We start from the raw sequence: 57,671 nt of genomic DNA, 5'->3' as shown, positions 1-57,671 counted from the left end.
TCTGAATATAAGTTCACTTCAGTTGCATCTTCATGTAATACTTCTGTTAACTCTTTAAAGATTTTTAAACGTTCTGTGCTATCATTAGTAGCTCGTTCCGCAGATAATAATTTCTCAACTTTATCGTTTTTATAAGACGGGTTCCAGAATTCTCCCTCGTGATACATTAAATAGGCTGTATTATCGAAATCTAAAGTCCAGCCACCCCAGCCATTTTTATACATCTGTCCTGCTTCACCTTTTGGAATTAATTCAGATTGGAAAGTTGTATTCTCCACACTATTAATGGATACTTTTAAGCCTACTTCTTCTAAATAGAAGGATACAGCTTGCGCAATCTCTTTAAATGTTCCGTCTGTACCAGGGATATAAAAATCTAAAGTTGTTCCCTCTGCAATATTTGCTTCAGCAAGAAGTTTTTTCGCCTTTTCAGGATCATATGGATATGGTTGTAAATCTTTGTTATAGCCAAAAGAAAGTTCACTTTGGAATGAGCTAATTAAGTTACCATAACCACTTAAAATTTCTTTCACAATTGTTTCCTTATCAATGGCATAGTTGATGGCTTGACGAACACGAACATCGTCTACAGGTGCTTTTGCTGTATCAAAGCGAATAGAGTATGCGGTAGGCGTTGATACATCCATTAAAGTAACGAAATCTGTGCTTTCTGCTGTCGCAGCTTGAGAAACTTCTAAGCGTGTCATAATATCAATATTTCCTGTTTGTAATTCTGCTAAGGCTGTCGCTGTTTCTGGGATAACCTTGAATGTTACTTTATCCAGTTTAATTTCGTCTTTATTCCAGTAATCCTCATAACGTTCAACAACAACTTGTTTATCACGCTGATAATCTGTCATTTTGAATGGGCCTGTACCTACAGGCTTCATATCAAAGTTCTCAGCTCCATGCTCTTCAATGTATTTTGGTGGAACAATTACGGCACCATAACCAGATAATTTTGTTAATAATACTGGGTCAATTGTGTTAAGATACATTGTTATTTCATAGTCACCATCTATTTCAACACGATCAATCGATGTATAGTTTGAATATTGTGGTCCTTTTTGACCCTCTTCACCTAGTAAACGATCAAATGTAAATTTAACCGCTTCTGCATTAAAAGGTTCCCCATCATGGAAAGTAACACCTTGACGTAATTTAAATTTAATTGTTTTATCATCTACGTATTCCCAAGATTCTGCTAACCCTGGTTGAATTTCTAAATCGAGTGAACGGCTTACTAAACCTTCAAATACTGATGTTGCAACCGTACTCCAAGCAATTAAATATGTATCGATTGGATCCCAGTTTTGCGGGTCACCCGGGACACGTACGACTAATTCATTGCCACGTGCTGTTGCTGAATTTTCTCCAGAAGCCTTTCCACTTTTTTTATTATCACCTTCTGTTGATGTTCCGCCACTACATGCTGATAATAATAGCATCATACATACAAGTAGCAATGTTATCCATTTGTGTTTCTTCATTCTGTACATCCCCTTTGTTGTATTGTTATTTTTATAAGCCATAAGGATATGGCATTGAATAACCTAATTCAGCCGAGATTGAAGCCGCTGTACTCCATAATCCCTCTAAAAAAACATCAATTTTCTCTTTAGGTAATAGTGATTCTATGCCTGCGATACTGATAGAGTATTCTACTTCTCGATTACTACCAAAAATCGGTACTGCTATTGATACGGTCCCTTCCTCTAATTCTGAAACACTGTAGGCATACCCATTAGTTTTCCCAAACTCAATATGTTCATGGATTTCCTTGTCTGTAACAGGTGTTCCACTTGCATATTTTTTACGTGGTTTCTGTAGCACATTATTTATTTTTTCCTCTGATTGGAAAGATAAAATGATACGTGAACAAGCACCTGCATATAGTGGTGCTCTTCTTCCCACTCGTGTATATAAAAGAACGGGTTTTAAGCTTTCAATTTTTTCAATGTAAAGACCATCAGTTTCATCTATCATTATTAGTTGAACTGCCAAATCAAATTTTTGCTGTAACATTTTCATATACGGCATAGCAAGCGATCGAATTTCAATAGAGTTGGATGCAATGGCTCCCAATTCTATTAATTTATTTCCCAGCAAATAATGATCACTCAGCACTAATTGACTACCACTTTGAACATAAGGACGCTTTAACACACCTAAATCTGTAAATGTCTTCAGAAATCTATGTAAAGTAGGTTTAGGAATATCTGTTACATTGGCCAGTTCATCTAAACGCCATGAAGGTTTTTCTTCAGTAAATAATGTTAAAATATTAATTCCTTTTTCTAGTGTTTTACTCATAATTTTCGCTCCATTTTCTCTTCATAAAGTAAACAGGATACGTTATGGTCATGCTTTTCACTAATACTTTTTAAAGTAGGAGGCGTCACTTTACATATCTCCATGCAATTTGGGCACCTTGTATGGAAGGTACAACCAGAAGGTGGATTTGCTGGATTCGGAACATCTCCTTTAAGCATGATTCGTTCTTTTTCTTTTGAAGGATGAGATTTTGGTAATGCTGATAGTAATGCTTTTGTATAGGGATGTTTTGGATTATTAAATAATTCATGCTTGTCCGCTACTTCCACTATCTTTCCTAGATACATCACCCCAATGCGATCACAAAAGTGATGGACTACACTTAAATCATGTGAAATGAAAATATATGTAAGATTCATTTCCTTTTTCAAATCTTTCATAATGTTCAATACCTGTGATTGAATAGACACATCAAGAGCAGAAACAGGCTCATCTGCTACAATGAGTTTAGGATTTGTCACTAGTGCCCTCGCAATCCCAATACGCTGTCTTTGACCACCTGAAAACTCATGAGGATAACGCTCTAGTTGCTTTTGTGTCAATCCCACTTGCGCAGCTACTTCATAAACACGTTGTTTTCTTTCTTCCTTTGTACCAATCTTAAAATTAACCAAAGGCTCTTCAATAATTTTAAAAACCTTCATTCGAGGATTAAGAGAAGCAAATGGGTCTTGGAAAATAATTTGCATATCACGTCGCTTTTGGCGCACCTTTTTGTGACTAAGGGTTGCAATATTTTCCCCATTCAGCAAGATTTCACCCTCTGTTGGTGTTAATAACTGAATGAGTGTTTTTCCCATAGTGGACTTACCACAACCTGATTCACCAACTATCCCAAGAACCTCACCTTCATTTACAGTGAATGAAACATCATCTACCGCTTTTAAATAATCCACCTTAGATCCTTTTAATGGGAAATATTTCTTTAGGTGCTTTACTTCTAATAATGGACTGGCCATTTACATTCCCCCTTCTAAATCAACATTCTCTTTCTCATATAACCAGCATTGTACTTTTGTGCCAATATTAGTTGTAAATAAACTCGGTTTATTTCTGCATTTATCTGTTGCAAACTCGCATCGATCGAAAAATCTACAACCCGAGGGCATATCCGCTGGTGCTGGTACTACTCCATCGATTGATGGTAGGTATTCTTGTTCTACCTCAATATCTGGTAATGAGTTTAAAAGACCCTTCGTGTAAGGATGAAGTGGATGATTAAACAAATTCAGAACTGTTGCCTCTTCAACAACTTCTCCAGCATACATAACAATCACTCGTTCGCAAACCTCAGCTACAACCCCAAGATCATGGGTAATTAAAATAATAGACATTTGGAGTTTCTCTTGAAGATCTTTCATCAACTCCAGAATTTGAGCCTGTATAGTCACATCCAATGCGGTAGTAGGTTCATCAGCAATTAATATTTCTGGTCCACAAGCCAATGCCATGGCAATCATAACTCGCTGACGCATCCCTCCTGATAATTGATGAGGATATTCATTAACTACTCTCTCTGGACGAGGAATTCCAACAAGTCGAAGCATGTCAATAGCACGTTCATGTGCTTCTTTTTTAGAAATATTTTCATGGCTGAGAATCATTTCAACTATTTGTGAACCAACTTTGTAAACTGGATTCAATGAACTCATCGGCTCCTGAAAAATCATTGAAATTTTTTTTCCACGTATTTTTCGCCAATCTTTTTTTGATTTTTTGTTTATTTGAGCTTGATCTATGTATATATCTCCATTTTGCCAATCGACACCAGGAGGTAACAATCCCATTAGTGATAGTGATGTCATGCTTTTGCCGCAACCTGATTCACCAACAATTCCTAAAGTTTTACCTTTTTCAAGTTGTAATGATATGCCGTTGACAATGGTAATTTCCTTTTTATCTTGTTTAAAACCTATTTTCAAATCTTTTACTTCCAAAATATTTACGCCCATTTTTGACCCCCGTTCCAAAATATGAAAAGCGATTTCATTTTTTAAAATGTTACAGAAAAATTTTCATAATTTCAATAGATTTCAGAAAAAAATAAATATTTGTTTTAGTTAAATTATTCTATCAAAACAAAATAATCTTCTCTCATTTGTAATTTTTTTGTGAAAATCTTAATCAGGTTCGTTTTCTTTCCTGCTAGTCATTGGTTCAACTTCTACCTAATTTCTTTTTTGGTTGAATGTTGAGGCGGGCGTATTTTAACTGATTTTTACTTTTGGTACAGATAAATTAATAACTGTTTAAAAGAAAGTATTAATAAATTTTTTCCATAAAAAAAGAGTATGACTCAACAAACTACATTGAGATCATACTCTTTTTAAAAATGAGCTAAACATATAGCGTTTTTATTATTTTAAATGTACAGTCGCCTGTTTCATGACGTATTTTCCTACTCCAACATAGATTACCACTACAGCTCCAATAAATACGAAAGTCATTGCTGACCGCTCCTTTTAAATAAAAATTTTGAATTAAAAACAACGTTTTGAAATGAAAAAAGCACTAATTGATTGAATTTGAAAATCATTCTCATTAATATAATATAAATTTCCCTTTAATTCGTCAAGACATACTTTCATCTTACCCTTTTAACATGGTAAGATGTAGAAAAGTCGGAAAAAGGATGCGGTAATGATGAGTAATTCGAAGTACTTTCAAACTATTTTAAACGGGACAATTCATGCTTTAAAATCAATTCTACCCATGGATATTGAAGTGAAAACGCCAAGTATTATTTCAGAACCTTTCCAACAGCAGCAAATGGGCGTATTAATTGGCTTAATTGGAGATTTAAAGGGCCGTGTCATCATTGATTCCTCTCCTGAAATATTTAGTGGCATCGGTAATACGATGTTCGGAATGCCGCTTGAGGGAGAAATGTTAGAATCCTTCACAGGGGAATTTGGTAATATGATTGCAGGTAATTTATGTACTACTGTAGGAAAAGAAAGCTTAGAAATTGATATTACACCTCCAACTGTGATGGTTGGCAATACAAAATTGTACGGGTTCGAAAAAGCGTTTGTACTCCCTGTTACAATTCCTAGCATTGGTGCACTAACAGTTCTATTAACAATTGAGGAAGAAGCGTAGAATTTAAGAATCTTCAACTGGTCCAAATGATATATCCTATGCTACTGTGTCGAGCATTTATGAATACGTTCTGCGCTTTGCATTCGTTGCATCTAAAGGCTTACACAAAATTTTAATTAGTAAAATTTCTTGAAAAATAAGTAGTTTTGATAAAAATAACGCCAAACTCTATACACCAGAAGCTATCTCAATGACTTTTGAGATAGCTTCTTTTTTATTTAAGCTTATATTTCACACTTTTTTCACATAATCCCCTCCATTGTGTGATTTTTTTCACATCTAAAAAAGATTTATTTTTATATTATGGCAATAAGAAAGATCACTATAAAGCGGAGGAGGAGCAGAAATGGCAAATAAAAAGAAATCCGACGAGAATTTGAAAGGGTCACTCTATGCAGTATTTGGAGTAGGCATCATTATTATCTTGCTTTGGGTGTACTGCTTCGATTTGTTCATCGGACGTTTTTAATCTACTAAGAAAGGACAGAGACATATGCACATACATAAGTATGAGAAGTATTGGCTTGTGTTTGGAGTCACTACTTTAGTAGCATTCCTAATTATTCTCGGCATCGGCGCATTCCATCAAGGTTCCCATCCGAACAACGGTAAAAAAACACTAGATTATGAGAAGGTAAAGGAATTTGCGCCTTTTGATAATCCAGGTGTTCATAAAGTGGAAGGTAAAGATTGGGATTATGAGGTTGTTGTTTTAGCTTCTGCATTTTATTACAACCCTCCTGTCATTGAAGTTCCACTTGGAGCAAAAGTTAAATTTATCGCAACAAGTGAAGATGTGATGCATGGCTTTGAGGTTGCAGGTACAAATATTAATATGATGCTTGAGCCTGGTTATATTTCTGAATATGTAACAAAAGTAAAAGAAGTAGGCGAGTTTTTAATTGTATGTAATGAGTATTGTGGTACTGGACATACAATGATGCACTCTATGCTAAAGGTGGTGGATCCAAATGAGTCTCAACAGTAATTTGACAATGGATCGGCAGTTAAGAGATAAACAACTAGATCTCCATACCCAAACGAGTCTCAACAGTAATTTGACAAAAGTGGATCGTCGTGATGCAAAGCTAGCAATGGCACATATTTACGTGGCTTTTATCGCATTATTATTAGGTGGTCTTGCAGGATTATTACAGGTTTTCGTACGCTCTGGTCAATTTACATTGCCAGCGGGCATAGGCTATTATCAAATTTTAACTGTACATGGAGTATTACTCGGTCTTATTTTAACAACATTCTTTATTTATGGTTTCCAGATTGCTAGTGTTAGCCGTACTTCAGGGACATTTTCAGCTAGTCAACGACGCCTAGGCTGGATCGGATTTTGGTTAATGACCATTGGCACAGCCGCTGCTGCTGCAATGGTTTTACTGAACAAAGCAACTGTTTTATATACATTTTATGCTCCACTTAAAGCTCATTGGATTTTCTATTTAGGCCTGACATTAGTCGTGGTTGGTTCTTGGGTTGGCGGCGCAGGTCAAATTTTACGATATGTACAATGGCGGAAAGAGAACAAAGGAAGCGGACAACGTAGCCCATTATTATCATTTATGGTTGTTGTAAATAATTTAATGTGGTTCGTGGCAACATTAGGCGTTGCTGTTTCTGTTCTATTCCAGCTACTTCCATGGTCCTTAGGTTTTATCGAACGTGTTGATGTAGCATTATCACGTACATTATTCTGGTACTTTGGTCATGCTCTTGTATACTTCTGGTTATTACCAGCTTATATGATTTGGTATGTCATCCTCCCAAAAGTTATTGGTGGGAAAATTTTCTCAGATTCATTAGCACGACTTTCATTTATGTTATTTTTAATCTTCTCTGTTCCAGTTGGGATTCATCACCAATTAACAGAACCAGGGATTGATGGAACATGGAAGTTTATTCAGGTGGTTTTAACATTTGCGGTAATCGTACCATCCTTAATGACAGCCTTCTCTATGTTTGCCATGTTCGAATTACGTGGCCGTGAATTAGGTGGTAGAGGGCTTTTTGGTTGGTTTAAAAAATTACCATGGAAGGATGCTCGCTTCTTTGTACCATTTATCGGTATGGTGTCATTTATTCCTGGTGGCGCAGGTGGTATAGTAAATGCTTCTTACCAAATGAACCAATTAATTCATAATACAATTTGGGTGACGGGACATTTCCATTTAACGATTGCAACAGCCGTTGTTTTAACTTATTTTAGTGCTGCCTTTTGGTTAATACCGCATTTAACAGGTCGTACACTCACAAAATCATTAAATAACCTCAGTAATTTTGCAGGAATTTTATGGGCTGTTGGTATGACAATTATGTCTGGAGCAATGCATATTGCAGGTTTGATTGGGGCACCCCGTCGCTCAGATTACTCAGAATATGGTGGTGCTCAGCAAGCCTATGATTGGATTCCATATCAAATTGCGCAAGCTGTAGGTGGAACTATTCTCTTTATCGCGATACTAGTGATTATTTATATCGTTGTTAAATTAGCTTGGTTTGCACCTAAGGGTGAGGAAGAATTCCCAGTCGGTGACGTACATGAACAAAGTGGCCCAACACCAGCTATTTTAGAGAATTTTAAAGTATGGGTTGTTATTTTAGTCGCATTAATTTTATTTGCTTACACAGTTCCAATTATCGATATTATTTCAAATTCACCACCAGGCTCAAAAGGCTATCAGTTATGGTAAGAAAAAAGCGATTTCTCTGTATTCGAGAAATCGCTTTTTCTTTAAAGTTTATATAATGTTGTGTACTTGTCTTGTAGATAGTTTGCTAAATAGTTGGCATTTAAGGTCTCCCCTGTCGCCTCTTGCAGTAATTCAAACGGCTTTTTCAAAGCACCATATTGATGGACCTTATCTGTTAGCCATTCTCGAATTGGAAGGAGCTCCCCCTTTTCCAGCAGCTCGTCAAAGTTTGGAATATCTTTATCCATGGCATGCTTCCATTGTGCAGCATAAATCATTCCTAAGGCATAGGATGGGAAATAGCCAAACATGCCTCCAGACCAATGCATATCTTGTAATACCCCTTGTGCATCTGTCTCAGGTCGGATACCTAAATACTCTTCGTACTTATCATTCCATACTTGCGGGAGATCCTTTGCCTGCAAATCGCCATTAAATAAATCACGTTCGATTTCATAGCGAATCATAATATGTAATGGATATGTCAGTTCATCCGCTTCAATACGAATTAAGGATGGCTCCACCATATTAATGGCACGTAGGAAATCAGCCAATGCTACATCCCCAAACTGTGCTGCTGAAAAGTGCTGTAATCTTTCGTAGTTATGCTCCCAGAACTTTTCATTTCTACCGACAAAGTTTTCATAAAATAATGATTGGGATTCATGAATTCCCATTGATGTACCGGTTGCTAACGGCAAACCATCCAGCTTTTCATCAATATTTTGCTCATACATCGCATGACCACACTCATGAATGGTACCGAAAATCGCTGAGCGGAAATCGTTTTCATCATATTTTGTGGTAATTCGATTATCACCATGATTTAAGCCAATCATAAATGGATGTACACTTTCATCTAAACGTCCTGCATCAAAATCATAGCCAAGCTGTGCTAGCATTTCTAGTGATAATGCACGTTGTAACTCACGAGGAAAGTGCTTAAATAATACGCTTGTCTCTGGTTTATTGGGTGAAGCTGCGATTTTTTGTACAAGTGACATAATTGTTTGACGTAATTCACCAAAGACATGATCTAACACATCTGTCGTCATATCTGGTTCATATAAATCTAGCAGGGTATTATATGGGGAGCCATTTTTTATACCCCAATAGCCAATAAATTTCTTCTGCCAGCTTATGATTTGTTCTAGATAAGGTAGAAATAATGCGAAATTATCAGTTGCCTTTGCTTCTTCCCAAGCGGTTTCTGCTTTTGATTGAAGAATAACGTATTCCTTATATTCATTTGGTGGTATTTTCTTATTTTGATCGTATTTTTTACGCACTTCCTCTACTAAACGTAGGGTTACGAAATCAAGATCAGCCTTTTTTGACTCTAGTGTATTCAATAAGTCTCCTAATTCTTCACTAGTTTCCATATCAAATAAGGAGGCTGATAATGTTCCAACTACCTCTGAGCGTTGTGCTAATCCTTTTTTTGGCGCACCTGTACGCATGTCCCAATAAATCACATTCAGTGCTTCCTCATAATGCTTCATTTTCTTCACATAGTCTGTAAATTGTTGTACAGTCATGCTATCATCCTCCTTTTTACGCTATTAGTTTATCATATTTTCGAAAATTTTGTATATTATGGACTTTGTGGAAGTATAAGAAACAAAGCCCAATCCGTTTTTCGAAAAGGACCTTAATGGAATGTGAACCATTTAGTCATGCATCATAGGAAGTATATGTTCTTTAATAAAGATCCATCTATCCTTTGGCTGCAACATAAATTCTGATGCAATGGCAACCACCATATTCAGCTGAGGTATACAACAAATTATATTTCCTCCATCCCCTATTGCAGAATAAGTAAAGAGGTCAGCATCTTCTCTTAGCCACCATAAAAAGCCATAATTGTTTGGGTTCCTCTTCGTTGAATCTGTTATCCAATTCTTCGAAAGAATTCTGTTATTCCCCCATGTGCCATTGTTTATATAAAGATAACCGAAACGTGCCATATCACGTGTTGTAAGGGTTAACCCCCACCCTCCTGTAGAAATACCGTTTGGATCATGCACCCATCCTTTCACGTTTTTTCCGAATAAATCATCAAACTCATAGGACCCCATTTGAAAATCAGGTATTTCTTTCATACCAAGTGGTTTAAACAAATGCTCATTTGCAAAAGCTCGAGTACTTTTGCCTGTGCTTCGCGTTATAATAGCAGAAAGTAAATGGGCTCCAGCAGTAGAATATTTAAAAGTACCTAAATCTCCCTCATTCCCCATACTATCAAGGATATACGTTACCCAATCCTGTTGTTGGCATAGAACATCAAGTGGCTCATGCCAGTCCTCAAAGGGATAGGGTACTGTCATTGTAAGAAGATGGCGAATCGTAATATGTTGTTTGTACGAATCTACAGCATTATATTCAGGAAAAAAATCCAGCACCTTCTGTTCAGTGCTTTGAATATATCCTGCCTCAATTGCAATACCGATAAGAGCAGATATGATACTTTTTGTAACAGATGCTACATGCTGCATATCATCTGGTCCTTTATCATTAAAATATTTTTCATAGGCTAAATAGCCATCTCTAACAATCACAAGACCATTTATATTGCTATAGTCATTTTTTATAATTGATTCAAGCTTTGAAAGCTTATCACTGTTCACTCTGACGATTTCCGGCTCAATCCTTTGCCAATTAATGGTTTTTCGCATAATGACCTCCAATTATTTTTTCTTTATGGGAAAATACACCTCTGTCACATAATTCTCAGGGCTCTTTGTTTGATTTGGGTCTGTTAGATATACTTCATATGGTGGCTGTATTAATTCATAGCCCTCATGATCTATCCACTTCATCAAATTAGCATATACAGAAGTTAATTCTGGATAAGCTCCCTTTATGATTGATTTGGCACAAAGTCTACCCGGTAAATCTCTCGACCCATTTACAACCTCTTTAATTGGAATAGCAAACTCTGTATCATTGCCAGCAGGATTATAGTCAGGACTATGATAAATCGTCATTGGCTTACCAAGTAATGTAAGTTTTTTCGTCGCAATCTTTTCATATAGCTCATTAAAATACCTGCCATATCCAATCGCATAATCATCACTTCTCATCATTAGTCGCTTAAATAAAATATTCATCGGCTCTGTTTCTACAAGCTGTACTTCAATATCATCAAGATATGACATGATTGGTACGCCCTTTTCTAGGTCTGAAATATCATGATTTAGTTGCTGTAAAAGATATTCAAACGCCTTTAGTTTTTCCTGTATTTCATTCCTTTTGCGATGAAGAGTAATACAAAGCTTTTCTTCGGACTGATCCTCCTCTAACTCCAAAATTGTTTTAATTTCTTCTAGCGAAAAATGATAGGATTTTAATCGGTTGATAAAAAGCATTCTTTTTAATTGCTTAATCGAATAATATCGATACCCATTTTCAGTGTTGATCCCATCAGGTTTAATCAACCCAATCTCATCGTAATATCGAAGGGTTTTTGTAGAAACACCACATATTTTCGAAAATTCCCCAATTGACAGCACAACATCACCTCACTCCATTCATTTATACACCTTCCCCTTAGGGCAAAGTCAATCAAGATTTATGAGTATAGCAATCGTTCTATCCATCACTTTTATGATTCTATCCGTCAGTTTTCTTTTTCTATCCACCACTTTAACTATTCTATCCAAAACAAAAGAAGCTCTCCTCATTCAAAAGAGAGCTTCCTATTCTATATAAATTCGGGGAATTTTTACTAGCTTTCAAGTGTAATGTTCGGTTTCCAATCAAACATTTTAGCATCAATTACGCCCCAGCATTAATTGCGTCCGGATTTTTTCGAGCTCGCTCGAAAAGCTCCTCTTCAAAATCCGCGACATCCGCCAGGGGCATTGTCTTGATTCAGTGAGTGTTTGTATGCACCCATTGAATAGGAAAAAAATTGCATCCATCTCGCCACCTATAGAGGTGTATTTTGCTGAATCAAGATAAAAATTTATATCGATATATATTGGGGATCTATATATCCATAAGGTAGCATTTAATAGGGTCTCTGACCTCCCTAATTAAATGTTTTGACAGATGGTTAATACCTGTTGTACGGCCTCTGCTGATTGATGGAGTGCCGTTTTTTCTTCATTTGTCAGGTGTAATTCAATGACAGATTCAATGCCATTGCCACCTAATATTGTCGGTACCCCTAAAAATAAATCGTGGTACCCGTATTCTCCTTCTAATAGAGCAATTGACGGAATGATTTTACGTTGATCCTTCATAATAATTTCGGCCATCTGTGCACATGCAGCAGCTGGTGCGTAATAAGCACTACCATTCCCTAGCAACCCAACGATTTCTCCGCCGCCTTTTCGTGTGCGTTCCACGATTTGCTGGAGTCTGGCTTGTGGAATTAGTTTTTCTAATGGAATACCACCAGCATAGGAATAGCGAATCAATGGCACCATTTCATCTCCATGGCCACCTAATACGAAGCCTGAAACATCCTCTGGGGCAATTTGAAGCTCTTGCGCGATAAAAGTGTTAAAACGTGCTGTATCTAATACACCTGACTGACCGATGATTCGATTTTTGGGGAAGCCTGTTTCTTTATAACAGACATATGTCATCGCATCAACAGGGTTACTCAATACAAGGACGATACTGTTAGGTGCAAAGTGCTTAATTTGTCTTGATACTTGTTGAATAATTTTTGCATTCGTAGTGACTAAATCATCACGACTCATGCCTGGTTTACGAGGGATACCTGCTGTAATTATGACAATATCAGCACCAGCAATATCCTCGTAATTGCTTGTCCCTTTAATGGACACATTAAATTTTTCAATGGGACCTGTTTGTAATAAATCCAACGCCTTTCCCTTTGTTGGATTTTCTGCATCTGGAATATCTAGCAGGATCACATCACCTAGCTCTTTTTGTGCTAAAAATAGACTTAATGTTGCGCCAGTATGACCAGCTCCAATAACAGCTATTTTACTTTTACGAAATGCCATTATGCTTCACCTCGATTATCTGTCGCATGTGTGGCTTCGGTTGTTTTTTTAGCACGTGTTGTAGGTGTAGAAGCCGGCTTTTTCTTCGGTGCCTCTGGTCCTTTAATCATTTGAAAAACATCTTCATCAGGTCTCGGAATTACATGAGCACCTAATAATTCTCCAACGCGTCTGGCTGCCTCTTTTCCAACCTCAACTGCTGCCTGTACAGAGCCAACATCGCCCTTCACGACAACTGTAACAATCCCACCATCAACAAATTCTTGCTTTACAATAGTGACATCAGAAGCCTTTATCATCGCATCGGCTGCTTCATAAGAACCAACTAATCCTTTAGTTTCGATCATTCCAATTGCGCTACTCATTTTCCTCACCTCGCATCACTTCAGTAGAATCAATAATACCTATGACAACTGCATCGATTGGTAACGGATTTTCTTTCATAATATAGCGTGATGATCCGCCACTTGTAATGAGCACATCATCACCGATACCCGCTCCTATTCGATCAGCTGCAACAATTTCTGTGCGAATCGGCTGTTGATTGGAGTCTATCGGTTGAATGATTAGAAGTTTTAAACCATTCAGCCCCTCCTCCTTACGTGTTGCCCATACACTGCCTATCACTCTTCCCATTTGCATGAACTTCACCCTCTTTATGCTACACAGATTGTCTTCTTACTCTGAACGGATTGTTAATGTTTTATTTAACTCTCGCAACTTATCATAAGCCAATGCAGTCACAATGGTTTTCTTTGGTACGACAATTTCTTGTGCATCTATTTCTAACACTTCTATTTGTGAAAGTAGCTTTTTGTCATAATGATAGACGGATGGTTGCTCTACCTTCTGTACGGCTGAAGACTGCTCTTTCACAGGTTTAGGCTGCTCATTTACTTGATGATGAACGATTTCAGCAAGTGTTCCTTGTTGAATTAAACCTGCATTGGCTTCATCTGTATCAATATGCATCTCTAATCGATAACGCTCTGACACACGGATGACCACATTCGATAAAATAATTGGGCGAATACCTTCTACCTTGATTTGTACAGCCTGTCCATCTATTACATTGAATCTCGCACTATCCGTAGGGGACATATGAATATGTGCCTGTGCAATAATAAGACCTTCATTTAACACAACACTTCCCTTTGGACCAATCAATGTAACAGGACTAGAGCCTTGTATATCTCCTGAAATTCTTAATGGAGGTTTGAGCCCTAATTTCATGGCATCTGTCCAGCTCACTTCTACCTGCGATAATGAACGAGCAGGACCGAGAATACGTACACGCTCAATCGATCCTTTTGGACCTGCAACCACGATTGTTTCCTCCGCAGCGAATTGCCCTGGCTGTGAAAGTTCAAATTTAGGTGTTAGCTGATAATTTTCACCAAATAGCTGTTCCACCTCTGCTTGCGCAAGATGAACATGACGTGCGGATACACCAATCGGAATTTTACCGTCATGTGGAGGGGAAGATTGATTTTTTAAAACTTGTTGCAGAACTTCTTCCACAATTTTTTGCACTAAATTTTCTTGCATCTTGCCTCCTCCTTACGATAATACTTTTACTAATTTTCCCTGTGCCTGCTGTTCAATAAAACCAGCATTTGCTTCGTCTGTATCAATATGCATTTCAAGACTAAAGTCATTTGAAACGCGTACGACAACACCACGGAATGTAACAGGTCGATCACTGACTACTTCCACAGAAACTAATTCATTATTTTGTACTTCCAATGCTTTAGCATCTTCTTCAGTCATATGAATATGTGCTTGAGCAATGATAACACCTTGTTGAATAACTAACTCTTTATCTTGGTGAATTATTTTGATGCCTGCAGAGTTGTCAATATCACCTGATTGTCTTAAAGGAGGTGTTACACCTAGCTTCATTGCATCTGTTCGGCTTACTTCCAATTGTGTTGCTGGTCTTACTGGACCCAGTACACGGACATTATGAATAATGCCTTTAGGTCCCTCAATCGAGACACGCTCTTTCGCAGCAAATTGCCCTGGCTGTGATAGGTCAAATTCCTTTGTCAGTGTTGCATTTGGACCAAAAAGCACTTGTAAATCCGCTTCACTTAGATGGATATGACGAGCCGAAACGGCCACTGGAAATGTTTTTGTCGCTGTTGTCACATTAGCCACCTCTATATCTAGTTATAGTTTCGTAACATTACAGGACGAGAGCTGTCCTTTGTTTTGATCAGCTCTCATCCTGATCAATTTCACCTTGGCGTGCTGTCGCTTCGCTTTCGCACAGTAACAAATTGCTGAATGAAGATAAAATTAAGCTTCAGCTTTTGGTAAAATCATTTCTAATTCGTGGTGTGGACGTGGGATTACATGTACTGATAATAGCTCTCCTACACGTTGAGCTGCTGCTGCACCTGCATCTGTTGCTGCTTTTACTGCACCTACATCTCCTCGTACTAGAACTGTTACGATACCGCCACCAACATGTACTTTTCCTACTAAGTTAACGCTTGCCGCCTTTACCATTGCGTCTGCTGCTTCAATTGCTCCTACTAAACCTTTTGTTTCTACCATTCCTAATGCTGTACTCATTTGTCATTCCTCCAAATTATTTATTTTGTAATGTGATTTGTTTTAATACCTGATCAACGATTTGTTGAACCATTGTTGTATCGAGAGCAGGCTCTTGTGATACAACCGACTCGACAAAGGACTGTACTTCAAACTCTGGTTTTGGCACTTCTACATCTTTAATGCCATAAGCCATACGTTTGATATTTAAAAGATGTCTTGCTGTAATGTTATCCGACGTGATATTTCCGCCAAATGTACCACAGCCTAATGTAAATGATGGTGCTAATCCTGTTGTGCCACCTACTGCGCCAATCGATGATAAAGTATTGACTACAATACGTGAGACAGGTAATTCAACAGAGAATTGTTCAGCTAATGCTGTATTTTCAGTGTGAATCGAGCATGAATGTCCACGTCCACCAATATTTAAAAGGTCAATCATGACTTGCTTCGCTTCTGTACTGTTTTCTACTATATAGAGAGCAAAGATTGGTGATAGTTTTTCAAGCGAAAACGGAATATTTTTACCAATCATCGTTTCCAACCCAACAAGTACTTTTGTATCTTCTGGTACAGTGATGCCAACTGAATCCGCTAAGCAAGTAGCTGATTTACCTACGATTTGTGGATTTACCTTTCCAGGAACAGGTGAAATCAATTTTTCCATTTTAGTTTTTTCTTCAGCATTTAATAGATAGGCACCGTTTTTCTTTAATTCCGTTTGTACTTGTTCAGCAATCACCCTATCCACAATAATGGCCTGCTCTGTTGCACAAATTGTGCCATTATCAAATGATTTACTTTGCACAAGTTGACGCACAGATTTTTGAATGTTTGCAGATTTTTCGATATACGCTGGAACATTTCCTGGTCCTACGCCATAAGCAGGTTTTCCTGAACTATAGGCAGCTTTCACTAATGCTCCGCCACCAGTCGCTAGAATTAAGTGAATATCTGGATGCTTCATTAGTTGCTGCGTAGCCTCCATTGAAGACATTGTTAAGCATTGCAACAATCCTTCTGGTGCACCTGCTTTCTCAGCAGCTACTCGGCAAACATCTAACGCCTCTTTTGTACATTTCACGGCATATGGATGTGGACTAAGCACTAAACCATTTCTTGTTTTCAATGAGATTAGCGTTTTAAAGATGGCTGTAGATGTTGGATTCGTTGTTGGCACAATACCTGCGATGACCCCAAAAGGACTCGCAATCTCTGCCACTTTTTTTATCCGATCATAGCCTACAATACCAACCGTTTTTAATTCTTTAATATCTTCATAGACATCTCGTGAAGCTACTTCATTTTTCATTTTTTTATGATTAGGGATACCCATCCCTGTTTCCTGCACAGCCATTTTTGCTAAACGGTCTGCTTCCTTAAAGGCAGCATCTGCAACAGCCTTCACAATGCTATCTACTTGCTGCTGTGAAAATTGCATGTAGGCAGCCTGTGCGGTATTAGCATGTTTAACGGCATCTCTCATTTCTTGAATTGCAAATAAATCTTTGTCTAACGTGGCCATAAAGCCGCCTCCTTTCTAAATCACTGGATTTCTAGCTATATTTTCAATAGCTTCTCTGAAAGCATTTGCCGCAGCCTCGCAAGATGATTGACTACCACTTAATAAGCCGCCACCAAAATTGGTTTCAGACGGAGGGCCAAAGAAAACCTTTAACTCTACATCTGCCGCCTTTAATGCTGCATCTAATCCAACTACTGCCTCTAGTGGCGGTGCGATTAAATAGGCAAGTGGTGTGCCAACATTTACATCCGCCAACTCGGCAAGATATGTCCCACAGCTTGCCACTGTATGGGCAAATAGGGCGTGATTTTCATTGTTATTAATCGCCTCGAAATACGTATCAAACTCAATTTTTTGTTGAATAGCATCAAGACCGCTACGAATCTCGTCAGGCGAGCTTCCAGCAATGATGCCAATCATTTCCCCTGACAATGGGCCAGATGCATGAGCTGCTCCCGCATAGAAACTTTTCGCATAGACAACATCGACATCTGCCTTTTTCGTTGCTTCATCAATGGCAACATACCCAACATCATCAATTGTCAATGTGACAAGCCCAATGCTATGGTGATAAGGCTTTAAATCTAGCTGCTCTGCTAATTCACTATTCACTCTTGGAATGGTTTGCATCGCCAAAATTTGTGCCATTATTTTTTGAGGTGTCATCTTTTGGCCCCCTAACCTTCTTTAGCGACAAGATCTACGCCACTTGCCTGGTATTGCAGGATTTTTTGTACGACTGTACCTAGATACGCTCCAGCCTCTAATGGTGGAATTCCACCTTTGTGAATGTTTGAAATCACCATTCGCTCTGCCTCCACTGTGCCAATTCTCGGCTTATAGCATAAGTAAGCACTCATGGATTCAGCTGATACAAGTCCTGGACGCTCACCAATTAAATAAACGATGACCTCTGCCTGTAAAATCTCACCAATCTCATCCATTAGTGCTACGCGCCCTTTATCAATATAAAATGTCGTACCAATTTCAATATTTAAATTGCTAAGACTTTGCTGTAGCGCTAAATAAACATCTTGTACATTTTCTTCAATCGCACTAGCACTTAACCCATTTGAAATAATAATTTGAACCTTTGGATTTAGTTTGCATTTGGATTGAATCAATGCTTTTCCTTCCTCTGATAAACGGCGACCTAAATCTGGTCTTGTAATGTATTCTTCCTTATCTGTTACCTTCGTTGTCACTTGAAAGACATTCAGCTTTTGTAACAGTTCTTCTGTCACTTCACCATATACTGCATCAACTGCTGCTGCATGATCGAGTCGAAATTTTAACCATGTTTTTGTTTTAGGTCTTGTTCCAGCTCTGCCAACACCTATTCTTGCAGGGGTATGCTGTTTAGCTGCTTGTACACTTTCAGACACTTCATCAGCTTCAAAGCTAAAGGGTTGAATAGCTCCTACGTTATAGGGAGGGTCAAAGTAATTTGCCTGGCCTTGCGAACCCTCTGACTGGAACGATTCCTGATGATAAAGCTTAATTAATGGTTCATTTGTTTGGATTAGACTTGGGACTTCCTCTTGTTGACTTGTTACTGTATCATAAAATTTTATAAGTGTTTCCTTTGGTTCCTCAGCATCTACAGTTGTTTGATTTGTTGAATTATCTGACACATTATTCCCCAGCTTTTCTACCACAAGCTGTGTAATCATTGATACTAATTGTTCATTCAATGGACTCACCTACCTTTCAAATAAAGATAAATCGCCAGCTCTTGCTGAAAGACGACCATTTTCATAAATGCCCATTTTCTCAAGCCATGCTAAAAATTCAGGCGCTGGTTTTTTACCAAATGTTTGAAGTAATGTAGCAACATCATGGAAACTCATTGACTGATAGTTCAGCATGACATCATCGCCCATAGGCGCAGCAATAATGAAGTTGACACCAGCCGCTGTGAGTAAAACACTTAAATCCTCAATATCATTTTGATCTGCCTTGATATGGTTTGTGTAACAAATATCAACACCCATTGGAATGCCATGCATCTTGCCCATAAAGTGGTCTTCTAAACCAGCACGTATAACCTGTTTGTTATTGTATAAATACTCAGGTCCAATAAAGCCAACAACCGTATTAACGATATAAGGATTAAAATGTCTTGCAAATCCATAGTTACGTGATTCAAGGGTTACTTGATCAATTCCCATATGTGCCTCTGCTGAAAGCTCCGAGCCTTGTCCTGTTTCAAAGTAGAATAAATTCGGACCAGTACCAGTGCCCTGCTTCTTCACAAGCTCCTCTGCTTCCCTAATTAAGTCAGCTGAAATACCGAAGGAACGGTTAGCTATTTCTGTTCCAGCAATACTTTGGAAAATCATATCTGCTGGAGCGCCTTGCTTAATGGCCTTCATTTGTGTTGTGATATGTGCCAACACACAGTTTTGCGTAGGAATCGACCAATCATTGATGAATTCTTTTGTAGCAGTTAATACTTTTTTGACACTTTCAACAGAATCATCCACTGGATTTATGCCGATAACAGCATCCCCAATACCATAGGACAAACCTTCTTTTAGGGAGGCAATAATGCCGTCTATATTGTCTGTTGGATGGTTGGGCTGTAATCGAGATGAAAGGGTGCCCTTTTGTCCGATGGTAATATTACAAGTTGACAGTATTTCTACTTTATTGGCTGCATGAACCAGGTCTAGATTGGACATAAGCTTAGTGACAGCAGCAATAATTTCAGAATTCATGCCTTTGCTTAAACGCTTTAATTCACGATCACCTGTATCATTCGATAAAATATATTCGCGAAGCTGCTCGATACTCCAGTTTTTGATTTCTCCGTATATTTGCTCATTTATGTCGCCCTCGATAATGCGTGAAACCTCATCATTTTCTTGCGGCACTAATGGATTTTCTCGGATATCCTTTACTAAAAGCTCACTTAGCACAGCCTTTGCTGCGATACGTTGTTGAACGGTTTCAGCTGCAATACCAGCTAGCTGATCGCCTGATTTTTCTTCATTGGCCTTAGCCATGACATCTTTTAATGATTTAAAATTATATTTTTCTCCACCAAATATCACTGATAGATTCACATTCATCCTCCTTACTTTGAGTGGAAGGCAAGAGTTTTCACAACAACAGGAACAACGCCAGATGGCAGAACCTCTCCTATATCGATGTAATCACCTGTCTCCACTTTGATTTGATCGATGCAAATAATTGGAACCGTTGAATTAATTGCCTGAATGGTTTGCCCAATAATCTTTGCATAATCTGATTGAATGACTATGATAATTGGTATTTCCTTGGAGCATCTTGTTGCCAAGTGCTGTAAAATGGCCTCGCCTAATGCATGTACATCATGAAAGCTTAAATACGGTAATTCGCTAAAATAGAGGGCAAATGGTGAACGATTGTCCTGTGTGGAAAATAGGGCATCTGCTCTTTCCACTGCCATCTTCACCGTCTCATCAAATACTTTTGTAGCTGTATTCATATGGCAATTGAACACTGGTACATTTTTCAGTGGTAGTACATCTTCATCCACCTGAATGGTTGCCCCGCTTATTTCTGTTGTTTGCATACCTGCACCCGTTACCGTAGCACGAGCAGTTTCTTCAGGCTGTAGCCATAAAAATGATTGTAGCTGCTCGTGCTGTACTAACATTTTCGCTAAACTTTCGCCGATATCATCGTACTGACGCTGTGTACAATCATTTTCATAGATACAGGAAGCTACACCACCAGAAAAGACAATAGCGTCAACTGGCTTAACCCAGTTAGGTAAATGACCTAACAGTAATGGATGGTGCTCATCTGTTAATTGACCATTTAGCGTTTTCACTAATGTGCTTACCAATTCTTGAATAAGCTGTGCCACACGAGCATCACTAGCTGAATCACCAAGCTGTAAAGGGTGTGACCACTTTTCCATTAGCTTCTTAATCGGTGGTGAAATTGATTGAATTTTCCCATTGTGAAATTCTATGAGTCTACCACCAACATGAAGAGTGCATGTACCAATAACCTCACCAAACTGCATAACTGCAATATTCGCGGTACCGCCACCGATATCAATATTCGCAATAACTTTCGCAGTATTTTTTGATTGTTGCACTGTACCTGCACCTTTAGCAGCAATAATTCCTTCTAAGTCAGGACCAGCAGTTGCCACTAAAAAATGACCGGCTGAGTCCGAAATTGCGTGGATAACCTCACTGGCATTTTCCTTTGTAGCAGATTCACCTGTAATAATAATGGCTCCTGTAGAGATTTCTGCTGGTGAAATTTGAGCAAGTTGATATTGCTGAAATATAAATTGCTCGATCTTTGCCATATCAATAATTTCGTGATTGATAAATGGCGTTTTAATAATAGGACTTTGATGTAACACCTTTTTTTCAATTATTTCGATCCGTGGCACATGCGTTATCCCTGCAACATTTTTCAACAGAAAACTACTAACAACCATTTTTGTTGTACTAGTTCCAATATCAATACCTGCACTATAAATTTTTTCTGTCTTCAACTTACTCCTCCCTCTCGCTGCTAAGAGCTATATATGAGATAAGGGCTATCACGATCCTTGACAAATTGGCGAATTTCTTCGTCAGTATTAAGCTGAATTAGTGGTGCAATCAACTCAATACCAAGATTTTGCCATGAAGAAGTTTTGACAATAGGACCGTGTGTCATGACATTTTGTAATAATGCTGTTGCTCTATCAACATCTGCAAGAGGCGCATCAATTTTTGTAATCACGCCAATTTGAATCTTTGGAATGCCTAAACTAAATTGTGGAGGAAAAACACTCCTCGATGACGTGGCATCCTGCAAATAAATCACATGTGTTACTTCAAGTGATGTTGCCATAATATTTCTGTAATACATTGGATTTTCAATATATTCTCCGGGCGTATCTACAATCCAATCATCAAAAACGAGAGCTTGCGTTTTTTTGGCTTGTCTATCTTTCCCTAATAATGCATTCATTAGCGTTGACTTACCTGCTTGCACACCGCCTATTATCATTACTCGATTTTTCATACGGCAGCACATCCTATGACTTCGTTATTTTTGATGGTGTATAGCCTAGCATTTCTGATAAAAAACGGTTAATTTCTAACATCGCCATTTCCACCTCAGAGACACTACCAACAATCACTAGACTGCCTGTAAAGCGATCTAAAAAACCTAGTTTTACGTTGGCTGACTTTGTGGCTAAATCACCAGCAATAATCACTGTTTCACTAGGCGTACATGTCATAATGCCAAGCGCACCTGCTTCTTGAATACCAAGCTTTTGAAACATATCTGGATCTGGATTTGCGATTAGATGACTTAATGTTAGTTGCTTACCGGGCACAAACTCCTGTATAAACCGCTTTTTTTCTTCACTCACACGTCATCACCTCTTTCTTCAAATTATTAAGACTTATTGTCTGTTTGGTATTCTCCTTCTTTAATAATGCCTGCCTTGCGATCTTCCTGTTCCAATCTTAAAGCTGTTGGTACAGACAATTTATAGGCTAGAATAATCGCAATCACACCAGCTAAAAACTTCCCAGCGATAACAGGTAAAATAATGGTTGGCTGGAAGTTAGCCGTAAACGATAAATGATCTCCAAGTAAAAATGCCGAACAAACCCCAAAGGCAATATTAATAACTTTATCTTTTGGTGGCATATGACGAATCAGTGTAAACATTGCCAAAATATTAGCAATTGTTGCTAAAATACCCGCACTTCCTACTGATGATAAGCCTAGTTTTTTCCCTGCTGCCTCTAAAGGCTTCGATGCATATTTTCTAATTAAGTACACCATCGGGAATGCACCTGCTAGCATAATTCCAATATACCCAGCTGTTTCTAACGCTCGGAATTGATCGATCTCATCTGCCATAATCGGATCAAAGCCCCACGCTCCAAAAACCTTCGAAAAGATTCCTGTGAAAATTTCTACAATAGAGAACACCAGCACAAGCTTGATACCAGCATCCATAACACGCCCAAAAATCATGAAGCCCTTAATCATGCCATTTGGAATTAACTTTAGTCCTAACGCAATTAAGATAACGAAAATAAATAAAGGCAATAAATTAATTAAAATTTGTAACACAGAAATAGCAAATACATATGTTGGTGCCTCAGTTGTACTAATTACTTCACGAACCTCTGTATTGAAAAGCACAATCATGATAGATGAAATAAATGCCCCAATTGGAATTGTTAAAACGCCTGCCATAATACCTAATGCCATATATTTATGATCACGTTTATCTAACATCGCAAGACCCATCGGAATTGAGAATACAATGGTTGCCCCTGACATAAACCCAACAACTAGAGCCATTACCCATCCCTCATATGACTCTTTTAAAGCATTGGCTAATTGGTAGCCGCCCATGTCCGAAGCTAAAATAGTTGTCGCTGCAATGGCAGGATCCGCACCAATTAACTCAAAAATTGGACTAATAAAATGACTAATAAACCATGTTAAGTAAGGTATAGCAGCCATGATCCCTGCTGCTGGGACGAAAATATGACCAACTGTATGGATACCATTCATAAATTCCTTACCAATCCCATACTCAGCATCTCGAATCGCTCCGATTGCCCCTAAAACAGCACAAATCATAATAATATAAACGATGATCGTTCCTATCATTGCCATCCTACTCATCACCCCTTTGTTTTTGATAAATCTATATAAAAAAAGACGCATTAAAGAAGAAATCTCTTTAAAGCGTCTTTGCTTCAACTATTTACTTGTAAGGTATTAATAATTCGTTTCGCGATCGTCACCATTTCCTGTTGAGTCTGCATGCTTTCATTTCGAATTTTTTTATACGCCTCATCCTCGCTAAGATTTTCTGACTGCATCAGTAAACCTTTTGCACGTTCGATAATTTTGCGTTTTTCTAATTCTGTTTGTTTATGCAGTAATTCACCGTTTAAACGGTTGAATTTATCAATTTGATGAAATGCTACTTCCAACGCTGGAAGGACATTTTTCTCAGAAAACGGTTTCATAACATATCCTAAAATATTATCTTGCTTCATGTATAGAAGCAACTCTTTTTCACTATACGCTGATATAAATAGCACTGGAATTCCCAATTGCTGTTCAATAATTTTGCTAGCCTTTAATCCATCTAGCTTAGGCATTTTAATATCCATTAGGATTAACTGAGGCTTGTGTGCAAAAGCCAGCTCAATTGCCGATTCTCCATTGTTTGCTTGTGCCACTACCTCGTAGCCATTATCTTCAAGCATAAATTTTAAATCAATAGCAATTAGTGACTCATCTTCGACAATCATTACTTTCCTAGTCATTTAGGATAAATACCTCCTCACTTACAGGAAACTGAATTTGAGTATGTGTACCTTCTTCACTAGGGATAATTGTAAATGTGCCAGCTAAATCATATTCAACAAGTCTTGTTATTATCTCCATTCCAAATGATGCCTTCATCTCTTGCATCCCAACGCCGTTGTCAGAAATATGAAGTGAAATGACGGAAGCATCCTGTAAAAATTGAATGTCGATTGTACCTTCCTCACGACCAACAAAAGCATATTTCAATGCATTTTGTAGTAGCTCACAAATGATTAGCGCGAGAGATACAGCCTTCTTCGAATGACAGAATAACTGAATGTCTTCATGATGAAAGACTAATTGAATGGAAGGTGTATTGGCTGTTCCCACCATCTTATGTCCAATTTTCTTAGATAACGCGATAACGTCTACTTTCTCTTCCGCATTATCCTCATTCTCTAAAATTAGTTCATAGACCGATGAAATACTATATATTCGATTTAATGCCTCTTGAAAAGCACTTGCATTGGAAGCTGACAAGTCATTTCGCATTTGCAAACGCAATAGGCTTGTAACTGTTTGTAAATTATTCTTTACACGATGATGAATTTCTCGTATAGCAAATGTTTTCATCATCAGTTCATTTTCTTTCAGCTTTAGCTCTGTCAGATCATGAATAATGAGAAGTGTTACTTTATCATTTTGACTGCGAATAGGAATTTTTTTCACAATGAAAGATTTACGATCAATCGTAATTTCTAAGAAAAAGACATCATCGCCTTTATCATAAACCTCTTGTAAAAATGGCAAAATCTTATTCAATGCAACATTGTCAAAATGTTCCAACCCCGAAAGCTCTGAAATAAATCGATAGCCTGCAGGATTACTATAAATTACTTTGTTCTCATGATTAGTAAGAATAATAGATTCTACTAACAAATCAGAAACGACTGGTATTGGTTGAGAATTTGGTTCAACAATATGCTCAATTAAAGCAAAGGGCATATTTTGAAAATCATCTTTCGGTGTTGTTTTCATTTCCACCTTTTTTTCCTGAATTAACACGGCAATAACCTGTTGCTCGTTATTAAAGAGAGGGACAACATTTTGTTCAACAGTTATACCTTCTTGTGTGATGGCTCTAGAAATGGATGATTTTTCTTTATTTTTAAAAGCAGCAAATACTGCTGGCTCAAAACTCTCAAAAACAAATTTTCCAATAACAGACTTTTCGTATAAATGTCTTTCTTTTTTGGGGAATGCTTCTGCCACGACAATTGCATGTGGTAGATTTTCCAACATACAATCTATAAACATATAGCAATCTGTCAATTCTGCATAATAGGAAAGTGTAGTTTCTATTTCTAATAGCTTTTCTATATCTGTTGAAGATAAGTTTGTATATTGACTACACAATGTTCGAATGTTCGACAGGTTCAACACCCCTATCATAGAATAATCAAACTTGAAAATGACTATTCGTATAATTTCTTGTCATCATTATAAACCTTTTGCAAAATTATTTTCAACAAAAAAAATAATTTATTTTAATAATTTTCGTTGCATTACAAAGAACTATATAGCTTAAAAGAGAAATATTCAACACTTTTTTCATTTCCATCTGCATTTCATGCTAATTTTATTATTTCGATATAACAAAAAGCAGGCTTGCAAACTTAAGCAAACCCGCTTTTTCTTACTTTATTTCTGGTGTAACAGCTAAAATATTTTCAAATGTTTTACGTTGAGAAGCCTCTTGTTCATTTAATAAAATATGAATATCCCCATGATCGTTTGAAGTACGGATTAAGCGCCCCATTCCTTGCTGTAAACGCAATTGCATAAATGGTAATTCTACCTCTTCATACGGATTTTCTGCAAACGTACGTTTTGCATCAAATAATGGATCATGTGGTGGGAAAGGCAAGTCATAAATAATGACACGTGTTAATGCCTCCTCTGGTAAGTCAAGACCCTCCCATAAATGATAGGAGCATAATATTTTGACGGTACCATCCTGGAAATCACGAACAATGGCTGAAAGCTCACGATCTCCTTCAAAAGCCATATACACCCTTTCCATAAGTGGTAATTCAGCTTTAAAATCTAGCATAGCTTGTTTGGATTTAAATAATATTAACGTTTTTTCTCCATCACGTAAAAGCTGTTGAACACGCGATGTCTTCTCCTTTTGAGAAAGCTCATGTAAATAAATTCTCATGACTTCTTCATAGTCAAAAGGCGATGGAACAGAAAATGATTGATAGTCCCGAATTCCTAAGCTATAGGAAATATATGAAAAATCCTTATTAACAGACAATGTCGCTGATGAAAAGACAATTGGAAGTTTTTTAGAGAATAATTTTTCTGCTAAAACTTCTGTAATAAGTCGTGGCATGATAACGAGTGTTTCTTCCCCGTCCGTTTCCTCTAACCAATCAACAGCATCACCCTGCGCAATAAAAATACGTAAGGATGCTTGGTATTGTTCTAAATATTCCTCAGCCATATTCAATTCGTATTCCGGAATCATATACATCTCTGATTCAAAAACAAATTCTTCGAGTAATGTTTCTACATCGTCAACTAATTGTTTTCCATACTTTAATAGTGTTGGCGATTTATTGATACGTTTACGCTCCTCTTTAGAAGCAACTAAATCATCACGAAGCTGATCGAAAAATAACTCATGATCATCTTGTAGTTTTTCCATCGCATACAGTGTCCGCTCTCGCACACCATCTACCATTAAACGTTCTAGAAGTTTAACTATTGTTGTCGCCTGCACTTTATACGTCATTGCTTTTTGAGCAGCATATTCTAAAAGATGCCCCTCGTCTAGCACAATCATAGATACTTCTGGTAATAGCGCCAATTGCCCTTCACGCTCACGGGATTCCTTTGTAGCCAAATGCTCCATCAAGAAATCTTGTGAACATATAATAAGATCCGTTGATTTACGATAATGTGCACGATGTAGTGTTTGACCACATCGATTACGTTGATCACATACAGAGCACTGCATAATGGCATTATAGTTCACTTTTTGCCAATCTTCATCACTGACTGTTGAATAATCACTACGCTCTCCATAGGGCTGAATGGCAATCATCGATCCTTGAGCATATACACCATCAGGTATAGAAAATGCAATATCATCAATCCATTCATCAGTCTCTACTTTTTCTGCCTCTTCAAAGCGCTTTAGGCATAAATATTGATCTCTTGATTTTGCTAAGCGCACATCAATGTCAAGCCCTAACGTTTTCTGTAATTTATAAATATCTCCGCCCTCTTTTACTAGCTGGTCGATTAAAGTTTCATCAGCACAGGCAATAAGGGCTGGTTTACCAGTATAACGTGCATAGGATACAGCTGGTAGAAGATAGGCAATCGTTTTCCCAGTTCCTACACCCGCCTCAGCAAAAAGCACATTTTTTTCTTTTAGAGCCTGCTCTATTTGATAGGCCATAAAAATTTGCTCATCACGGCATTCAAAGCCTTTTTCAGGCAATTCATCATAAAGGACGTCGCCCATCCAGTCACCTAATGACTCAAAAAATGAACGATCCTTTGTTAATGCAAAAGGTAAAGATTTACGCAATTGACGTTCCCCCTCTAACTATCTGGTCCTATTATACGCGACGAAACGGAAGATAAGAAAAAAATCTTATCTTCCGTTATCATTGTTTAATCTCTTTTAGATTTTTGTCCCCAGAATTGATAATAATTCGTTTCAATGAAACCATTGAATAATTTACGTTTCTTCGTCGCTTGACGACCATACAATTCCTCAAAGTTTTTCATGGAGGACAACATATACACAGACCAGGTTGGATAGCTCTTCATGATTGTTCCCAAGTCACGAATCACCTGCTCTACAACTTCAACATCACCAATACGTTCACCATATGGCGGATTACCAATCATAACGCCATCTGTAAGCTGTGTCGTAAAATCACGTGCTTGCATTTGCTTAAACGTAATTATTTCACCAAAGCCAGCCTCAAGTGCATTTTCTTGCGCAATACTCACCATACGATGGTCAATATCAGACCCAAAAATTTCCAATGGTTGCTCATAATTTGCTAAGCTGTCTGCCTCGTTCCGTACCTCGTCCCACATTTTTGCCTTCATCCATGGCCAAGCCTCTGAAATAAATTCACGGTTATAGCCGGGTGCAATATTTTGTCCAAGCATAGCAGCCTCAAGAGCAATTGTGCCCGAACCACAAAATGGGTCAACGAACGGTCGATTCGGATTCCATTTTGAAATTTGCACAAGAGCAGCCGCTAATGTTTCTTTTAATGGCGCCTCACCTTGTGCTTGACGGTAGCCACGCTTATGTAGCCCAGCACCGGATGTGTCAATAGTAAGTGTAGCCATATCTTTTAAGATTGAAACTTCAATTTTATAGGTAGCACCAGATTCATCCAAAAACCCTAAACGCTTATAGTGCTGCTTCATACGCTCTACAATTGCTTTTTTTGTAATTGCCTGGCAATCCGGTACACTAAATAATTTTGATTTGACAGACTTGCCCGATACTGGAAAAGCTGCATCTACTGGCAGGTATTTTTCCCAAGGTAAAGCCTTTACACTTTCAAACAATTGCTCAAAAGATGTTGCAGGAAATTGACCCACAACAATTTTTACTCGGTCTGCCACACGTAACCATAAGTTTGTTCGTGCAATGGCTGTTTCATCACCTTCAAAATAGACTTTTCCATTATCTACTGTTGTTTCATAGCCAAGCGCCTTAACCTCTTGCGCTACAATTGCCTCTAAGCCCATCGCAGCCGTTGCTACTAATTTATAATTTGCCATATGCTAATTCCTTCCTTGATGCTCGATTTCCCAAAACTCCATAAATTCAATTAGCTCATTTAATGGTAGTGGTTTGCTGTAATAGTAGCCTTGAATAATATCACAGTTCATTTTACGTAGTATATCCACTTGTTGTGCCTGTTCTACACCCTCCGCAACCACTTTCATTTTTAGGCGGTGGGACATTTGGATAATCGCATCTACTACAGCCTGTTTTTCATCGAGCGAGGCAATATGTTGAATAAAGCTGCGATCAATTTTTAAACAATCAAGCGGGAATCGCACTAAATAGCTCAGAGATGAATAGCCCGTTCCAAAATCGTCAATTGAAATTTTAAAGCCCATTTTTTTAAGTCGCACTAGCTTGCTTATTGTTTCATTTGCACTATTCATAACCGTGCGTTCTGTTACTTCTATCTCAAAATTGTTAGCAGGCATATTGTAACGCTCTAATATCGCTTGAATCGACTCTAAAAAGTTTTGTTGTTTAAAGTGAATGCTTGATATATTGATGGCAATAGGTAACTTGCGTCCATGCTGTTGCATCTCCAATACTGCCTCACAAGCTTTTTCTATAATGACTTCGCTTAATGGAATGATTAATCCCGTTTCCTCGGCATATGGAATAAATTCTGCTGGCGATACAAAACCTAGCCGTTCATTATTCCATCTTACTAGTGCCTCTAAGCCCTGAATCTGTTCATTTTTAACAGATATTTTTGGTTGAAAATGAAGGTCAAATTCACGATTTTCAATAGCTTTTCGTAGTTCTGAATCCAATAATAACACGCGCTGTGAATCAGTTTGTAATTCTTTAAAATAAAACGAATAGCCGTTAAGACCATTCTTTTTAGAATAGGTCATTGCTTTATCTGCACAATGAATTAATTGCTCTGTAGTTTCGCCATCTACTGGATACATACTTACACCGACACTTGTAGAGATAAAAACATTCTGCCCATTTATATCCAAAGGCTTTTCAATTATACCAATAATTTGCTCAGCAAATTTTGCTGCTTCTTTAACATTTTTTACATTGGTTAACGTAATAATAAACTCATCGCCACCGTACCTTGCAATGATATCTTTATTCTTCAACAATGTTTTGATACGCTTTGCCACTTCTACTAAAATCGTATCACCAACCGCATGGCCTAATGTATCATTTATTTGCTTAAATCTGTCTAAATCTAAAAAATAGACAGCATGTTGAACTGAATGGGAGATAGTAGAAGTAGATTCTAGAAGACCATCCATTCTTTCAATATAAGCAAATCGATTGGATACTTCCGTTAATGAGTCTGTTAACAAACGTTTCTCTAACTCATTCTCAACTATTTTTCTTTCAGATAAATCCGTGAAAATACCACAGTAATTTGTAACTTCACCCTTATCATTGGTTACACCAATAATTGTTAACCATTCTGGATAAACGTCTCCGGTTTTCCGACGATTCCATATTTCTCCCTGCCAAATGCCATCTTGTCGTATTTTTTGCCACATTTCTAGATAAAAATTTAATTCGTGTACACCTGATTGTAGCACCGCAGGCGTTTTTCCAATAACTTCGTCACGCTTATAGCCTGTTACAAATTCAAATGCAGGATTCACCATTTCAATTTTTTTATCTTTATCCGTAATCATTATGCCTTCAGAGACATTTTCGAAGATTTTTGTAATTAAGGCAGTGGGGTATTTGGAAATCGAATTAAGTTTCCCCTGACTATTCCAATCGTTCGCTCCGTTCATGTTTCCGCTCCATTCTCTCTCTCTAAACTACCCTCATTTATAGAATAGCGCCTATGCGCAGCCTACTAGTTTGTAGACAAATATGTACATCGTTGCGATAACAGTTTCAGATGTTTTGCTTAGATGCGTAGAGACAGAGGCATAACAAACAGTATGTTGCCTTATTCTTAAACGTTTATCGCGCATGTCTAGCCATGATTAACAAGTACCATGTTCTTAAATTACGCCCCGCGTAATTGCGTCTAGATTTTTTCGAACTTCCCTCAAAAAGCTTCTCTTCAAAATCCGTGACATCCGTAGGGGGCTTTGGGCCAACGTGATGTTGGTCACTCCGTTGTGTGTTGTTGTTGTTGCTGTCGCTGCGCTTTCGCACAGTAAAGATCTGTTGCTGTCGCTGCGCTTTCGCACAGATAAACCCGTGTTGCTGTCGCTGCGCTTTCGCACAATAAAAATCTGTTGAATCAAGATAAACTCAAAAGAAAAGCTCTCCACCAAATTGGAGAGCGCTTGTTATTTCGTAGTTAAGCATCATAAATTCCATAAGCCATGTTTTGTTCCCGAGTACTCAAACAGTTTGCACCTCGTACGACCGGGTAGTAATCATCTATCTACAGAGATAACTCTGTCCCTCTATCCGTTCAATTCCTTCTAGAGAGTGCCCCTACCATAATTTGGGTTTCTCACTCGTGGGGTTTACCTCGTTCCACCTTGCAAGTTTCCAAGCAAGCTTCGTCACTGTGGCACTTTCAGGAAGTTTCAACCATATCAAAAGACTTAGGTTTTCCTTCCGCCGTCAGCCTGTAACAGCTGCCTTACCTTATTTTTTCAGTAAGCACGAACACTACGGTCGTCTCAGAGCCGTGTGAGCATGGACTTTCCTCTACGACGTCTAGCGCCGCAGCGATTACTCGAATTTCATGATGATACGAAACATTATACTAGAGTTTTATAATAAATACAATGTAAATGACAAAAATTATTCGTATAACTTACTGCCAAATACATGTTTTTCCAAATTCGAAAGACGTTTTAAAATATCAAAGTTTGTCGTACCAGCTGTCGATGCAACAGGTTGTCTTTTAGGAGTACTATCAATTTCTTCTCTAAGCTGTCTGTTCTCTTCACGTAGTTGGGCCACCACTTTTTCAAAAGTTTCATAATCTTGAATAATTTCATCAAGAAATGAATCGACTTCTTCTACATTGTAGCCTTTAAAATTTTTCTTAAATTCCTTTTCAAGGATCATTTTTGACGTTAATTTAATGTCCATTCACATCGCCCTTCCTCACACTACATACACGAAATCATTATAGCATACTTCACCACATTATATCGTCTGTAAACACCAATTGTAAGGCTAAACTTGTCGTTTCTTGCGCTTACCCGGGAAATTATTTCTTATTTCCTAATCGATATAATCTCTTTGCCCAAGAAATTTCCCATTTCTGTTTTTGTTCTACTCTCCATTTCTCATCCCTTTTTATTAATTGTATGCCTTCCTGCGTATAATAAAGGGCCTGTTCGTAATCTTTTATCTGATGCTCATAGATTATGGCTAGCTGTTCTAAAGCATGCAACTTTTTTCGTGAATCAATGAAATGAAGTGAAGCCACAAAGGCATCAATAGCTTCGTTAAACTTTTTATTTCTTTTGTGTTGTAAGGCCAAATAATATTGAGCATGTCCTGCTTCAAGTGCATCAAATTGCGAAGTTACCTTTTCCAATATCCTCACACTTTGAGTGCTCTCCTTTAAATCTGCATACCATTTCCCAATATTGGTGAAGGTATTAGCAGATTCATCATTCGACTCTTCAAACAACAAGTTTGTGGAGTGAGAATAGAGTGTAATTAGTGAAAGTAAATCCCACTCATTATGAAGCAGTACTTTCATCAGTGCATCAGGCATACCACTTTTAATAGCATCTAAATAGATAATAGGTGCGAGATAGCCTGGAATATCAGCAATGCGTGAAAAGCCAAGCTTCTCCTCTTCCACCGATTTTAACTTCATCCGTTCCATATCATTTTTCCATAAACGCTTTGAACTATGCAACAAATCGATTTGTCGTTGTGAACGTAATTTAGGTAGTTCTTTTTGGTGGAGCGTCCAACGCGTTTCCAGCTGTGGCCAGTCAAAGCTTTTGCCATTGTAGGTAATGACCGTTGCTGTTTTTTGCCAAAGCTTTGACTCAAAAAGTAATGCTGCTTCGTGTGCTGGATCTGCAAGTAGATATTGCGTTAAAATAAAGCTTTCATCTGAAACCTCTAAAAAACCGAGAAGAAAAATTTGTGTACCTACTCCCTTTAAGCCTGTCGTTTCCGTATCGAAAAATAATACCTGTTCATTGCTATCTAGTGCATAGGGATGTTCAAACTTTGCCTCTTGCCATTTGGCTAGTGCCTCGAAAAATGATTGCAACTTATAATCCCCATGTTGATAATGATACGGATAATGAACCTGCCGCTTAAAAACAATACCAAAGTCATTTTCTACAACTGTCAGCCCAGCCCTCTTCCATCGCTCTGTATAGCTAGGGGTCTCGGGCTTTTGATATGTGGCAGGCTTCTCTTGTTTGACTGGTGTTGTAGTTTTTTTACCAAGCATTTTTTTCATTTGTAGGATTTTGTTTTCGTATGACATATATTTCACTCATTTTCTGCCTATAAATTGGTATATCAATACTTTGCAACAACTTTTGATTAGAACTTGTAGGAGGATTTAACTTCCATATATTTCTAAATAAATGATTAAATGATTGTATTTTATAGTAACACACAATTTCAAAGGACTCTAGTTATGATTTGGTCCTTTGTTTATCTAATAATAAAACATATAAATAGGAAAGTTTATTTTTTGGTTCATTGCAAAAAGAAAGCAATTTATGATAGCATTCAAATTATGGCATGTATTTAATATAACTTTTTCACGCAATTTAACAGTCCATATTAATAATGTTATCTTCATTCAGCATCTTTACTGTGCGAAAGCGCAGCGACAGCAACACGGGTTATCTGTAGCGAAAGCAAAGAGGTAACTACAATTACGCCGAGGCAAAATTGATTTATAGATTGGAAGTGAATGAAATGCTAAAAGTTAATCGAGAAGATAAGAGTCCTATATGGCAGCAATTGCTTGACCAAGCCATTCATAATATTACAACAGGAAAATGGCCGCCTGGAGAGCTACTACCCCCAACTCGAGAACTTGCCTTATTAGTTGGTGTTTCACGCTCAACCATCCAAATTGTATATGAGGAGTTATTCAGCCGCGGATACACTGTTACAAATTGGCGTGGTGGAACAAGGGTAAGTGAATGGGGCTATCAAGCTGGCACACAGGAAGAATCTATGCACCAAGGACCATCCACACCAGAAATACCTTACATAAGCACAGCTGTAAATCAATTGAATAATTGGTTTAGAGGTACAGAACAACAACATGTTGAAATTGATTTTTGTCCCCATGAGCCATACTTGGACGAGCATTTCCGGAAAATTTGGAGGCAATCTTTTTTACAGGCATCAGCGGTTGCAGATTTAGATACTTGGGGATATGGCAATCCGTATGGCTATACACCACTACGTGAACAGATTCAACGATATTTGACATTCGAAAGAGGAGTTCATGTTGATATTGATCAAATTATCTTAACTTCAGGAGCACAGCATAGTATCGATTTAATTGCTCAGGCGCTTTTACATGAAGGCGAAACAGTTTCTGTTGAAGACCCTGGATTTCCCGCTGCATGGATGACAATGAAATATCGGCGTATGAACGTTGTCCCTGTTCCTGTTGACGAGTACGGCTTACAAGTTGAGCACATTCATCCACAATCAAAACTTACTTTTGTCACACCTTCCCATCAGTGTGCAGTCGGCGTTATTTTGTCAGAACCTCGCAGACAGCAATTGCTACAACTGGCTGCTCAAAAGCAATTTTGGATTGTAGAAGATGATTATGATGGTGAATTTAGGTATCGCGGTGGCCCACTTCCTACTTTATTTAGTCAGCAGCCCCAACATACATTGTATATGATGAGTTTTTCAAAAATGGTGGCTCCTGGTATACGAATTTCTGCAGTTGTTGGCCCCAAAAACGCTATTCGCCAGCTTGCACAGGTACAAGCTTTAACCTATCGCCATCTGCCAATTATGGAGCAACTAACGCTTTCCCATTTTATTGAACATGGTCATTTTATGCGTCATATGAGGAGAGCTAGAAATGTCTATCGCAGAAGACATGAGGCTATGACAAAGGCCATTATGGCAACAGGTCTCGGTAAACATTTTAAATTAAGCGGTATTGAAACCGGTCTTCATATGCTTCTCGAAGCCAAAGAATCATTTGAAGAAGAAGAACTGACCAATCTAGCGTTGACACAAGGAGTCCGTGTTTATCCACTTAGCAAATATTGTTTGGAAAGCAATCGTAAAGGATGGGTACTAGGATTTGCTAAAATAGACGAGGTAGCGATTGAAGAAGGGATTAGTCGATTGGCAAAGATCTTATTATAATTGAAGGCCACCATCTTACTTTATTTTAGATGGTGGCCTATATTAAGTCTCTTATTATTTAGTTTGTTGCACACTATTCGTATTTTGTTGTTTCTTTAGCAACTGACCATTTATCAATAAATGAGCGCCTAACCCTGCTACCAGTCCCCAGAACGCACCTCCTACTCCAAGTAATGTAACATTTGCGGCTGTAGCCAAAAATGTAATTAGTGCTGTTTCACGTCCTTCGGGATTTATCAAGGCATTTGCAAGGCTACTCCCTATTGTACCGAGTAATGCTAAGCCCGCTAGTGTAGCAATAAATGTTGCAGGGAGAATTAAAAACAAAGCAGCCAAAGTGACGCCAAAAATGCCAACAATTATATAAAAAATACCACAGATGATACCAGCAATATAACGTTTCCTTGAATCTTCGTGAGCGTCTTTTCCAGTACAAATTGCTGCGGTAATAGCTGCTATATTAAAGGCGTGAGAGCCAAATGGAGCTGTTAGAAGTGAGCCTAATCCTGTAATGATCAATATTGGATTTGCGCTCGTTTTAAATCCATCATTTCGCAGTACTAACATCCCTGGCATATATTGACCTGTCAAAGTAATAATAAAAAGTGGCAGCGCAACCCCTAATAAGGCATGAAGCGAAAACTCTGGTGCAACAAATACTGGTGATGCAAGGGCTAATTTGATATTGCCAAAATCCGCCTGCCCCATGCTTATCAAATAAATTAATCCTGTAAGCAAAATACCTACGATTGCATATCTAGATGTAAATCTTCTTAAAATGACATACGTAATAAATAGAATAATGACAAGCCAAGGATCAACTTTTGCTCCGCCAAATGCTGAAATACCAAACTGTAATAATATACCGGCGAGAAGTCCAGAAGCAATGCCTGGTGGAATAAGCTGGACAAAACGCTCGAACATTCCTGTTAATCCTAAAATAATAAATCCCATAGCAGAAATCATATAAGCACCTATCGCTTCCGCATAGGGGGTAACTGCCAATGCTGAAACAAGAAATGCTACACCAGGTGTTGACCAAGCTGTAATAATTGGTTCGCGGTAGCGGTAACTTAACCATATGCCAGTTATCCCAACCCCGATAGAAATTGACCATATCCAAGATGCAGTCATTTCTGGACTAAGACCAGCCACCTTAGCAGCCTGAAAAACAAGAATAAAAGTACCCCCATAGTTGACAATGACAGATATAAAAGCAGCTATTGTGGGTGATAGTAAATCTTGAGCACGCCATGAATTTTGTGTTGTTACATTCATAGACTTTTCCTCCTTTCCTAATCATCCTGTAACTTATTTTCATTCCAATAGTATTCATCTGGCAAATAGCGTTGCCCAAACACTTTGGTCCCCACTCTTACGATCGTAGCGCCTTCCTCAATGGCAACAGTGAAATCACCCGACATGCCCATTGATAAAATATCCATCTCAACACGGGGAATTTCTTTTGCACGTATTTGGGTTTGAAGTTGCTTTAGTAATTGGAAGCAATGCCTAGTTTCATTATTTGTGGCATTCAATTTTCCAATCGTCATTAGCCCCTTTATATTCAATGTTTCAAATTGGGATAATTGTTCCACTAGCTCCAATGCTAACTCAGGTGAAACACCAAATTTACTTGTTTCACGAGATGTATTCACCTGTACCAAAATATCCATCGTTTTATTCTCTTTCACAAGCTGATTATGTAATGCCTGTCCTAATTTCAAACGATCAACAGAATGAATCAAGGTTACATACTTTACAACATATTTAACTTTATTCGTTTGTAAATGCCCGATAAAGTGCCATTCTACTTGGTTATGTTGTTCCATAAGTGGAAATTTGTCTCGAAGTTCTTGTGCTTTATTTTCACCAAACAACATTTCCCCTGCCTCCATCGCAATCTTTAATTTTTCAAGGGGAACCGTTTTTGTTGCCAGTAACAATTTGACCTCTTCATTCTTACGACCCACAGCTTGGCAAGCTAATGCCATCTGCTTCCTCACAGTTGTAAGATTCTCCTCAACTAAATGAACCATATTGTTTCCTCCCTTTGCGTTTATTTTGTAATGAATGCACTAAGCATACCTTATTATGGATTGCACAAAAACATCCATAAATATATTTTTCAACAATCCATAAATCCTTTATAAACGACTCCTAAACAAAAATAGCCACTACCTCTAGTGCGATTAGGGGTAGTGGCTTTTACATTATATAGCTTTATTCATACCATGTTCTGTACTTATTGATCTCCATCTTTTTTTGAAATGCTTCCTCTAGATCAATATCTAATTGATTGGCTAGATCTACTACATTAAAAATTACGTCATACATCTCCAAACCAATATTTTCTTTTGTTAGTCGGACCTTCTCCTCTGTAGGTTGAAAGGAAATACTTAAAATTTCTTGAGCTAACTCTCCAATCTCAGTAACTAAATATAGCATTCTAGTTTGAATTGTATTGACAGTAAATCCTTTTTCCTCACTAAATTGTCTAACATATATTTGCATATTTGAAATATCCATACATTATTCCCCAGCCTATTTTTTAATTAAGTCCTTCATATAAAGGAAATTGAGATGTGATTTCTCTCACACTATCCAATATTTGATTTTTAACTACTGCGTCCTTAGGATTTTTCAGGGCAAGTGCAATTAATTGAGCAATTTCCTTCATTTCCTTTGGACCCAATCCCCTAGTTGTAATTGCAGGAGTACCAAATCGAATCCCACTAGTAACTAATGGATTGGCTGTATCATGAGGGATGGTATTTTTATTTGCTGTAATGCCCACTTCATCGAGTATTGCTTCAGCTTCTTTACCAGTAAGCCCAACCGTACGCAAATCAAGTAAGATAATATGATTATCTGTTCCTCCTGAGACAACGGTTAATCCTTCACTTATGAATGTTTCCGCTAATACTTTGGCATTTTCCAGTACCTTCTTGATATATCTCTTAAAATCTGGATTTAGTGCCTCTCCAAGCGCAACAGCTTTTGCGGCGATGATATGCATAAGCGGCCCCCCCTGTAATCCTGGGAAAATAGCTTTATCAATTGCTTGTGCCCAAGATTTACGGCACATAACAATACCCCCTCTTGGTCCACGTAACGTTTTATGGGTAGTCGTGGTTACAAAATGAGCATGTGGTAAAGGATTAGGATGTAGGCCAGCAGCGACAATCCCTGCAATATGTGCCATATCCACAAAGAAAAGGGCACCAACCTCGTTCGCAATTTGAGCGAATAACTCAAAATCAATCATTCTTGGATAGGCACTGGCACCAGCAACAATCATACGCGGTCTATGCTGATGAGCTAGCTTTCTGACATGATCAAAATCAATTCGCCCTGTTTCTTTATCTACACCATAAGGAACAAAATTATAGAACTTTCCTGAAAAATTAACGGGACTACCATGTGTGAGATGTCCCCCATGCGATAAATCCATGCCCAAGATTGTATCTCCTGATTTGACAGAAGCATAATAAACCGCCATATTGGCCTGTGCCCCGGAATGTGGCTGTACATTCGCATGTTCAGCACCAAACAGCTCTTTCACACGATGAATGGCAAGCTCTTCAACAATATCTACATGCTCACAGCCTGCGTAAAATCTACGCCCTGGATACCCCTCTGCGTACTTATTGGTAAGTATTGTCCCAGTTGCCTCCATAACCGCCTGACTGACAAAATTCTCTGAGGCAATTAACTCGATGTTATTCCGTTGTCGTGAAAGCTCTTGCTGGATGGCATTACTTATCGCCCTGTCTTGCTGATCTAAATATCTCATTTGCAAATTCCTTTCTTTTTGAACTTTTAATTTTCCATTCTTATTTATTCAGTTTGGAACATTTTCCCTTCCTCAATCGGATTTTCTTTTGCGCTTATATGTTGTGGATCAATTCTGTAGACTTGTACAGAACCACCAAATACTGCAGATTGGTATTTCTCTACATGTTGTTTGGACAATGGGCGTGTATAGTACCCAGGTACATATTTATCAATCATCTCTTGCAGCATATATGTAGCTTCATCTAAATTGACAACAGGCTTTGCCTCACCAAAAATCATAACACTCATATATGCCGTATCTGTTTTGGCAGGTACAGGATTAGTGATTGTTCCATACTCCTCACATACAGTAAAACAAACCTCCGAATTCTCATGAACCACTTTATTTCTTCGCCCACCTCCAGCACCATGAAAATAAATATTTCCATTCGACCAAACAAAATTCAGTGGAACTACATACGGTTGCTGACCATCAACCATTCCAAGATGCCCAATACGAGCATGCTTTAAAAATGCATCGATCTTGTTCATATCTAATACTTCTCTAATTTTGTAGCGTACATCCATCATTGTTATCACTCCTAATCAAGTATTCTGTAAGTCTATCAGCCTTTGGATTGAAGATAAATGTCCAAAAATACAGCAATGATGCAATCCATAAATCAGATTTTACGAAGAGTATCTTGCCAGAAAGTAAGGTGTGGAGGTTTCTGATATTGTAGATTTAAAGGCTAATTCGTGCCTGTTTTAGCATCACAGGTTTGAGAAGGAGATTTTAATTGGAAGGTAATATATTGAAATATATAAGAATAGAAAAGCACATCCNNGGATGTGCTTTTCTATTCTTATTGATTAAGAGCTCGGTATATCAAAGCCACAAATTGTGCACGTGTGACAGGATCATTTGGTTTAAAATAACCATTCGAGCCTAAGGCAATACCTTCTCGTTCTAAAGCAGCTATATTAGCATAACTCCAATGGTTTGTACTTACATCTTTGAATGAGCTCGTATCACCTGGTGGCAGTTGAAGTATCGCTACAAGAATTTTTGCCATTTGGGCACGTGTCAACCATTCATTTGGATGAAATGCCCCGTTCGAGCCATCTATAATGCCTGCCCGTTGCAGCTTTGTTATCGCCTCATAATAAGGATGTCTAGGTGGAACATCAGAAAAAGAGGTAGCCTCACGGGATGGTTCTAGCTCAAAAGCTCGTGTTAGCATAATGGCAATATGCTGGCGTTTTATAAATTCATCAGGTCGAAATGATTGATCAGGATACCCTGTAATAACCCCTCTTCTCGTCATGTCTTGAATCATCACCCAAGCCCAATGTGTTTTCGGTACGTCTATGAAGACATGTTGCTGCTGTTGAGGCTCCTGCTTAGTTGGCTCAGTACCTGACTGTTCCTCGGGAGATGGGGATGGATTTTCTGGTATTGACGGTTCAATCGGCGTCGGTACTGGATTTACTGGTACTGTTGGAGTTGTCGGTATTAATGGATATTCACCTTCACCAGTTGAATTTACTGTCCATTTAGCATAGAGTGTTATATCCTCTGTTACCACATCATTTGTAAAATTCCATTCTGTGGTGAAAGTTGCATTCTTATACCACCCTATAAAAGTATATCCTGCCTTCGTCGTTGCTTTTGGTTTTGTCAATTTTTCATTATATATGATGGATTCGGATGCCAGGGCTGTGCCACCATTTGTGTGATATGTCACGGTATAATTATTCATTTTCCATTTGCCATAGAGTGTTAAATCGACAGTAATTATATCTGTTGCAAAGTCCCACTCTGATGTGAAGCTACTATCCTTATACCACCCTTCAAATGTATGCCCTGCCTTGCTTGGTGCTGTCGGCTTCGTTATTTTTTCATTATATATGACGGATTCGGATGTCACAGCAGAACCACCATTTGTGTGATATGTCACGGTATAATTATTCACTTTCCATTTGCCATAGAGCGTTAAATCGACAGTAATTACATCTGTTGCAAAGTCCCACTCTGTTGTGAAGCCACTATCCTTATACCACCCTTCAAATGTATGCCCTGCCTTGCTTGGTGCTGTCGGTTTTGTCACTTTTTCATTATATATGACGGATTCGGATGTCACTGCTGAACCACCATTTGTGTGATATGTCACGGTATAATTATTCACTTTCCATTTGCCATAGAGCGTTAAATCGACAGTAATTACATCTGTCGCAAAGTCCCACTCTGTTATAAGTGTACTATCCTTATACCACCCTTCAAATGTATGCCCTGCCTTGCTTGGTGCTGTCGGTTTTGTCACTTTTTCATTATATATGACAGATTCGGATGTCACTGCTGAACCACCATTTGTATTAAATGTTACACCATAACTATTCACTTTCCATTTAGCATAGAGCATTGTATCAGCTGTGATTACTTCTGTCGCAAAGTCCCACTTTGTTGTAAACCCTGCATCCTTATACCAATCTACAAACGTATATCCTGTTTTGATTGGCTTTATTGGTGCAACTAATCTATCTCCATATGTAATGGAAAGGTCTGCTATAGGATTACCACCGTCTGTGTCAAATCCAACGCTATATTGTTTTGGAATAAGTGTAACAGCTGTGCTTGTTAACGGAACTAACCCCGCTGCATCAAAAGTCAACTGTGCTCCTGTCACTTTTGCTGCATTCTTGGCACCTAGATTAGAAAAGCTAATGATTCCAGCGTTTGCTGTAGCCGTTAGGGTCCCAGTCAATGTCCACGCTCCAACATCTTTTTTTGTCACTGTAACAGCCTTTGTATTGTCGTTGACACAGACGTTGCCATAACCATCATAAAGGGTCAATACAGGCTGTTGTCCAAATGCCCCTCCATTGACAGATGGGGGAATAATATCTGTTGTCAACTTCATCAGTGCTGCATTTCCTGCTGCTGGCGTAATTATTAACGAATTAGCTGTAGCAGTGTTAACATCTGACACTGCTAATTCGATTGTTTGTACTGACGCTGCATTCAGTTTCAAGCTTGAAGTTGCTTCACCATTTGTGAAATTTAGCGCAACTATCTCATTCATTGAAGTCAATATTTGACCGTTGAAGCTACCTATGGACCCGTTCGGAGCCTGTTTATAGCCGCTAATTGTCACGTTTTTTATGCCATTAAATGTAGTATCCTTATTACCTAATGCATTCTTTACAGTCAACTTAAGGATATTATCCATACCAACTGTTGGTGTAGATGATGCTACTATGGCGGTAACCGTTTGCGCTGGTAAAGGACTAAATTGTACACTGGCTGTTGCAGTTATTGTATTACCCCCAACACTTGCACGAATTGTCGATGTACCAACTGTTATCGGAGCAGTTAAGATTGCTGTATAGGTGCCATTATTATGGTCGGTTACATCCCCTACTGTTCCTAGTGTTGAGGAAATAGCTACTGTTTCTCCACCAGCCTTGATTTCATTGTCCTGAGCATCCTTCAACTTTACGGTAATTGTTGCCTGACTTATTCCATCTGCTAAAAGAGAACCATTGGTAACTCCAATTGTACTTTTCTCTGGTGATGCTAAACCTGGAACATATTGCACGCTAGCTGTCCCTGCTATCATTTTACCGCCAACGGTTCCACTAATTGTACCAGTACCAGTAGTTGACGGGGCAGTTAAAGTTGCTGTATAGGTGCCATTATTATTATCTGTGACTGCATTAACTATTCCTAGTGTAGATGAAATAGTAACCATTTCTCCACCAGTTGTTATATCATTGCCCTGAGCATCTTTTAACTGTACCGTCACTATTGCTTGGCTTACTCCATTCGCTACAAGACTAGAACTACTTACAAATATTTGACTGTCTGCTGGGGATAGTGAATAATCTGGTATCATGTACGTTCTAAATGAAAAATCATAGTCACCAAAAGCAAAACCTCTTGGATAGGGATTACCTGACTTGCCATACCAACCAAAGCCACTAATTCCACCATTTTCAGTAGAAATTATCATTCGATAACTCATATTCTTTTTCAGATAGGGTTTATTATTACTAAAATCAATGGATATCCACCCGCTACTAATATCATCTCTTGTTGCTGAAGCAATAGGTACCGACATATTTCCTTCGTCGTAAATTTCTATTTTAAGGGCTCCAGGTGAACCCTTATAGTCGAATATACTAATGTCAATCTTGCTAAGATAACCCGAATATGAAGGCATAAATGACTGACTTCTTGGAAGTTCGGCATTAACCCAAACATTACCAATTTGTAGCGGTTGTTCCTGATCTACGATAGCTGCTCCCTCTGGATCAACAGCTTTAACGTTTTCACTACCAGATGGTATTAATAAACAAATTGTAAAAAATAAAATAATTACGCCCCACTGCTGAAATTTCTTCAAATAATTCATCACAATCCTTTACTCTTCAATATTTTATTACTTGTTAAAGTATTTGAGTAAGCTCCCTTCCTATAAGTAATGTTAGATTAATTTGTTTCTAGAACCATCCTCACTATTATTAATTTTTTTCTTGTCGTTGAACTTTAATTTTCAACTGAAAAAACTATACACGAAAAAGGTTAAAATCAGGTTAAATTTTTTAAATTTTTATTCCATGAATATGAGAGGAAACTTTAAACAAAGAAGGGTTTCACTCTGAAGAGTGCACTAATATTAATAATTTTCTTCCCACAAAAAATACCTCTCGTTTTGTTTGTAGGGGCATTACCCATTTTTCAACGAAAGGTATTTTTTGTCTATTTATTTTAGTTCAGTGCATCAGAAAGTTACTAACTAATTGATAGTCCTTAAAATAATTACCTCAAATCCTGTGTAACAAATCTTCCTGGATAAAATTTTAGTTGTTCATTTAATCGATGCTCCTTTGCGGTCAAATTTAGTGGTTTTATTTTAAAAATAACCGTTTTACTCCCTAAGGATGATTGGTATTTATCAATATGAGTTTTCGATAAAGGGGCCTTATAATAGTTTGGTACATATTTATCCAGCATACTTTGCATGGCAGCAGTTGCTTCATCTAAATCCGTGATAATTTCTACTTTACCATTTGCAATGACACTCATGTAAGCTGTATCTGTTTTGGCAGGAGTTGGATCTACCATTGTGCCATAATTTTCACTAATTGTCATACATGCATTCACATTACTTTTCATGATGTCTATTTTCTTTCCTTGGTTTGCCCCATGAAAATAAAAAATCCCATCCTTATATACAAAATTTAATGGAATAACATATGGCATGTTATCATCAACTAGTCCAAGAAAAGCAGTATGAGCATTTACTAAAAAATCATTGATTTGTCTTTCATCTGTACAGGCTCTTTTTGACATTCGAATTGCTGCTGGTTCCATTAGTATTTTATCTCCTTTAAAGTGTCTAATCGGTTAAAAACAGTCTACAATAGGGCTATTTTTATAAAAAGAGACAGTCTTATGAAAACTAATGGGTACAACTACAAATCTTCATTGTTCAGTTAGATAAAGGATCATATATGAACCAAATAATTCAAAGCTTAAACCTAACAAATGTCACTAAAACTGAAAAGTTCGTCAGGGATCCTTTTATTATCTAAAATATGTAGGCCGTTAGCTAGATGGTATGAACTTTGTAGATAAAGGACCTCTTGTTTTTTTAAACCATTGGTAAAATAGTAAATAAACGAGACCAATTTCAATCGCATCTCCACCATAATACATGATCATTGCTCCAAGTTCTGCCTGTTCGGTAGATACATGATTAGGAGGATGAGCATAAATATATTTGGATAATATTGAATGAGCTGTTAATGCTACTAATAAGACGATTGAACGAAAGATATAAGATTGCTGATGAGGAGTTGGATCGATATAGATAAAAGCAATGGTAAATAAATAGCCAGCTAGAAAAATATGAACATGGATCACAATTAATAAAAGTGAGCTTTCATGCATCATGTTAAAGAGCGGTGTAGTATAAAGCAACCATAGACCACCTATATTTAAAATAGATGCTATAATTGGATTTCGGACAAAGCTAAAGTAAGAATTTCGCAATATACGGGAAATGATACGAGCCTTTTTCACTGGAATTGTTCCTAAAAGTAAAGTCACTGGAGCTGCTAGAGCAATTAATAGTGGAGCTAGCATCCCAAGCAATAAGTGACCAACCATATGTACTGAAAAATTTATGTGTGTTAGCTCTGCAAATGGACCGATTAATGTGATGATGGCACATAAATGCCCAAGTATCCAACTGACCGTGCGTAAACGAGACCAACTTTTTTTATGTTGATTAGAATAATAAACAGCAACAATGTAGGAGATAAGAGAAATGAAAAATGGTAAAACTAATATCAGTTGCACGAGAATCGAGAAATTTTGGATATGAGATTCATGAGAATGCAAATTATAAACCTCCTAGTACTTTTGTTGGTTAGTTTGTATGAGTAAAACTATGCCAATAATGATTAGAATTATTGCAAGTACATTCCAAACTAAATCATAGGGGAGAATCTCGACATTGTAACGGATTTGATGTAGCCTCATGAACTTGTGTTGAATGATGCCATCATAAAGTTGAAACACCCCTGCCCCAAGGAAAATACCACCAAGCCATCTTTTCAACCAAAAACCATGTTTACGATGAAGGTCAGCCAGTAAAAAGGCAGATCCAATTGTTGCAAAAAAGCTAAAGGCATGGAATAAACCATCAGAAACTAATCCAATATTAGCTGTAGATTTGTCATAGAAATGGTGCCAATGCAATAATTGATGAAAGATTACCTCATCTATAAATGCTACTACACCCAAACCAAATAATAAGCCCGTCCACAGATTTTGTTGTCCATATTGATAACGGTTTTCATGTTTATGTTTTTTTTCTTCGTACATATTAGATATGGCCAAACTTTCCACCCCAAATTAAATTTTTAATAGTTTGGTCCATATGAAAAAATTTTAAACCTTTCTTATGTTTCACAAAAAGCACCTTATTGCTATATGTACATTTATTCTATATTATAACGTTCATTTATTTTTATTGATAATTACCTTTTGCAAAATTAAAAAAGGGACTCATCCATACATATTGGATTAATCCCCTTATTGAGTAAATAGTATTCTATGATGCTATTGTTTAAAACTGAGCTTTCCTCCTCTAGATAACTCCCTACTAATTTAGTATTTTGTACTGAGATAGCCAACAGTCAAAATATTATGTTTCGAGTCTTAAACCTATATTATTTAATAAAATCTTTCCTTGCTTTGTTAAATTAAATTGAAAATGTATTTTTTCTAGCCTAGATGGATTAAACTGAGAATTTATTTCTTGGAAATCATTTAAAAGGAATTTATAATACTGAAATACTGGTTCAGTAATTGGGCCTACATCCGAAAAAGGTTTCTTCAGCAAATCCCCCTTTATTGCAGGTGGCAATTTGGCAACATGGCTAAGAGGAAGACTTGCTTTTCCCCCCTCACTATCTTCTACAGTAATGGTAAAATCAATCAGTGCTTCTTCTCCTTTTTCCTTGCCTTCCTTCCCAATGGCAGCAAGTGAAAATACAAGGGAGTTATTTTGCTCTAGCACCAGCCCTCTATCAGGTAGTGTTATAGTATATGAGGATGGGGAAGTTAAATCATTAGATTCCCATCCTAATTGCACAGCACTATACTGTGCCTCGGTAAACTTCAGTTTGACTTTTTCCTCTTTCCATTCCTTTAAATTTTCACCATTCAACTTTCCTCCTGGAACAGTGGTTGTATTAAGATCAATATCCTCATTAAACGTAGCAATATAAGAGGTCTGTGAATCATAATAATTAGAAATGTACTGTGTGTCAGGAAGCCACTTTTTTGCATATCCTAAATCTTGAAATATCTTTTGATAGTTTTTCTTTTCCTTTAACGTACTATCCAAAAATGCGGAGATTAATATTTTAGCAACTGTTTCCTGCTGTTCACGTGGCATAATTTGTTGTAAATTAAAGAATTGATTCGCTGTACCCGCACCATCTCCACGTCCCCATTTTTCATTAAACTGTCCATGATTAGCTCCATAAATGTAGACTGAAGCATTCATATAATCTTCTTTATCTGAATAAGAAATACGGTTATATTGATTCGAGCTAGCAAAGCTATTTACGTCCATATCATGGGCTCCTTGAAGCGCCAAATAGTTTATATTTTTTAATGGAAGCGATTTCCCTGATGGTAAATATTGTCCATCTGTTCCTGCAATAGAAACCAGAGAGCGGATAGAAAAATGATAATCAAACTTGATATTACCATTATTCGGTGGGTGATTCATTTCATTAAAGGCAGCTGCAATTGCGATAGCTTCTCCACCTCTGGAATGACCTATGAGCGCTATTTGTTCCATATCCACCTTTTGATAAAATGGGTTATCGTTATTTTTATTCCATTCTTTCCACATCTGTAAATGCTCTAGCAATAATAGACCTCTCGCTGAATTTTCATTCTTAAGAGGGCTGATTAAAAATAAATCATCATATGGAGAGACATTCAGAAAATTTTCATCTACTGATACAGCTATATACCCTCTACTCGCAAGAAGCTTTCCTAAATACTCATAACCTGGATCGGAATAATCCGTCATTAAATGGTTACCGTGCACGATTAATACTAGTGGAAAAACACCCTGTCCGTCGGGATACCACACCTGACCATTTAATGGCAATTTATCCGGCCCAAAACCAAGTGTTTTTGTACGAACAGAGGACCACTTTTCTAAATAATTTGTGCCATCCACAGTTTTAGTCTGCAAAGAGTTCTTTTGATTAAATTCTTTCCGATAAGTATGTGGACTACCGTAAGTAAGTTTATTTACTCGATAGCTACCTAGATTTGCTGGATTATTCAGCATAGTATTATCATAATGCTTCGAAGCTTTAAGCTGTGATAAAGTGAAATCAGGGGAATTTACTTCACCTGATTGAAGCAACCAATAGCCCCCAACCACCATACCAATCGTCATTATACTTAGCAATAAAGAAGCGCCTACTCTTTTAGAAATTTTAGCATGCCTATAGCTACCCTTTATCCATTTGAATAACAATGCCCCCCATAAAGAGAGAAAAGCCATTATACCTAAAATCAATGGAATAGCAACTTCTAAAGGAATAATCACGCTGAATAAAAGAAAAACAAACGAGGTGACAAGTACCCAAATATAACGACCAGGCATCTTTTTTAGCAACTGAAACAAAAGGGTAAGGACCCCACTGATAATGATCACAAAAAAAATAAATACCAAAATTCCAATCAAGAAATCAAAAACACTACGCTGGTCTAATAAAAACTTTCCTTGAATCAAAATCATTAAAAAAGAGACACTACCTAAAACGATGGAAGCCCCCTTCCATCCTAATGACATTGGTTCGTAATTCTTTATTTTTCCGAAAAATTTTTGGACAAAATAAGCCCACACTTTTTTAAATACCTTCAATTTTTTGATTCCTCCTGCATACAATCTATTCCATTTTAGATTACAGGATGATTCTTTCTTGAGACTTTCTCCTTTCTTTCAATTACCTTACAAAGCAATTTTGCCAAGGCGAAATTAGTCCGGATTTTGTATTGTGCACAACCATTCATCTCACCATCTGTAGAGGTAGGAGTCTTCTGCTGAATGTAGATAAAATCTGTTCGTTTTATGGTCATTTTTGAGGCAAAAAAAGTCTAAAGCTTGTCCAACCATTTGTTGTGAGCGTAATTTCTCCCCCATGCTTTTCAATCACTTGTTTAGCAATCGCAAGTCCTAATCCAGTACCTCCATCACTTTTACGTGTTTGATCACCACGGACAAAAGCTTCAAATATTTTTTCTTCTATTGCTGGAGGAATACCTATCCCATTATCCTGAATAACAATTTCTATGCCATTTTCCTTTGATACTAGCTCCAATTGTACAATTGTCCCTGCTGGATTATATTTTAATGCATTTGAGAGAATGTTAGATATCGCTCGATATAACAATGTAGCGTTAAAAGGATAATCAATTACATCTTGAGGAATAGTGCATTGAAACATAAAGTTCTTTTCTGAAAATTGTTCGTAATACTCTATTGCAATTTCTCTCATAAATTCTGCTATATCACTTTTTTGTACCATAACAGGATAATTAGAACTGTTTAGCTTGGATAATTCAAAAATATTGTCGATAAGTTCTGATACCAGCTCAACTTTATTCGAGATTAAGCTTAAAATTCTTCGTTTTCGCTCTTCTTCATTAATCAATCCTAATTCCAGTGCTTCAACATAGCCTCTAACTGTAGTAATCGGAGTCTTTAAATCATGAGAGAGGTCCACTAACATTCGTTGCTTGTTTTCTTCTAAGCGCTGGTTTTCTTTTTCTACTTTCTCCAGTTGCTCAGCCATTTTGTTAAAATCATTTTGAATTTGAGCAAGCTCGTAACTTGCGTTAAAGTTAAGTCGTTTATTGTATTGTCCCCGCGCTATATCTTGTATGCCGTCAGCGATTAAATGAAGTGGAGTGGTAAGTCTAGAGGCAGTCCACTTCCCAAAAATATAAACTGCTATTATTAATAAAGAGAGAAAAAGAAGTAGCGTTTGCATGAGTATTTTATAAAAGATTTGTTCATTTTTTTCTTGTCCTTCAATAGTACTCTTGGAAGATTGACCTGCCTCCAAAAAATAATTTACAATTTGTTCGTTTAATACAAACAAGGAAAAGGCTGCAATTAGTGCAACAATTACAAAAAAGTAAATATATGTAATAATCAATACGCGCTGTAACCGATTCTGTGATTTCATGGAATCAACTCATCTTTCTTGGCAAATCGATATCCAAGCCCACGAATCGTTTTAATAAATATAGGATTCCGTGGACATGTCTCAATTTTTTCTCGAAGTCTACTAATTTGAACCATGATTGCATTGTCATCAGCAATATAATGCTCATTCCAGGCACGTTCAAAAATTTGTTTTTTTGTAAAAACTCGTCCAGGCTCACTCATCAAGAGCTTTAATAATTGATATTCGCGTGCACTGAGAGAGATTGCTTTCTCATTGATATAAAGCACACATTCCTGCTGGGACAAACGTAAATCCCCTACCCTTATTTGAGCGTTCAGTTGAGAGGATACTACATTATTAAATTCATACGATCTCCGCAAATGGGCTTGAATTCTAGCAATTACCTCCAAAGGGCTAAATGGTTTAGAGATATAATCATCCGCTCCTAACTTTAGTCCGGTAATTTTATCATAGTCCTGGTTTTTAGCAGACAGTAAAATAACTGGAATTTTGTATTCTTGACGTATCATTTGTAACAACTGATAGCCATCAATAATTGGTATCATAATATCTAAAATAACAAGGTCAATAATGTGGTTTTTTAATTGATTAAAAGCCGATTTGCCATCAAATGCTTCCACTGTACCATATCCTTCTACATGCAAATATAGTTTCAGCAAGTTCACAATATCGAGATCATCATCCACTATTAATATTGTTTTGGACATAGTAAATCCCCCTTCCCTTCTTCTAACTATAGTGTATTCTATTTAGTAACTTAATCTCCCTAGAATATGTGTATTGTAAGAAAATTGTAAGGTAAGTAAAAGTTTAAGTTTGGATAGGCCCTCTTTCATGTGTTTTGAATTCATCCTTTTTATAGAATCTCCTTATAAGCTTTTTACTTTATAAAAACTTTAAAAAACAGTGTCGGATAATCTGTTTTCTCGTATTAACTGGATTGCCTCAATGTAAAACCATAGTATTTATGTTTTTTAGTTCTAGGCATCCGCTATTCTCTAATTAAAAGATGATTGTTATTTTATAACCGTTAATCAGCTATTTTTTAAGGATTTTAGTTAACAATATTACCATAATTTATTAACATCTATTTAATTATGACTTTACAACCTTCCTTTAAACTTACCATTGAACTTATCTAAAGGAGGAAAATCATGAAATATTCTAAAAAATGGACTTCGTTGTTTTTAGCAAGTGCTCTTACTTTATCAACAGTTAGTATCGCTACACCACAGGTACAAGCAGAGGAAGTAAAGAAACCAACAAATGTTATTATGCTTGTAATGGATGGTAGTAGTAATAATGCCATTACACTTTCGCGTTGGTATAAGGGAGAAAGCCTGGCAATGGATGAAATTTTAACAGGTGCCATGCGTACGTACTCTGCTGAGTCTGCCATTACAGATTCCGCTCCTGCAGCTACCGCTTTAGCAACTGGACATAAGTCGAATGATAAATTTATTGGTGTATTGCCATCTGTTGTTAATTCACCAGGATTAGAGCAAGTTGCTAAAAAGGACGCATTTAGACCAGTAGCAAATGTTTTGGAAGGCGCTAAACAGCAGGGCAAGGCCACAGGATTAATTTCTACCTCTGAAATTCAGCATGCTACACCAGCGGGCTTTTCAGCTCACGTTAATAATAGAAGCCAATATGGTGATATCTCTGAACAGCAAGTCTATCAAAATATCGATGTTGTGTTAGGAGGTGGTTTAGAATCTTTATCACCTGGCACAACAAAAAATGCGCGTAAAGATGGCGAGGATTTATTAAACGTCCTTAAGGAAAAAAATTATGCTCTTGTCAAAACACGGGATGAACTACTAAACAGTCAAGCATCAAAAATTTGGGGTAGCTTTGCGCCAAGTGCTCTCGCTTACGATTTTGATCGTGCCAAAACAAGAGCATCCGAGCCAACGCTTGCCGAAATGACAGAAAAAGCGATTAATACGCTGAAAAAGGATGAGGATGGCTTCTTCTTATTTGTGGAAGGAAGTAAGGTGGACTGGGCAGCACACGCTAACGATACTATTGGGATTATTAGTGATATTTTATCGTTTGATGATGCGGTGAAAGAAGCCATTGATTTTGCGAAAGAAGACGGAAATACATTGGTGGTTGCCGTAACAGACCACGGCAATAGCGGTATTACAATGGGAAATATTAACACAACAAATACTTATTCAAGCATTCCTGTATCTGCTTACATCGATCCTTTAAAGAAGGCTACAATGACGATTGAAGGTGCGCTAGGGCAATTAAAAGAAGATCAATCAAACTTAGTAGAAGTTGCTGCACTTTATGGTCTAGATAATTTAACAGAGGAAGAGCTTACTATATTAAGATCTGCTAAAGACCTTGGCAGTGAAATGGTTAAAATGCTTGCAAATCGTGCCAATATTGGCTATACAACTGGTGGCCATACTGGCGAGGATGTATTCTTATATTCATTCGGTCCGTCTAAAATAACTGGTCTTGTCGAAAATACTGATTTAGCACATGCAATGGCAAAGTTTATGGGATTTGAATTAAATAAGCTAACGGCCGAATTATATATACCTGCAACAAAAGCATTTACAGAAAAAGGCTTCACAACAAAAGTAGATGTAACAGATAAAGAAAATCCTATTTTTATAGCCCAAAAAGCGGATGTTTCCATTACTATTCCAGTAAACAAAAATACTATGGTATATAAGGACGCATCAATGAATACGTCTAAAACATATACATTTGATACAATCAATGTTTATAACGGTACGGAATTTTATGTTTCAAAAAAAGTTTTAGACACAATACAATAAAGGAAAAGACATCATAAGCAGGAAAACGAGCCTATGATGTCTTTTTTACTTGTTGGGTGACTGTGTTATCTTGAGGCATTCAGTGTCTCCATCCAGCTTATAGATACATTTTTTGCTCTAATTTTAACTGTACTTCTTGTTGATTAATATTTAAATTTGTAACTTTCTTTACCTTTACATAATAAACGATATAACAGCCAATAAAGAATGCTCCTCCACAATATAGAGCTAGTCGTTGAGATGGATCAAATGCCAAACTTCCCATGACAATACAGTTTGCTACTAAACCCAAAATTGGAACGAGTGGGTAGAGTGGGGCTTTGAATTTTAAATCTTCCACTTTTCCACCTTGACGTATATAGGATCTTCTAAACGCAATTTGGGAGGCCGTAATTGCAATCCAACCAATTTGTGCGCCTAAGCCTGCTAGAGATAAAAGCCAAACAAACACTGTTTTTGCAGCGAATGCACTTGATAGCAATGACAAACCAGCCACAGCAAGTGTAATTAGTAATGCATTCATAGGAATCCCTCTTTTATTCACCTTCCCTAAAACGGGGCTTGCCATCTTTTCAACAGAAAGGGAGAATAGCATACGTGTTGCTGCATAAAGTCCAGAGTTAGCGACAGATAAAAGCGCTGTCAGAATAACAAAATTCATGATATCTGCAGCATATGGAATTCCTATACTATCTAGCACAACAACAAATGGACTTTCAACAACTCCAGCTTTTTCCATAGGTATCATTCCTGCTAGTACAACGACAGATAACACAAAGAAGAAAAGTGTTCGCCAAACTGTTTGTTTAATTGATTTAGGAATTGTCTTTTCAGGATTTTCACTCTCCCCTGCCGCAATACCAATTAATTCAGTACCCTGGAATGAAAAATTCACAGTAATCATGGTAATAAGCAAGGCTGATACGCCATTTGGAAATAGCCCGCCCTCATAAAAATGAGAAAGAAATGGTGCATCTGTTCCATCTTTTATATCAATTAAGCCAAACATGGCCGCCCCACCAACTGCAAGGAACATAATAATGGCCAATATTTTAATGCTTGAGAAAACAAATTCTGCTTCACCGAACGCTTTTGCTGATAAACCATTCAATACAAAGAGCAGTGCAGCAAATAGTAGACACCACATCCATACGGGTGATTCAGGGAACCATCTTTGCATAAGTTGTCCAGCCCCTAAAAATTCGAGTGCAACAGTTACTGCCCAGCCTAGCCAGTACAGCCAGCCAACAGCAAAACCAGTAGCAGGACCTATAAATTTCGTCGTGTATGTTTGGAATGAACCTGATACTGGCATAGCAACAGACAATTCACCTAAACATAGCATTGTTAAATACATGACTAATCCGCCAACTAAATACGAAAGAATGGCACCAGTTGGTCCAGCTTGATGAATAGTGTAGCCTGACCCAAGAAAGAAACCAGTTCCTATACATCCGCCAAGTGAGATCATAAATAAGTGTCTTGCTTTCATGCTTCTTTTTAATTCATATTGTTCTGCTGCCATATAAAAACTCCTTACGCAAATTATCTTGTAAGCACTTTCTTTTTTAAGTGCATGAAGATAACTATTAGAAATTTAAATAATAATTAGGTTATTAATTTAATATATTTAAAGAACTGTCAATATTCTGACAAAATCAATGCTAGTGATTACCTAGAGCTGTCGCCCTTTCTATTGTAAACTTAATTGAGGGAGAGCTATTTTCTTACATTTGGTTGTGGCGACCTACTATTCTAAGAAAAGTTCTTCCTTTATGGGATAATTTATTGCCCTTATCCATAATTTAAAGTAATGTATCGCCGAATAAAGAGCTGATTAAAGCGACTGCAGCGATAGCTGTTTTATTATATTTATCTAATACTGGGTTTGTCTCTACAAACTCTGCTGAGGTAATGATATTCGCCTCTGATAGCATTTCCATAGCTAAATGGCTTTCACGATAGCTGATGCCACCTGCAACAGGAGTTCCTACACCTGGTGCATCATTTGGATCAAGACCATCTAGATCTAGGGATAAATGGACGCCGTCTGTCCGTTCCTTCAAATAATTAATCGTTTCTGACATAACTGTTGTCATACCTAATCGATCGATTTCATGCATGGTGTATACTTTTATACCTTGTTCTTTAATAAGCTGCTTTTCTCCTGGATCTAAGTCACGGGCACCAATAATCACGACATTTTCAGGCTTTACTTTTGGACCATAGCCTCCAATATTTGTAAGCGTAGGATGACCAAGACCTAAGCTTACAGCCAAGGACATTCCATGTATATTGCCTGAGGGAGAGGTTTCACCTGTGTTTAGATCACCATGGGCATCATACCAAATGACACCTAAATTCTCATAATGCTTTGAGACCCCTGCTAATGTTCCAATGGCGATACTATGATCTCCTCCTAAAACTAACGGAAAGCGATTTGAGGAAATGACTTGGTCTACTTTTTGACCAAGCTTGCCATTAGCCTCTGCTACAGTTTTTAAATTTTTTAAGTTAGTCGTTATTTCAGTTTCTTTGCTTTCATTTATTATTTTAATATTTAAATCCCCTTCGTCATCAATCGAATAGCCAAGGCCTTCAAGTCGATCTGTTAACCCAACATATCTAATAGCGCTTGGCCCCATATCAACCCCTCTTCTAGTTTGACCAAAATCCATAGGCACCCCAATAATTGTAACTTCTTTGTTCATGATGTTTTCTCCTCTCGATTAATTACTTTCACAGTATAAAGAAAATGAAAAATTGACTCAACCCAACATTTTTTTAAATTTTTATACAGTTTGGATTATTAAAAACATAGATTCTTTCTTGTATAAAAAAATGCATAAACATTATTTCAATGCATAACGATACACTATTTCCCAATTTTAAATGTTTTTTTGTCAGAAATTTCAAAACAAAAGAATAAATACTATTCTATTTTTATAATTTTTTTAATAGAAAATTAACTGCAACGATAAAAAATATCCAAATATCGTACCCACATCCAAATGCAAGAAATTAAAACAACCAGTTGCTGCTACAAAATGACAACTGGTTGTATGAATAGCCCCCCCCTCCCTTTGGATTTCTCATAAAAATTTGCTCTTACCAATATAATACTAATCTATAACAATTGGATTTTGATAAAAGAAGGGTGATGTAAGGTGACGATTATCACAAAGCCATCCATTGGTTTAACACAATTTACTGATTTCACGATGAAGGGAAGTGCTGCCAAGACAAAGTTTGTGAAGGACATTAAGTACCAGGGGGACTATCATCCGATTAAAGATTATTGGAGAGCATTACGCGAAGGCTTAAAAAAATACCATGAAAATCGATATAATGATTCCTATTTACTTACCATCATAGACGATGCCATCCCTGCACGTCAGAAGAATTACCAAGAAGCTGTAAAAGCCTATTTAAAATTTTTTAAAAATAAAAGAGTACAGTGGTTTGAGCCTGGTAAGTCCAATTGGTATTGTGATGAATTAACCGTACGTTCAAACCCTGAACTCGGTTTAATCATCGATGATATCCCCTATCTAATTAAGCTGTATTTCAAAGGAAAAAATGAACGCATCGATAAACATAAATGCCGATCTGCCCTAACCCTCCTAAAAGATTCTCATTATTCGATTGAACATCCTGAATCTGTTAAACATGCTATCTTAAATGTTCAAAAAGGGCGCTTGATTGTAGATGATGAATCGACAGAATATCACCGAATCGCCCTCGAATCCGATGCAGCGCAATTTATGTTTATTTGGAATAGACTCTAACGCTTATCCCACTAAAAAATGTGGATTTGGTATTTTTCCTCTACCAAATCCACATAACGTCTGCTGAAAAGAAAAATAAATGTCAATCACCATTTTATCGGTTCTTCACCATAACTCGTGGTTGATTTTCAATTAATTCAATAATTTTACATTTTACTATAGAAGAAAAGCGAAAACTCTCGTATCGTAATTGTTGCCTAGACAAACCACGAGAGGAGTTTTCGCTTTGTACTCCAAGTTTATCAAAATGCTATTACCGTTACCATCTTTTTTCGAAGTTTCTTTTCCATCTGACGAAGAACCCAACGTATTTCCTGTTACAGTAGGTGCTTATTCAGTGCCATGTCCTATTTGCCAGGGAAAAACAATTCGTCACGCACAAACGTTACGTCGTTTTCGTCATGGCTATGCTTGGCACCTCGGATTTATATGGATTGAGATGGCGATTCTACGTCATCGTTGTGTTGCTTGCAACCTCACATTTACCTATGACTTTGGTTTAGGGATTGTATAAGCGTCTTCGGCTATGTTTCGTAGAGAACTAGTGAGGCGTTGCCACGGTCGTTCCATTGCTGATGTAGCGCGTGAATACGAACTGCCCTACACGACTGTTGAGCGTTGGTATTACTTGTATGCAGCTGATGAATTAACGGAAGAAATCGCCACAACTATCTGTGTATACGAGTTTGCTTTGCGCAAAGGACATCACTAGTGTTTTAAATGCCGACACGGGTCGTATTTTGGCGATTGTTCCTCATCGAAATCAAGACGCCATTACCGCTGCTTTACAGAAAGTAACAGGTCCAATTCGTACGGTGGTCAGTGATTTCGCTCCAGCGATGGCGAACGCGATACAAGCCGTTTATCCAACTGCGATTCATGTGCTGGATCCTTTCATCTCGTGCAATTTTTC

Annotated in this window: 51 protein-coding genes, 1 other RNA gene and 1 pseudogene (1 of these 53 only partly in view); 10 read left to right on the top strand and 43 right to left on the bottom strand. The window is 37.5% G+C overall.

The features are described 5' to 3' along the window. From B2R82_RS18065 to B2R82_RS18050, 4 genes and pseudogenes are all read right to left on the bottom strand, one after another. Positions 1-1,490 carry the 5' portion of an ABC transporter substrate-binding protein gene (locus tag B2R82_RS18065; protein WP_286926263.1) on the bottom strand. It extends 91 nt beyond the left edge of the window, so only the first 1,490 of its 1,581 coding nucleotides appear in the window; the start codon lies at positions 1,488-1,490; the stop codon falls past the left edge of the window. Positions 1,491-1,521: 31 nt separating this feature from the next. Then, positions 1,522-2,313, bottom strand: coding sequence for an IclR family transcriptional regulator (locus B2R82_RS18060; protein WP_286926262.1), 792 nt, complete (start codon positions 2,311-2,313; stop codon positions 1,522-1,524). Continuing rightward, positions 2,310-3,293: an ABC transporter ATP-binding protein gene (locus B2R82_RS18055; RefSeq protein WP_286926261.1), complete on the bottom strand. Its 984-nt coding sequence runs from the start codon at positions 3,291-3,293 to the stop codon at positions 2,310-2,312. The genes B2R82_RS18060 and B2R82_RS18055 overlap by 4 nt, the downstream gene beginning before the upstream one ends. Continuing rightward, a pseudogene (locus tag B2R82_RS18050) lies at positions 3,232-4,286 on the bottom strand (ABC transporter ATP-binding protein). The gene B2R82_RS18055 and the pseudogene B2R82_RS18050 overlap by 62 nt, the downstream one beginning before the upstream one ends. A gap of 691 nt (positions 4,287-4,977) precedes the next feature. Here B2R82_RS18050 and B2R82_RS18045 point away from each other — a divergent pair. From B2R82_RS18045 to B2R82_RS18030, 4 genes are all read left to right on the top strand, one after another. Beyond that, complete coding sequence (locus tag B2R82_RS18045; protein WP_054770406.1) at positions 4,978-5,436, top strand: chemotaxis protein CheX; 459 nt, start codon at positions 4,978-4,980, stop codon at positions 5,434-5,436. A 346-nt stretch (positions 5,437-5,782) separates the two neighbouring features. Further along, complete coding sequence (locus B2R82_RS18040; protein WP_009370491.1) at positions 5,783-5,905, top strand: hypothetical protein; 123 nt, start codon at positions 5,783-5,785, stop codon at positions 5,903-5,905. A gap of 24 nt (positions 5,906-5,929) precedes the next feature. Then, positions 5,930-6,424, top strand: coding sequence for a cytochrome B5 (locus B2R82_RS18035; protein WP_286926259.1), 495 nt, complete (start codon positions 5,930-5,932; stop codon positions 6,422-6,424). Positions 6,425-6,530: 106 nt separating this feature from the next. Continuing rightward, entirely contained in the window at positions 6,531-8,138 is a 1,608-nt protein-coding gene (locus tag B2R82_RS18030) for a b(o/a)3-type cytochrome-c oxidase subunit 1 (protein WP_286926287.1), read from the top strand. Positions 8,139-8,179: 41 nt separating this feature from the next. Here the strand turns inward: B2R82_RS18030 and B2R82_RS18025 are convergent, their stop codons facing one another. The 25 genes from B2R82_RS18025 to B2R82_RS17905 form a co-directional block, all read right to left on the bottom strand. Then, on the bottom strand, positions 8,180-9,676 hold the full coding sequence (locus tag B2R82_RS18025) for a carboxypeptidase M32 (protein WP_286926258.1): 1,497 nt from the start codon (positions 9,674-9,676) through the stop codon (positions 8,180-8,182). Between the two features lie 132 nt (positions 9,677-9,808). Further along, a complete protein-coding gene (locus B2R82_RS18020; protein ID WP_286926257.1) occupies positions 9,809-10,813 on the bottom strand; it encodes a serine hydrolase domain-containing protein in 1,005 nt (334 codons plus the stop codon). A 12-nt stretch (positions 10,814-10,825) separates the two neighbouring features. After that, on the bottom strand, positions 10,826-11,650 hold the full coding sequence (locus tag B2R82_RS18015) for a MerR family transcriptional regulator (protein ID WP_286926255.1): 825 nt from the start codon (positions 11,648-11,650) through the stop codon (positions 10,826-10,828). A 525-nt stretch (positions 11,651-12,175) separates the two neighbouring features. Continuing rightward, a complete protein-coding gene (gene mdh / locus B2R82_RS18010; protein ID WP_286926254.1) occupies positions 12,176-13,120 on the bottom strand; it encodes a malate dehydrogenase in 945 nt (314 codons plus the stop codon). After that, complete coding sequence (locus B2R82_RS18005) at positions 13,120-13,485, bottom strand: BMC domain-containing protein (RefSeq protein ID WP_286926253.1); 366 nt, start codon at positions 13,483-13,485, stop codon at positions 13,120-13,122. The genes mdh and B2R82_RS18005 overlap by 1 nt, the downstream gene beginning before the upstream one ends. Next, positions 13,478-13,762: a EutN/CcmL family microcompartment protein gene (locus B2R82_RS18000; protein WP_053593749.1), complete on the bottom strand. Its 285-nt coding sequence runs from the start codon at positions 13,760-13,762 to the stop codon at positions 13,478-13,480. The genes B2R82_RS18005 and B2R82_RS18000 overlap by 8 nt, the downstream gene beginning before the upstream one ends. A 36-nt stretch (positions 13,763-13,798) precedes the next feature. Then, the gene (locus tag B2R82_RS17995; protein ID WP_286926252.1) at positions 13,799-14,668 is read right to left on the bottom strand and encodes a phosphate propanoyltransferase; all 870 of its coding nucleotides are present in this window, start codon (positions 14,666-14,668) and stop codon (positions 13,799-13,801) included. 12 nt (positions 14,669-14,680) lie between these two features. Continuing rightward, the gene (locus B2R82_RS17990; RefSeq protein WP_286926251.1) at positions 14,681-15,271 is read right to left on the bottom strand and encodes a phosphate propanoyltransferase; all 591 of its coding nucleotides are present in this window, start codon (positions 15,269-15,271) and stop codon (positions 14,681-14,683) included. Between the two features lie 150 nt (positions 15,272-15,421). Beyond that, complete coding sequence (locus B2R82_RS17985) at positions 15,422-15,700, bottom strand: BMC domain-containing protein (protein ID WP_004269321.1); 279 nt, start codon at positions 15,698-15,700, stop codon at positions 15,422-15,424. A 16-nt stretch (positions 15,701-15,716) separates the two neighbouring features. Next, positions 15,717-17,207 carry an aldehyde dehydrogenase family protein gene (locus B2R82_RS17980; protein WP_286926250.1) on the bottom strand — a complete coding sequence of 497 codons (1,491 nt, stop codon included), beginning with the start codon at positions 17,205-17,207 and terminating at the stop codon, positions 15,717-15,719. 15 nt (positions 17,208-17,222) lie between these two features. After that, positions 17,223-17,873: an ethanolamine utilization microcompartment protein EutL gene (gene eutL, locus B2R82_RS17975; RefSeq protein ID WP_286926249.1), complete on the bottom strand. Its 651-nt coding sequence runs from the start codon at positions 17,871-17,873 to the stop codon at positions 17,223-17,225. Positions 17,874-17,884: 11 nt separating this feature from the next. Beyond that, the gene (gene eutC, locus B2R82_RS17970; RefSeq protein ID WP_376781236.1) at positions 17,885-18,910 is read right to left on the bottom strand and encodes an ethanolamine ammonia-lyase subunit EutC; all 1,026 of its coding nucleotides are present in this window, start codon (positions 18,908-18,910) and stop codon (positions 17,885-17,887) included. After that, positions 18,911-20,281 (bottom strand): ethanolamine ammonia-lyase subunit EutB, encoded by a 1,371-nt coding sequence (locus B2R82_RS17965; RefSeq protein ID WP_283871722.1) that lies wholly within the window; start codon positions 20,279-20,281, stop codon positions 18,911-18,913. It abuts the gene before it with no gap. 5 nt (positions 20,282-20,286) lie between these two features. Further along, positions 20,287-21,711, bottom strand: a complete 1,425-nt coding sequence (locus B2R82_RS17960; RefSeq protein ID WP_286926247.1) for an ethanolamine ammonia-lyase reactivating factor EutA — start codon at positions 21,709-21,711, stop codon at positions 20,287-20,289. A 20-nt stretch (positions 21,712-21,731) separates the two neighbouring features. Further along, positions 21,732-22,229 (bottom strand): EutP/PduV family microcompartment system protein, encoded by a 498-nt coding sequence (locus B2R82_RS17955; RefSeq protein ID WP_286926246.1) that lies wholly within the window; start codon positions 22,227-22,229, stop codon positions 21,732-21,734. Between the two features lie 13 nt (positions 22,230-22,242). Further along, a complete protein-coding gene (eutS, locus tag B2R82_RS17950) occupies positions 22,243-22,584 on the bottom strand; it encodes an ethanolamine utilization microcompartment protein EutS (protein ID WP_249071697.1) in 342 nt (113 codons plus the stop codon). A 26-nt stretch (positions 22,585-22,610) separates the two neighbouring features. Beyond that, positions 22,611-23,855 (bottom strand): ethanolamine utilization protein EutH, encoded by a 1,245-nt coding sequence (gene eutH, locus B2R82_RS17945; RefSeq protein WP_286926245.1) that lies wholly within the window; start codon positions 23,853-23,855, stop codon positions 22,611-22,613. 83 nt (positions 23,856-23,938) lie between these two features. Then, positions 23,939-24,517: an ANTAR domain-containing response regulator gene (locus tag B2R82_RS17940; protein WP_283871717.1), complete on the bottom strand. Its 579-nt coding sequence runs from the start codon at positions 24,515-24,517 to the stop codon at positions 23,939-23,941. Then, positions 24,510-25,952, bottom strand: a complete 1,443-nt coding sequence (locus B2R82_RS17935) for a sensor histidine kinase (RefSeq protein ID WP_286926244.1) — start codon at positions 25,950-25,952, stop codon at positions 24,510-24,512. The genes B2R82_RS17940 and B2R82_RS17935 overlap by 8 nt, the downstream gene beginning before the upstream one ends. A 244-nt stretch (positions 25,953-26,196) precedes the next feature. Beyond that, complete coding sequence (locus tag B2R82_RS17930; RefSeq protein ID WP_286926243.1) at positions 26,197-28,104, bottom strand: ATP-dependent DNA helicase; 1,908 nt, start codon at positions 28,102-28,104, stop codon at positions 26,197-26,199. Between the two features lie 86 nt (positions 28,105-28,190). Then, positions 28,191-29,327, bottom strand: coding sequence for a THUMP domain-containing class I SAM-dependent RNA methyltransferase (locus B2R82_RS17925; RefSeq protein WP_286926242.1), 1,137 nt, complete (start codon positions 29,325-29,327; stop codon positions 28,191-28,193). 3 nt (positions 29,328-29,330) lie between these two features. After that, complete coding sequence (locus B2R82_RS17920) at positions 29,331-31,076, bottom strand: GGDEF domain-containing phosphodiesterase (protein ID WP_286926240.1); 1,746 nt, start codon at positions 31,074-31,076, stop codon at positions 29,331-29,333. Between the two features lie 535 nt (positions 31,077-31,611). Then, positions 31,612-31,992, bottom strand: an RNA gene (gene rnpB, locus B2R82_RS17915) — RNase P RNA component class B. A 60-nt stretch (positions 31,993-32,052) separates the two neighbouring features. Further along, positions 32,053-32,346, bottom strand: coding sequence for a cell division regulator GpsB (gpsB, locus tag B2R82_RS17910; protein ID WP_054770397.1), 294 nt, complete (start codon positions 32,344-32,346; stop codon positions 32,053-32,055). A 121-nt stretch (positions 32,347-32,467) separates the two neighbouring features. Then, positions 32,468-33,718 (bottom strand): ribonuclease H-like domain-containing protein, encoded by a 1,251-nt coding sequence (locus B2R82_RS17905; protein ID WP_286926238.1) that lies wholly within the window; start codon positions 33,716-33,718, stop codon positions 32,468-32,470. Positions 33,719-34,161: 443 nt separating this feature from the next. On the opposite strand from B2R82_RS17905, the gene B2R82_RS17900 reads away from it, so the two are divergent. Further along, positions 34,162-35,592 carry a PLP-dependent aminotransferase family protein gene (locus B2R82_RS17900; protein WP_286926237.1) on the top strand — a complete coding sequence of 477 codons (1,431 nt, stop codon included), beginning with the start codon at positions 34,162-34,164 and terminating at the stop codon, positions 35,590-35,592. Positions 35,593-35,646: 54 nt separating this feature from the next. Here B2R82_RS17900 and B2R82_RS17895 read toward each other — a convergent pair whose 3' ends face one another. The 12 genes from B2R82_RS17895 to B2R82_RS17840 all read right to left on the bottom strand — a co-directional run bounded on the left by B2R82_RS17895 (position 35,647) and on the right by B2R82_RS17840 (position 50,876). After that, entirely contained in the window at positions 35,647-36,870 is a 1,224-nt protein-coding gene (locus tag B2R82_RS17895) for a benzoate/H(+) symporter BenE family transporter (RefSeq protein WP_286926235.1), read from the bottom strand. A 17-nt stretch (positions 36,871-36,887) separates the two neighbouring features. Beyond that, positions 36,888-37,631, bottom strand: coding sequence for a YggS family pyridoxal phosphate-dependent enzyme (locus tag B2R82_RS17890; protein ID WP_286926233.1), 744 nt, complete (start codon positions 37,629-37,631; stop codon positions 36,888-36,890). A 184-nt stretch (positions 37,632-37,815) separates the two neighbouring features. Then, positions 37,816-38,121, bottom strand: coding sequence for a MazG nucleotide pyrophosphohydrolase domain-containing protein (locus B2R82_RS17885; protein ID WP_286926231.1), 306 nt, complete (start codon positions 38,119-38,121; stop codon positions 37,816-37,818). A 22-nt stretch (positions 38,122-38,143) separates the two neighbouring features. Then, a complete protein-coding gene (glyA, locus tag B2R82_RS17880) occupies positions 38,144-39,388 on the bottom strand; it encodes a serine hydroxymethyltransferase (protein ID WP_286926229.1) in 1,245 nt (414 codons plus the stop codon). Between the two features lie 44 nt (positions 39,389-39,432). After that, entirely contained in the window at positions 39,433-39,960 is a 528-nt protein-coding gene (locus B2R82_RS17875; RefSeq protein WP_286926227.1) for a pyridoxamine 5'-phosphate oxidase family protein, read from the bottom strand. 275 nt (positions 39,961-40,235) lie between these two features. Further along, a complete protein-coding gene (locus tag B2R82_RS17870) occupies positions 40,236-43,784 on the bottom strand; it encodes an InlB B-repeat-containing protein (protein WP_286926286.1) in 3,549 nt (1,182 codons plus the stop codon). A 407-nt stretch (positions 43,785-44,191) separates the two neighbouring features. Then, positions 44,192-44,746, bottom strand: a complete 555-nt coding sequence (locus B2R82_RS17865) for a pyridoxamine 5'-phosphate oxidase family protein (RefSeq protein WP_286926226.1) — start codon at positions 44,744-44,746, stop codon at positions 44,192-44,194. Positions 44,747-44,980: 234 nt separating this feature from the next. Beyond that, positions 44,981-45,778, bottom strand: a complete 798-nt coding sequence (locus B2R82_RS17860) for a cytochrome c oxidase assembly protein (protein WP_286926224.1) — start codon at positions 45,776-45,778, stop codon at positions 44,981-44,983. A gap of 12 nt (positions 45,779-45,790) precedes the next feature. Further along, the gene (locus B2R82_RS17855) at positions 45,791-46,264 is read right to left on the bottom strand and encodes a DUF2243 domain-containing protein (RefSeq protein WP_286926285.1); all 474 of its coding nucleotides are present in this window, start codon (positions 46,262-46,264) and stop codon (positions 45,791-45,793) included. Positions 46,265-46,586: 322 nt separating this feature from the next. Next, the gene (locus B2R82_RS17850; RefSeq protein ID WP_286926222.1) at positions 46,587-48,839 is read right to left on the bottom strand and encodes a chlorophyllase/cutinase-like alpha/beta fold protein; all 2,253 of its coding nucleotides are present in this window, start codon (positions 48,837-48,839) and stop codon (positions 46,587-46,589) included. Positions 48,840-49,050: 211 nt separating this feature from the next. Beyond that, the gene (locus B2R82_RS17845) at positions 49,051-50,079 is read right to left on the bottom strand and encodes a HAMP domain-containing sensor histidine kinase (protein ID WP_286926220.1); all 1,029 of its coding nucleotides are present in this window, start codon (positions 50,077-50,079) and stop codon (positions 49,051-49,053) included. Positions 50,080-50,162: 83 nt separating this feature from the next. Further along, positions 50,163-50,876 (bottom strand): response regulator transcription factor, encoded by a 714-nt coding sequence (locus B2R82_RS17840; RefSeq protein ID WP_286926218.1) that lies wholly within the window; start codon positions 50,874-50,876, stop codon positions 50,163-50,165. A 447-nt stretch (positions 50,877-51,323) separates the two neighbouring features. Here B2R82_RS17840 and B2R82_RS17835 point away from each other — a divergent pair, with 447 nt between their 5' ends. Further along, positions 51,324-52,970: an alkaline phosphatase gene (locus tag B2R82_RS17835; protein ID WP_286926216.1), complete on the top strand. Its 1,647-nt coding sequence runs from the start codon at positions 51,324-51,326 to the stop codon at positions 52,968-52,970. 97 nt (positions 52,971-53,067) lie between these two features. On the opposite strand, the gene B2R82_RS17830 is transcribed toward B2R82_RS17835, so the two are convergent. Further along, entirely contained in the window at positions 53,068-54,495 is a 1,428-nt protein-coding gene (locus B2R82_RS17830; protein WP_286926214.1) for an amino acid permease, read from the bottom strand. A 280-nt stretch (positions 54,496-54,775) separates the two neighbouring features. Next, positions 54,776-55,681 carry an arginase gene (gene rocF / locus B2R82_RS17825; RefSeq protein WP_286926212.1) on the bottom strand — a complete coding sequence of 302 codons (906 nt, stop codon included), beginning with the start codon at positions 55,679-55,681 and terminating at the stop codon, positions 54,776-54,778. Positions 55,682-56,137: 456 nt separating this feature from the next. On the opposite strand from rocF, the gene B2R82_RS17820 reads away from it, so the two are divergent. From B2R82_RS17820 to B2R82_RS24110, 4 genes are all read left to right on the top strand, one after another. Further along, complete coding sequence (locus tag B2R82_RS17820) at positions 56,138-56,758, top strand: hypothetical protein (RefSeq protein WP_286926210.1); 621 nt, start codon at positions 56,138-56,140, stop codon at positions 56,756-56,758. A gap of 247 nt (positions 56,759-57,005) precedes the next feature. Further along, positions 57,006-57,272: a hypothetical protein gene (locus tag B2R82_RS17815; protein ID WP_286926208.1), complete on the top strand. Its 267-nt coding sequence runs from the start codon at positions 57,006-57,008 to the stop codon at positions 57,270-57,272. 12 nt (positions 57,273-57,284) lie between these two features. Next, on the top strand, positions 57,285-57,470 hold the full coding sequence (locus B2R82_RS17810) for a hypothetical protein (protein WP_376781237.1): 186 nt from the start codon (positions 57,285-57,287) through the stop codon (positions 57,468-57,470). Continuing rightward, positions 57,433-57,671: transposase (locus tag B2R82_RS24110; RefSeq protein WP_414674129.1), on the top strand; the 239-nt coding region annotated here is incomplete at its 3' end. The genes B2R82_RS17810 and B2R82_RS24110, both read left to right, overlap by 38 nt.

This window comes from Lysinibacillus sp. UBA6686 (assembly GCF_002455205.1).
GTDB lineage: Bacteria > Bacillota > Bacilli > Bacillales_A > Planococcaceae > Lysinibacillus > Lysinibacillus pakistanensis.
This window is presented reverse-complemented; position numbering and strand designations above follow the sequence as displayed.

Excerpts from the sequence above, each read along its gene's own strand:
- B2R82_RS18060 (WP_286926262.1), bottom strand. The coding sequence starts at position 2,313 with ATGAGTAAAACACTAGAAAAAGGAATTAATATTTTAACATTATTTACT.
- B2R82_RS18055 (WP_286926261.1), bottom strand. The coding sequence starts at position 3,293 with ATGGCCAGTCCATTATTAGAAGTAAAGCACCTAAAGAAATATTTCCCA.
- B2R82_RS18045 (WP_054770406.1), top strand. The coding sequence starts at position 4,978 with ATGAGTAATTCGAAGTACTTTCAAACTATTTTAAACGGGACAATTCAT.
- B2R82_RS18040 (WP_009370491.1), top strand. The coding sequence starts at position 5,783 with ATGGCAAATAAAAAGAAATCCGACGAGAATTTGAAAGGGTCACTCTAT.
- B2R82_RS18035 (WP_286926259.1), top strand. The coding sequence starts at position 5,930 with ATGCACATACATAAGTATGAGAAGTATTGGCTTGTGTTTGGAGTCACT.
- B2R82_RS18030 (WP_286926287.1), top strand. The coding sequence starts at position 6,531 with ATGGCACATATTTACGTGGCTTTTATCGCATTATTATTAGGTGGTCTT.
- B2R82_RS18025 (WP_286926258.1), bottom strand. The coding sequence starts at position 9,676 with ATGACTGTACAACAATTTACAGACTATGTGAAGAAAATGAAGCATTAT.
- B2R82_RS18020 (WP_286926257.1), bottom strand. The coding sequence starts at position 10,813 with ATGCGAAAAACCATTAATTGGCAAAGGATTGAGCCGGAAATCGTCAGA.
- mdh (WP_286926254.1), bottom strand. The coding sequence starts at position 13,120 with ATGGCATTTCGTAAAAGTAAAATAGCTGTTATTGGAGCTGGTCATACT.
- B2R82_RS18005 (WP_286926253.1), bottom strand. The coding sequence starts at position 13,485 with ATGAGTAGCGCAATTGGAATGATCGAAACTAAAGGATTAGTTGGTTCT.
- B2R82_RS18000 (WP_053593749.1), bottom strand. The coding sequence starts at position 13,762 with ATGCAAATGGGAAGAGTGATAGGCAGTGTATGGGCAACACGTAAGGAG.
- B2R82_RS17995 (WP_286926252.1), bottom strand. The coding sequence starts at position 14,668 with ATGCAAGAAAATTTAGTGCAAAAAATTGTGGAAGAAGTTCTGCAACAA.
- B2R82_RS17985 (WP_004269321.1), bottom strand. The coding sequence starts at position 15,700 with ATGAGTACAGCATTAGGAATGGTAGAAACAAAAGGTTTAGTAGGAGCA.
- B2R82_RS17980 (WP_286926250.1), bottom strand. The coding sequence starts at position 17,207 with ATGGCCACGTTAGACAAAGATTTATTTGCAATTCAAGAAATGAGAGAT.
- eutL (WP_286926249.1), bottom strand. The coding sequence starts at position 17,873 with ATGACACCTCAAAAAATAATGGCACAAATTTTGGCGATGCAAACCATT.
- B2R82_RS17965 (WP_283871722.1), bottom strand. The coding sequence starts at position 20,281 with ATGAATGTGAATCTATCAGTGATATTTGGTGGAGAAAAATATAATTTT.
- B2R82_RS17955 (WP_286926246.1), bottom strand. The coding sequence starts at position 22,229 with ATGAAAAATCGAGTAATGATAATAGGCGGTGTGCAAGCAGGTAAGTCA.
- eutH (WP_286926245.1), bottom strand. The coding sequence starts at position 23,855 with ATGGCAATGATAGGAACGATCATCGTTTATATTATTATGATTTGTGCT.
- B2R82_RS17940 (WP_283871717.1), bottom strand. The coding sequence starts at position 24,517 with ATGACTAGGAAAGTAATGATTGTCGAAGATGAGTCACTAATTGCTATT.
- B2R82_RS17935 (WP_286926244.1), bottom strand. The coding sequence starts at position 25,952 with ATGATAGGGGTGTTGAACCTGTCGAACATTCGAACATTGTGTAGTCAA.
- B2R82_RS17925 (WP_286926242.1), bottom strand. The coding sequence starts at position 29,327 with ATGGCAAATTATAAATTAGTAGCAACGGCTGCGATGGGCTTAGAGGCA.
- B2R82_RS17920 (WP_286926240.1), bottom strand. The coding sequence starts at position 31,076 with ATGAACGGAGCGAACGATTGGAATAGTCAGGGGAAACTTAATTCGATT.
- gpsB (WP_054770397.1), bottom strand. The coding sequence starts at position 32,346 with ATGGACATTAAATTAACGTCAAAAATGATCCTTGAAAAGGAATTTAAG.
- B2R82_RS17905 (WP_286926238.1), bottom strand. The coding sequence starts at position 33,718 with ATGTCATACGAAAACAAAATCCTACAAATGAAAAAAATGCTTGGTAAA.
- B2R82_RS17900 (WP_286926237.1), top strand. The coding sequence starts at position 34,162 with ATGCTAAAAGTTAATCGAGAAGATAAGAGTCCTATATGGCAGCAATTG.
- B2R82_RS17895 (WP_286926235.1), bottom strand. The coding sequence starts at position 36,870 with ATGAATGTAACAACACAAAATTCATGGCGTGCTCAAGATTTACTATCA.
- B2R82_RS17890 (WP_286926233.1), bottom strand. The coding sequence starts at position 37,631 with ATGGTTCATTTAGTTGAGGAGAATCTTACAACTGTGAGGAAGCAGATG.
- B2R82_RS17885 (WP_286926231.1), bottom strand. The coding sequence starts at position 38,121 with ATGGATATTTCAAATATGCAAATATATGTTAGACAATTTAGTGAGGAA.
- glyA (WP_286926229.1), bottom strand. The coding sequence starts at position 39,388 with ATGAGATATTTAGATCAGCAAGACAGGGCGATAAGTAATGCCATCCAG.
- B2R82_RS17875 (WP_286926227.1), bottom strand. The coding sequence starts at position 39,960 with ATGATGGATGTACGCTACAAAATTAGAGAAGTATTAGATATGAACAAG.
- B2R82_RS17870 (WP_286926286.1), bottom strand. The coding sequence starts at position 43,784 with ATGAATTATTTGAAGAAATTTCAGCAGTGGGGCGTAATTATTTTATTT.
- B2R82_RS17865 (WP_286926226.1), bottom strand. The coding sequence starts at position 44,746 with ATGGAACCAGCAGCAATTCGAATGTCAAAAAGAGCCTGTACAGATGAA.
- B2R82_RS17855 (WP_286926285.1), bottom strand. The coding sequence starts at position 46,264 with ATGTACGAAGAAAAAAAACATAAACATGAAAACCGTTATCAATATGGA.
- B2R82_RS17840 (WP_286926218.1), bottom strand. The coding sequence starts at position 50,876 with ATGTCCAAAACAATATTAATAGTGGATGATGATCTCGATATTGTGAAC.
- B2R82_RS17835 (WP_286926216.1), top strand. The coding sequence starts at position 51,324 with ATGAAATATTCTAAAAAATGGACTTCGTTGTTTTTAGCAAGTGCTCTT.
- B2R82_RS17830 (WP_286926214.1), bottom strand. The coding sequence starts at position 54,495 with ATGGCAGCAGAACAATATGAATTAAAAAGAAGCATGAAAGCAAGACAC.
- rocF (WP_286926212.1), bottom strand. The coding sequence starts at position 55,681 with ATGAACAAAGAAGTTACAATTATTGGGGTGCCTATGGATTTTGGTCAA.
- B2R82_RS17815 (WP_286926208.1), top strand. The coding sequence starts at position 57,006 with ATGCTATTACCGTTACCATCTTTTTTCGAAGTTTCTTTTCCATCTGAC.
- B2R82_RS17810 (WP_376781237.1), top strand. The coding sequence starts at position 57,285 with ATGTTTCGTAGAGAACTAGTGAGGCGTTGCCACGGTCGTTCCATTGCT.